Source organism: Pseudomonas sp. D1HM (genome assembly GCF_019266105.1).
GTDB classification, from domain to species: Bacteria; Pseudomonadota; Gammaproteobacteria; order Pseudomonadales; family Pseudomonadaceae; genus Aquipseudomonas; species Aquipseudomonas taetrolens.
Window position 1 is genome coordinate 1 of record NZ_LRMN01000008.1, and the last position, 56,662, is coordinate 56,662.

Below are 56,662 nucleotides of genomic sequence, written 5' to 3' on the forward strand. Positions count from 1 at the left end.
GCTGATGCTGATGCGGATGCCGACGCGGATGCCGATGCTGATGCCGACCTGGAAGCATTCGATGATGTTGCTACTGCCGAGCTCACTGTAACTCCGGTTACGACCAACACGGCGCTGGACGACATGAGAGTGTTCACGCTGCTGGGAGTGGGCGGAATTCAGCTCGGGGTGACTACGCGGTCGCAGGAATTCACTGTGACAGGCGATAACACTGGCACCTTGAATCTGTCCTTCGGTGAGGGCGAGCTGGTTTCCCTGTTGGGTGGCGGGTTCACTGCAACACTTGAAGTCAGCGACGGTGCTGGCGGTTGGACGCCTGTGGATGTGGGCGGTGTAAACGGTGGCTTGCTTGATCTGCTAGGTCTCTTCGGCTCGAGTTCCAGCGCTGAAGTTGACGGTCTGGCGGCGGGTCAGTATCGCTTTACGCTCGCAATGGACCCTGCAGTCGTGGCAGTGGGTGCAAGTGCTACCGCGCAACTGAGTGTCGATAACGAAAGTCTGGTTGATTTCGATACGACAGGAGGCGATGTCAGCGGTAACGTCATCACGGATAACGGCGTGACCGGTTTGCCGGACTCTCCTGGTACTGGCGCAGATGCGACGGTTCAGACAGTCAATGGTGAGCCTGTTGATTCCGATCCGGCTGTCGGGACGGTCGTGCAAGGTCTGTACGGTGAACTGACGATCTTTGCCAATGGCGATTACAGCTACTCAGCCAATGGCGATCCGGCGAATATCGGTAAGGTCGATACCTTTGCGTATCAACTGACGACGCCTGCGGGCGGGACGGCTTCTGCCAACCTGTACGTACACATCGACAGCACTGACAGCACGGTCATCTGGGATCCTGCCGATCCGTCGGCTCCAGGTGTGGTTGAGCTGGTGGCAACCGATGACATCGCAACGGCACAGATTGCTATTGATAACGTGGTAGAGACTGAAAGCGTTACGGCGCTCAGCTACTCGCCGCCAGCAATCGGTAGTCGTACGGCGAATGGTGAAGCAGTCCTGATCGATGCAGATTCGACGGCAGAGCTAGTTGTCAGCCGTAGCTTCGCGGGCATCGGGGTACTTCCTACAACAACCATCGTCCTGCAGCATCTGGAGAATGGTGTCTGGACTAATGTGGTAGGGCAGTCCACAACCAACGCGACGCATACCTTCACCGGTCTGATGGCAGGTGAGTCGTATCGAGTGTCGTCCACCACAGGTGCATTGATATCTGCGGGTACGATTACGGTTGCACAAACGCTGAACACCACTCACCTGGATCAGTTCGTCACAGGTGCAGCAACTGCCGCGACAGGTAATGTCCTACTGGCCGGCGATCACTCTGTAGCAGACAGCCTGGGTTCTTCGCTGACTGTGCTGAGTGTGCTGGTGAACGGGGTCTATGTGATGCCGGGTCAAGTTGGTTCGGTAGTGCAGGGGCTTTACGGCACTCTGACGTTGCATGCAGACGGTAACTACAGCTACACCACTACGCCGGGACTGGCACTTGCAGATGTCGGAAAAGTGGATAGCTTTACTTACAAACTCACCACACCAAGTGGCCAAGAGGACACTGCCACGCTGTATGTACGTGTTGACTCACCTGATCGTGATTTGGTCTGGGACGATGCCAACCCTGGCGATCCTGCCACCGAAGCCCCTGGCTTCGCAGCAGCCTCGATTGTGGAAGACTCGTCACAAGCTACTATCACTGAAGGTGCCGACGGTGCTGATCAGATCGCGATCCATGACACCGAGTTTGCAGCGGTGGATGGCGGGGCTGGTTTCGACACCCTGTTGTGGAACGGTGGAGATGCGACGGTTGATTTGAGCTTGCTGGTTGGCAAGGTCAGCGACATCGAGAGCATCGATCTGAACGACTTCAGCGCAGTCGATCTGACTGTGAGTCTGGAAGATCTGTTGGCAGTGACGGCACCTGAAACGGATAGATTGTTTATCGAGGGTGACGAGCAAGACAGCGTCCATCTGACGGGCAACTGGTCGGTGGGTACTACTCAACTGGAGAACGGGCAGGAGTACGTGGTGTACACCAGCCAGGAAGATGATACCCATCAACTCTGGGTGCAGAGCGGTATCAACGTGGTTTAACCACGTTGTGGGCGGGGAGGGTCAGGCCTTAGGGCCTGGCACTCTCCTTTCATCCCTTTGATGTCTACTGTAACGGTCCAGGCGGTGCAGATTGCACCGCTCTGGCGTTACACACCGAATTCTAGTAATGCTGTGCATGTCGCTGAAATTCATCCGACTGCATGGTGAATTAGCATCTATCTTCTTTTTGACTGTAAGCCGTTTTGGAGCATTACTTGAAGCCTAAGGATCGGTTCGGGTTCCTGTTTTTGGCTTTGTTGGCTAGCGCCATACAGCCATTGACGATAGAGCAGGCCGTAGCGCTTACACGCGACTACGCACCTGAAAGTATCAACACCATCAGCCCAAAAGATGTGGGCAAGAATTTACCGGGCGATTCGTTCGGCGCCAGCCAACCGGCTGCCCCTCGAAACGAGATCCCCGACAACCTTGACTTGACGCAAGCCGTGCAAATGGCTGTTGGCTGGCATCCAGCCATCGCTGAGTCGATCAGTCTTCTGTATCAGCAAAATGACTTTGTGACCGTGGCGCGGGCAGGGTATTACCCGCAGATTAAAGCGGGGCTCAACTCCGGGTATGACAGCGGTCTGACCGGCAATGGCCAGAGCCAGGCCTTTACCTTGTCGCTCTCACAAATGCTGTATGACTTCGGCAAGGTCGACAGTAGGGTAGATAGCGCAGTGGCACGGGTGAATGGCAAGCAGGCTTCGGTCTTGCTGGCGATCGACCAAGTCGCGCGCGATACCGCTTTTGCTGTCATCGAGCTGCAGCGTTATCAAGCCTTGCTCGAGATTTCCAAGGCACAAGTAAAAGGCCTGACGGCCATTGCCGATCTGGCGCAAAAGCGCAGCGACATGGGTGCCAGTACCCGTTCTGACCTGATCCAGGCGCGCTCGCGGGTTGAGGCGGCAGTGGCGACACAGTTGCAATTCACTGCGCTCTATAACCGCTGGCGCAGTACGTTGGCCAGTTTACTCGGCGCGCAAACGCCGGTCAGTGTCACGGCTACCATGCCCGCTACGTTGAGTCAGTCCTGTGAGGGGATTAATCCGGACGAAGTCCTGACACCCTCGCTGTTGATCGCTCAGGCCCAACAGGTGGATGCCATGGCGCAAATAGCTTTGGCACGTGCTGAAGGTCTGCCGACACTGTCGCTGGATCCGTCGGCCACTCAGTACCTGGACAGCAACGATGATGATGGCACTTCCGGCGGCCGCGACCGGACCCGCTACGGAGTGTTCCTCAACGTCGAAGTGCCGTTGTATCAGGGCGGTGCCATCAATGCCCGTAAAGCCGCCGCGGGACAAGCCCTGCGTTCTGCCGAATCGGCCAATGATGCCGCACGGCTGGCTGTGCGCCAGGGTTTGCTTGAGGCTCGTGACCAGACCTCCAGCCTTGTGCAGCGTCTCTCTACCCTGAGTTTTCGCGAGCGAAGCATTTCCGAAACCCGTGATTTGTATCGCCAGCAATACCTTGAGTTGGGCACGCGACCGTTGCTCGATTTGCTGAACGCTGAGCAGGAAATCCACCAGGCTGCCATGGATCGGGCTAACACTGCAGCTGATCTGCACCGGTTGGAAATCGATTGCCTCTACAACAGTAGCGGCTTGCGCACGGCATTTAATCTGGATAGCAGCACTATCCAAGGTGTGGAGATCCGACCATGAACGATGCCGTAAAGCTGGAATCCGAAGAGAGCGTTGAACCTCAGACGCTTGAGGAGAACAGCGCTCTGGATTACGAAGGCTGGCTTGAAGCAATCCTGGCGGTCGCGCGGCATCACCGCCTGGATTGTTCGGCGCAGAATGTACGTATCGCGGCGCAATGGAGTAAAGACGTCAACGTGGACGAGGTGCTGCGTCAGATGGCGCGGCAGGCCGGGCTCACCCTGAAGATTGTCGACTTCACCCCGTCGTTGCTGGTGCAGCGGCGTTTGCCATTGGTGCTGCAATTTAGCGACGGTCAAATCGGGGTGCTGCAGGCGCTCAATGACGACGATGAACTGGGCATTGTCTACAGCGGTGACCAAGGTCTGCAAAGTCGTATCAGTCGGGCCGAGTTGCTGAAGTCTGCGACCAAGGCGCTGATTCTGCGGCCCAACCAGCAGGCCAAGGACTCCCGGGTCGATGACTACGTAAAGCCCTACGACAGGAGCTGGTTCAAAAGCATTGTATTGCGTGATATGCGCCCTTATGGGCACGTCATGCTGGCGTCTTTGGCGGCGAACATCCTCGGTCTGGCCGGGGTGCTGTTTTCGATGCAGGTGTATGACCGGGTCATTCCAGCCGAATCAATGCCGACGCTGTATGTCTTGTTTGGTGGCGTCATGCTGGCGCTGTTTTTTGATTTCATCCTTCGGATCATGCGTGTACGCATTACTGATCTGCTGGGCAAGCGTGCAGATATTCGCGTCTCAGACCTGGTGTTCGGGCATGCCATCCGGTTGCGTAACAGCGCCCGGCCGAAGTCCACGGGGTCGTTCATTTCGCAGTTGCGCGAGCTTGAACAGCTGCGCGAATTGATTACATCCAGCACGGCCAGTGCTTTGGCGGACTTGCCTTTTTTCCTGATGTTCCTGGTGATTTACTGGTTTATTGCCGGGCCTCTGGTGGCTGTTCCGTTGACGGCGCTGTTGTTTCTGGTGGTTCCGGGCTTGCTGGCGCAAAAGAAATTGGCGCGGCTGGCGAATCAATCGATGCGTGAAAGTTCGCTGCGCAGCGCCATGCTCGTGGAAACGGTTCAGGGGCTGGACGACATCAAGATGCTCCAGGCCGAGCAGCGCTTTCAGCAACAATGGAACCATTACAACGCGACCGCGGCCGATGCCAGCCTGCGCTCACGGGTACTGACCAGTGGTTTGGTGGCCTGGACCCACAACGTACAGGGGGGGGTCTTCGCTGTCGTTGTGGTGTTTGGTGCGCCTATGGTCATGCTGGGGGATATGACCACCGGTAGCCTGGTGGCTGCATCGATTCTGGCTTCGCGCATGATGGCACCGATGTCGCAGCTCACCCATGTTCTGACGCGTTGGCAGCAGGCCAAAGTGGCATTGGAGAGCATGCACCGAATCATGCAGCTGCCGGTTGATCAGGCAGAGGGCAGCAAGCGGGTACATCTGCCGGTGATTAGTGGCAACTATGAGTTCAACCAGGCCGCCTTCAAGTACTCGGAAGACGCAAAACTGCCGGCCTTGACCGTTAAAGCCTTGAAGATCAAACCGGGCGAGCGCATCGCGGTGTTGGGGCGCAATGGGGCTGGCAAGTCGACGTTACTGCAGGCGATGGCCGGCATGATCGACCTCAGCTCGGGAGCTCTGACGCTGGATGGTGTCGGGTTGAGCCATATCGATCCGGCCGATGTCCGTCGTGATGTGGGCCTGTTGACCCAGAACTCCAGATTGTTCCACGGCACCTTGCGCGAAAACCTGATGCTGGGAGCACCCCACGCGAGCGATCAGGAAATCCTCGAAGCCCTGGAGTTGACGGGTGCGATGGAGTTCATCAGTAAATTCGCGCTGGGTATGGATCACATGATTCTGGAGGGTGGGCTTGGCTTGTCCGGCGGTCAGCGACAGTCATTGTTATTGTCCCGGCTGATGATTCGCCAACCGCAGATTGTGCTGTTGGATGAACCCACTGCGTCCATGGACGATATCACCGAGCGCAAGCTGATTCAGAGCCTGGGCCAGTGGGGTGCACAGCGCACACTGATCATTGCGACACATCGGATGAGCGTATTGAGCCTGGTGGACCGGATCATTGTTGTCGACAACGGTTTGGTTGTGATCGATGACACCAAGGACAACGCGATTGCGCGGCTTTCAAAACCCAGGAATCAGGCGCAGTGAGTCGGCTGCCCATGCAATTGACTGCGCGAAAGGATGGCTCTGATGTTCAATAACAAAAGTTCTTCGGGTTTGAAGCAGCAGCCAGGCGTGCCCATTGCGGGTGCTTCACCAGGCGATGATCATGCTGGCGATGATAGCCTCGATGACGCTGCAGTGGTGCGCTCAACGCGGATTGTCTGGTGCGTGGCATTAATGCTGCTGGCGTTTGGTATATGGGCCTATCTGTTTGAAATAGACGAGGTGTCGACCGGTACCGGCAAGGTAATCCCGACCTCTCGCGAACAGGTTATTCAGTCGCTGGAGGGCGGTATTGTTGCGGAGCTCAATGTCTCCGAAGGGGATATCGTCAAGCAGGGCGAGATCCTTGCCAAGCTCGATCCTACCAAGACCGAATCCAACTTTGGTGAGAGCGCGGCCAAGTACCGGGCTTCGCTGGCCAGCGTGGCGCGGTTACAGGCCGAAGTGAAAGGCGTTGCACTGAAGTTTCCTGATGAGCTCAAGGACTATCCGGCACTGATGGCCGCCGAAACCGATTTGTACCAGACCCGGCGCAAAGGGCTTGAAGAGTCTCAATCGGGAGTGCGTGCATCGCTGGGGCTGGTCCGCAGTGAGCTGGAAATCACCGAAAACCTGGCCAGGGTCGGTGCGGCGAGTAACGTCGAGGTGTTGCGCCTGAAGCGGCAAAAATCAGAACTTGAGCTGAAACTGACCCAGTCTCGCTCCGAGTACATGGTGCGGGCGGGTGAAGAACTGGCCAAGGCCAACTCTGATGTGCAAACCCTGTCTTCAGTTCTCAAGGGGCGGTCTGACTCTGTTACCCGGCTGACATTGCGTTCGCCGGTAAGAGGCATTGTCAAAGACATCGAAGTGACCACGATCGGCGGGATCATCCCGCCCAATGGCCGGCTGATGCAGATCGTGCCCATGGACGACCAGCTATTGATCGAGGCCCGCATTTCGCCACGGGACATTGCGTTTATTCACCCCGATCAGGATGCCAAGGTCAAAATCACCGCCTACGACTACTCCATCTACGGCAGCATGGATGGCAAGGTCGTGATGATCTCGCCCGATACCATCCAGGATGAAGTCAAGCCGGAAGTGTTCTATTACCGTGTATTCATCCGCACCAATGCCAATGAACTCCACAATAAGGCCGGCAAATCCTTTGCCATTGTGCCGGGGATGATCGCTGCGGCGGATATCAAAACAGGTCAAAAAACAGTGCTCGATTATTTGATCAAGCCGATGAACCGCGCGCGCGAAGCCTTGCGCGAGCGCTAAACCAGGGGCGTCGTGATGCTGGCCTGAAAGCGCACGGGCCTGAAGTGCCGGCCATCGGGCCGGCCTTCTATCTACGATGCAATGGTAGGGGGGGGACTGCGAAGTGTGTCTGTCTGTGATGGCGCTGTTGACTGGCCCGTTCAGGCGCCAGCCAACAACTTCGGCAGTTGCCGGCTCTAGACTGCCTGGACGGCTTGCTCAGAGGGTGTGAGGGCTTCCACCAGTTTCGAGAGACGGGTGCCTCCCGAGCTTTTTACCAACACCTTGTCACCCGCCCGGAACCACTGCTCGGCCTGCTCTGGCAGCTTGGCCAGCAGGGCATCGACGTTCTCGAACCACTCAATACTCAACTGATCGCGCAAATGCACATAGACGCCGTGCATGAGCGGGCCGCAGAGTACGGTGTGACGAGGTGCTGCAGCCAGCAGGTTTGGGGCCAGTTCCAGGTGATAGCGTTGTGTGTCTGGCCCGAGCTCAAGCATGTCTCCCAGCACCGCGACGCGCTGGGCGGGCGAACCTGGCAAGTCGGCCAGCATGTCCAGTGAGGCCATCATCGAACCCGGGTTGGCGTTATAGGCATCATTGATCAGATGGTACTCACCGCCGTCGCACGGGATGGTGAGCGTGTTGCCGCGGCCGGAAACCGCCTCGAACGATTCCAGTGCTGCCAGTGCTTCGCTTGTGGACAAGCCAGCGGCCCTCAGAGAGGCCAGCACCGACAACGCATTGAGTACCATGTGCTGACCACGGACCCGCAGTTTGAATTGCACGGGAGTGCCCTGAAAATTGGCATCGACCTGCAGACCGGACGGTTGTGTCAGACACTTGATCACTCGCAGATCTGCCTGGGGGTGCTCGCCGTAGCTGATGACAGTCAGTTGCGCACGCTCGGCCGCTTGAGCGAAGACAGAATAGTAGGGCATGTCATGGTTCAGCACGGCATGGCTGCCAGGCGCCATGGACCTGAAAATTGCACTTTTCTTGCGTGCCAGGTTTTCCAGGGTGCCGTGGTATTCAAGGTGCGCTGGCGACAGACTGGTGACGATTGCAATGTGAGGGCGTACCAGGTCGGAGTTGAGGGGCATTCTGCCGACCGCCATTTCCAGTACCCAGAATTTCGCCGGATCCGTCATGCTAGCCAGGTTCCAGGCGATGCCATGAGGCAGGTTGGCGTTGCCTTCGGTTTGCGCCACTGTGCCCAGTTGCTGCAACGCATGAGTGAGCATGGCAACCACAGTGGTCTTGCCGGCGCTGCCGGTGACGCCGAACACCTGTCCGCCGAACGCTTGCCTGGCATAGCGACCCATTCTCAGCATGGCGTCTGCAGTGTCCGCTACTTGCAGCACTGGCAGGCCGGTATCCAGATAGGGGGTCGGGTCGACGCACATAAAGGCAGACGGGCGTTTTGCCTTATCCGCTTTTGCCCAAACCTTAGCCAGTCGTGTTTCATTGGGGCCGACCCAGCTCAATGGTCGGGTCAGCATGCGCTGCGGTTTGAAATGCAGCATGGAAGGGGTGAGCCCCGTGGCTTGCCAGTCTGGCGCTGGCGCAACTGCCCAGGTGCCGCCGGTCGCTCGTGCAACGGTTGCTGCGTCCCAGCGCCAGCCGTCGGTACTCTGCTGCACTGTTTGAACCTGAGGAGCGCCATCGAGCAGGTAACGGTGATAAGCGATAAGGCCTGAAAGGTAGTGTTCGACATCATCGATACGGACGCGGAAGGCGTGATGGCGGATGAAGAACGAGCCCACGATGCGGGACGGGTTGCGAAAGAACATGGCCATTTCCGGCCAGAAATAACCGTTGAGCAAATGCCCGGCGCGATGATGCAACGCGCGATAGAACGCATCCAGATTGACTTCGTTGAGCAAATGTCGCAACGCGGGCTGCTTTTCGATGCGTTGCAGCATCTGCTGCGCAGCCATCATTAATTCCAGCAGTGTCGGGAACGTCGTGATGCGTTGTTGCACAAAATCCAGGTAGTCGACGAAGTTGTTCAGGCCAAAGCGAAAGTATTTTTCTTCAGGCCGGTAGCGAGTCAGCTCATTGACGCAGTAGCTCAACCAGTGGTCGTGTTCGCGCCAGTGCTCTTTGGCAATGAAGTAGTCGAACGCTTTTTCGACGATGTTCAGCCAGCGTTCGTCGCCGCTTAAACCATAGAGACGCATCAAGCCGAATGCGGCCTCACCGTCATAGTAAATAATTCTGAAAGGCGCTTTGACGCTCAGGTCTTTAGCGTGCAAGACGTGATTGAAACCACCAGTCTGCACGTTTTGCATCCAGGCAATGCCATTGGCCAGGGCTTCGAGCAGCGGCAGATAGTCTCGGGTATCGGTCACTTCACAGTATTTGACCAGTGCCAGCAGGCAGACCGCATTGCCTCCCAGCTTGATCTCGTCACCGCTATCGACCAGGAACGCGGCATGGCTGCCGTCTGGCAAGGTGTAAGGTTTGATCAGGTGGTGTGTAAGGTAATCGAGGGACCGGTGGATGGACGCTTCGAGCTCAGGGTCCTTGACCAGTGCCCAGGCCTCGATCATTGAGTACGTGGTACTGGCATGACGCAGTGTGTTGTAGTTCTGGATCCTGCGATCAAAACAGGGGAAATGGCCGTAGACAAACTGACCGCTGTCCTTGACTTGATGGCGAAGAAAGTCTGAGGCCGTCTCAATCTTGCTCCTGACATCGGCTGCGTCCAGCAACCCCGTCGTGCGTCGACCGACATCGGGCCCAGAGCTGCTGAGGGCATAGGCTTTTCCGTCTTCTGCACAGAAAACACCTTGAGTCTGGAACAGGTACACCGGGGTTTGAGGAAAGGCCTGTGCGTTTATGGCGGCGGCCTGCGCAGCGGAATCCTCAAACCGTCTTTTCGCGTAAACCGAGAAATTGTTCATGTTGAAGCTGGCGAGGGGAACCGTTGGGCCGCCGTAAAGAATGGCGTTGCCATTAAGCTCCTGCTCGGTCAAGGCAGTCTCCAGCGCCGGGTCGAAAGCGAGCCCGTACCTGAAGTAGTTGCGCTTGTAGCGTTTAAAGCGCTCCTGCAATTCATCCCATGACAGCGAGGTGATGTTGACGGCTCGCTCGACCCTCAACCACAGGCGTTCCGGTGGCTGCTCTTGATTGGGTGGCGTCTTCGGTTGCGCTAGCCTCAGCACGCCTGCGCTCCACGCCTGCTCGAAGGTATCGCCGCTGGACTGAATCACCTCCGCCCGCTGAGTGCCGTTGCTGATGGAGAAAAAGAGCGTACAAGGTGTTTTCGCTTCATCGCGGACACTCGTGCCTGCATCAATGTTGACCAATAAAGTGTGGCAGGCGTCGAGTTGCTGTATCAAAGACATAAGAAAATCCATAGTCAACGTCACATGAAAACAGAGAGCGCACGGAAATAAGTGTTGGGTATTGCTCAGTCTTTCTCGTCCTGCCTGGGCGAAGATGACACTAATGTGCGGTGTGTCACATAAAATGCCCATGCGTTACGAATGGAAAAAACTAGTAGGGGTGTGTCGCACTGGAATTTTAATTCTTTAGTGCGAATATACTCCTTTAGTGTTAATTCAAATTAATTAGTACTGACGTACTAGTTAATTGTATGTACCGGGCCCTGCAGTGTTTCTTTAATCGGCATGTCTATCGGTGTTTCGAGGGTGTTCAGGTGGTTCTTTATGAGTTTTCTAAGAATTTGTGACACTGTCAGGTCGACCGTTGCAGACAGCGCCTCTAATTTTTCTTTAGTTGGCGCATCAATCAATATAGTCAGTCGTGCAGATTTCTTATCCATGATCGGCCCTTCATATTACGCCGCTGCGCCGAAGGCAGCGGACGACTGTTATTTCAGCAAATGATACATTTATATAGTAGCTTTGAAAGGCTTAGCAAGTGCCCTAGTTGCGGAGATCTAAAACTTTACACGGGAACGCCGTAAAAACGTCCAGCCTGCGCAGGCTCATGAACTTGAGTTCTAGCAAATACTTCGGTAATGCCATTGTGATATTACGGAAAGGTAGTTGAAATTCCGGAGTGCCCGGCAGGGCAATTAACCTTTAGCGAGCTCAGTTGAAGTAAGTGGCTAATGGCTATCAATTGTTGGCCAGGAGGGGCGCAATCTGTCGATATGAAGCGATAGCTTTTGCTGAGCGAGTTTGCGGGTATTCGAACGAATGGTTCTGGCTCGCTGGTAACCGGATGCTTATGTCTGCGGCAGGAGGTTCTATCAAGGGGGAGGGTTAAAAGCCGAGCGTGCAGGAAGCAACAAAGCGCAGTCAGGATGATATCGGGCAATGAAGGGAAGCAGCAGGTGTTCTGAGGGGGCTGAAATCGACCGGACTGTCAGGGCTCACGCTTGCGGTGGCTCTCTGAAAACACTTGGCAGTGCTGTGGCGGTCAGTAGCGACACTGCTTGTCGGAAAGTCAGCTTCCGACCCGCAGTTAAAGAAAATGGTGCACCAGGCGGGATTCGAACCCACGACCCCTGCCTTCGGAGGGCAGTACTCTATCCAGCTGAGCTACTGGTGCAACGCGGCGCCATAATACTCATCTGCGTGTCGCTCGTCCATGCCGCTGATTCGTCAGGTGTTTCTTACCGCGTTATGGGCTATTAATGAGGCTTGGGTCAGCAAACCACAGCAGACGACCGCTTGTTCTTTTTTTCGAACAGCCTATTGTCCTTTACCCCCTTTAACCCTAGGATTCGTTTGAGATTTCAAACGCTCTTGTCTGAGTGCTAAACCGCACGGCTTCTACTTTGTGCGTTTTCTAGATACTTTGGCCGGTGTATGACTTCCTGACGGCAGCCTTTTACGGCGCCTTTCACTTCTAATAATTCGCTCCGCCCTCGCGCGGTGCTGTTAAGGAAAGCCCACATGCAGCTCAAAGACGCACAATTGTTCCGCCAGCAAGCCTACATCGATGGTGCTTGGGTTGATGCGGACGGTGGTCAGACGATCAAGGTCAATAACCCTGCGACCGGTGAAATCATCGGTACAGTGCCTAAAATGGGCGCGGCTGAAACGCGTCGCGCCATTGAAGCTGCAGATAATGCGTTGCCGGCCTGGCGTGCCCTGACCGCCAAGGAACGCGCGACCAAGCTGCGTCGCTGGTTTGAGCTGTTGATCGAGCACCAGGATGACCTCGGTCGCCTGATGACGCTGGAGCAAGGCAAGCCATTGGCTGAAGCCAAGGGCGAGATCGTTTATGCCGCTTCGTTCATCGAGTGGTTCGCTGAAGAAGCCAAGCGTATTTATGGCGATGTGATTCCGGGCCACCAGCCAGACAAGCGCCTGATCGTGATCAAACAACCGATCGGCGTAACGGCTGCCATTACCCCGTGGAACTTCCCGGCAGCCATGATCACCCGTAAAGCAGGCCCGGCGCTGGCAGCGGGTTGCACCATGGTGATCAAACCGGCTTCGCAAACCCCATTCTCGGCACTCGCCCTTGTTGAGCTGGCGCATCGTGCCGGTATCCCGAAAGGTGTGCTGAGCGTTGTGACCGGCAGCGCCGGTGACATTGGCGGCGAGCTGACCAGCAACCCGATCGTGCGCAAACTGTCTTTCACCGGTTCGACCGAAATCGGTCGTCAACTGATGGCTGAATGTGCCAAAGACATTAAAAAAGTATCGCTTGAGCTGGGCGGCAATGCGCCGTTCATCGTGTTTGACGACGCAGACCTGGATAAGGCCGTCGAAGGCGCGATCATTTCCAAGTATCGCAATAACGGACAGACCTGCGTCTGCGCCAACCGCCTGTACATTCAGGACTCGGTCTACGATGCATTTGCCGAAAAGCTGAAAGTAGCGGTCGCCAAGCTGAAAATCGGTAACGGCCTGGATGAGGGGACCACCACAGGTCCGCTGATCGATGACAAGGCAGTGGCCAAGGTCAAGGAGCACATTGCCGACGCACTGAGCAAAGGCGCGACCTTGCTGACCGGTGGCAATAGCCTGGAAGGCAGCTTCTTCGAACCGACCATCCTGATCAACGTGCCGAAAAACGCAGCAGTGGCGAAGGAAGAAACCTTTGGCCCGCTGGCCCCGCTGTTCCGTTTCAAAGACGAAGCTGAAGTGATCGCGATGGCTAACGACACCGAGTTCGGTCTGGCGTCGTACTTCTATGCCCGTGACCTGAGCCGTGTATTCCGTGTGGCTGAAGCTCTGGAATACGGCATGGTGGGCGTCAACACCGGTCTGATCTCCAACGAAGTCGCACCGTTCGGTGGTATCAAGGCGTCGGGCCTGGGCCGTGAAGGTTCCAAATACGGCATCGAGGACTATCTGGAAATCAAATATCTCTGCCTGGGCATCTAACCCGGCGGGTGGTTCAACAGACGGGACACGAGAGCGATGTCTCGTCTGCGTTTCAAACAGTTTATTCCTGTGGCCGGGAGCGCCATGCCAGTCGATCATCGCATGCTGGCATCGTCGTCTCCCTGGCGCGTCAGCCTTGAACCACGCCGCACGATGAGCGGCGAATGAGGACACCATGAGCAACAAGACCAACGCATCCCTGATGAAACGCCGTGAAGCCGCTGTTCCGCGCGGCGTTGGCCAGATTCACCCGATTTTTGCCGAGTCGGCGAAAAACGCGACTGTCACCGACGTAGAAGGTCGTGAATTCATCGACTTCGCTGGCGGCATTGCAGTGCTGAACACCGGTCATTTGCACCCGAAAATCATTGCCGCCGTGCAAGAGCAACTGACCAAACTGACCCACACCTGTTTCCAGGTGCTGGCTTACGAGCCGTACGTTGAGCTGTGCGAAAAGATCAACGCCAAGGTGCCGGGTAACTTCGACAAGAAAACCCTGTTGGTCACCACCGGTTCTGAAGCTGTCGAAAACGCCGTGAAAATCGCCCGTGCCGCCACGGGCCGTGCAGGCGTGATCGCCTTCACCGGCGCGTATCACGGCCGCACCATGATGACCCTGGGCCTGACCGGTAAGGTCGTGCCTTACTCGGCCGGTATGGGCCTGATGCCGGGCGGTATCTTCCGCGCCCTGTACCCGTGCGAGCTGCACGGCATCAGCGTTGACGACTCCATCGCCAGCATCGAACGCATTTTCAAAAATGATGCCGAGCCTAAAGATATCGCCGCCATCATCATTGAACCGGTTCAGGGTGAGGGTGGCTTCTATGTGGCGCCGAAAGCGTTCATGGCCCGCTTGCGCGAGCTGTGCGACAAGCACGGCATCCTGTTGATCGCTGACGAAGTACAGACCGGTGCGGGCCGCACGGGCACTTTCTTCGCCATGGAGCAAATGGGTGTCACCGCTGACTTGACCACCTTCGCCAAATCCATCGCGGGCGGTTTCCCGCTGGCGGGTGTGTGCGGCAAGGCCGAGTACATGGATGCCATCGCGCCAGGCGGTCTGGGCGGCACTTATGCCGGTAGCCCGATTGCTTGTGCTGCTGCTCTGGCGGTACTGGAAGTGTTTGAAGAAGAACACCTGCTGGACCGTTGCAAGGCTGTCGGCGAGCGTCTGGTCTCTGGCCTGAAGGCCATTCAGGCCAAGTACCCGGTGATCGGCGACGTCCGTGCACTGGGCGCCATGATCGCAGTCGAGCTGTTCGAAGGGGGCGACACCCACAAGCCGAACGCAGCCGCGGTGGCTCAAGTGGTTGCCAAGGCGCGTGACAAAGGCCTGATCCTGCTGTCGTGCGGTCCTTACGGCAACGTACTGCGTGTGCTGGTGCCACTGACGTCGCCTGACGAGCAGTTGGACAAGGGCCTGGCCATCATCGAAGAGTGCTTCGCTGAACTGGCTTGAACCCTTGCGCTCTTAGCGGGATGACCTGAAACGCAAAAAAACCGCTTCGGCGGTTTTTTTGTGTCTGGCGTATTGAGTTGTGTGCCTCTGTCTGTAACCGCTGACGGGTTGAATCCCGGTAGGGGACGCAACCCGTCGCTGGAGAGGTTCAGACCGCTGCAGGACGCAGTGAGTAGGTCTTGAGCTGATGAGCAAACTCGCGCAGCGAATGGATCCCGCTGGCCTCAGCTTCGTGAACCCACTCTTTGATCGCAGCCAGCATGTCATGACCGTTGGAGCTGGTTTTGACCCAGATCTGCTGCAGGGCAAGACGCTTCTCGTAAATCACTTTGAGCGAGTGGCTGTGCTCAAGCAACGTCTCGATACGCTGATGATGGCGTTCTTCCAACAGGCTGGTTTCGCGGGAAAGCAGGCGCTTTGCCCGGCGGAACTGATGCCTTACCGAGTGATCGACCTTGGCCAGCTCTTGCTGAACCAGCGGAGCGATCACCAGCTTGCGGTACTGCGCCATGATCTGGAAGCGGTTGTTCAGGATCGCCATCGCGGTGTCCATGTCCAGATGGCCTTTGCCTTCGACCCGATGGGCAATAGGCGCAACACGCTGAACCTTGGCCAGGCGCAAGAAGCTGAACACTTTGATCCATGCCCAGCCCAGGTCGAACTCCCACTTCTTGACCGATAGCTTGGCCGAGTTCGGGTAGGTGTGATGATTGTTGTGCAGCTCTTCGCCGCCAATGATGATGCCCCACGGCACCAGATTGGTCGCAGCGTCGCGGCATTCAAAGTTGCGATAGCCCACGGCATGCCCCAGCCCGTTGACCACGCCTGCGGCCCAGACCGGGATCCACATCATCTGGATGGCCCAGATCGTCAAGCCGATGGCCCCGAACAACAGCAGGTCGATGACCAGCATCAACGCCACGCCCAGCATTTTGTACCGCGAATAAAGATTGCGCTCGATCCAGTCTTCAGGACAGTTTTTGCCGTAAATGCGCAGTGTCTCGGGGTTCTGTGCCTCTTCGCGGTACAGCTCGGCACCTTTTCGCAGCACAGTCGACAACCCTTTGATGACCGGACTGTGGGGGTCATCGACGGTTTCGCATTTGGCGTGGTGTTTACGGTGAATGGCGGTCCATTCACGTGTGTTCTGCGCCGTGGTCAGCCACAGCCAGAATCGGAAGAAGTGTTTCAGGCCACCATTCAGCTCCAGCGAGCGATGAGCTGAGTAGCGGTGTAGATAAACCGTGACACCGATAATGGTCACGTGGGTCATCAACAGGGTGACTGCCACCAGTTGCCAGGCTGACAAGTCGAGAAAACCGTTGTACCACATAGGCTGTTTGGCCCTCGGAAAGATAAAAAACTGCAACACGCATTATCACCATGCAGCCGGATAAAACCAGTCGACCTTTCAGATAAGAGTTCCGGGATGTTTCTTACTCTATAATTCCTCTTTTTTTGTAGGCGCTTTAATTTTCTTATGTCGGTTTCTTCTCGCGACGCTTTGCGCGCGGCCTTGATGTACGGCGGCCTGTCGTTACTCTGGCTGCTCTCCACTGATTATTTATTGACCAGTTATTTCGATGGTTCGGAGCAATTGACGCGCTGGCAGCGGATGAATGGCTACATTTGGGTGCTGTTCAGTGCCGTGATGATTTTTCTCGTTCGCGCCCGTCTGTTCCGTTTTCTGGGGGAAGGGGCTGACTTGAAGCGTCAGCGTGAAGATCAGGAGCGTCTTCGGCAGGCGGGTGCAGTGTTTGATTGCACCCGGGAAGGAGTGCTTGTCAGCGACCGCAGCGGGGTGATTGTGCATGTGAACCGCGCCCTGGTTGAAATCACTGGCTACACCCCGGAAGAAGTACTGGGGCGAAGACCCAGCATGTTCAAGTCGGGACGCCATGGCCCTGAGTTCTATCAGACAGTGTTCAAGTCATTGCAAGACCACGGTAATTGGCATGGCGAGATCTGGAATCGACGCAAAAGCGGTGAAATTTACCCGCAATGGCAGACAGTTCGCGCGATTACCGACGCCAAAGGCCAGGTCAGTCACTACGTGGCGGTGTTCTCGGATATCTCCGCGATAAAGAAATCTCAGACCGATCTGGTGCGCCTGGCCCACCATGACCCGCTCACTGACCTGCCTAATCGCCTGCTGTTTACAGACCGTGCCGAACAGGCGTTGGCATTTTCACGGCGCCACAATTGCGGTTGCGCGCTGCTGCTGATCGATCTCGACCATTTCAAAATCATCAACGACAGTCTTGGTCACAATGTAGGCGACCTGTTGCTCAAGGCCGTGGGTGATCGCTTGCAGAGCGTGTTCGGTAAAAACTTTACCGTCGCGCGCTTGGGCGGTGACGAGTTCGCCGTGCTGGCCGAGAGCTGCGCTCAGGTTGCTCAGGCCGTTGTCATGGCGCAACAGGTGCTGGAGCTGATGAAAGGCGCATTCGAAGTCGATAAGCACCCGTTATTTGTCAGCGCCAGCATCGGCATCAGTGTGTTCCCCGGTGATGCATTGAACGCTGAGCAATTGCTGCGCAATGCGGACTCGGCTTTATTCAAGGCCAAAAGTGCCGGGCGCGAAGGCTATGCCCTGTACACCGAAGAACTGACAACCCATGCGCAATATCGTGTTGAAGTGGCCAGCGACCTGCGTCGGGCTCTGGAGCGACATGAGCTTCGCGTGTTCTACCAGCCGGTGCATGATTTGCGTACCAGTCGCTTGATCGGAGTTGAAGCGTTGGTGCGCTGGGAGCACCCGCAGCGGGGATTGCTGACCCCGGGTGAGTTTATTCCGGTCGCGGAACGCACCGGGTTAATTGCTGAAATTGACGCTTGGGTGCTGGAGCAGGCCTGCTTGCAAATGAGGCAATGGCAATCGTCGGGCATTCATCTGTCGTTCGTTGCAGTGAATATCTCGAGCCGATTGTTTACCCGCCCCGAGCTGTACACGCTGGTTTCGACGGTATTGGCCGATACCGGGCTGGATCCGGCGTTGCTGGAGCTGGAAGTGACCGAAAGCGCGGTGATGGAGGATTCACATGTCGCGCTCGAGCAAATGCACCGCCTGCGAGCATTGGGCTTGCGACTGGCCATCGATGATTTTGGCACCGGGTTCTCATCGCTGCTGCGGCTCAAGCAATTGCCGGTGCAGAAGCTGAAAATCGATCAGGGATTTGTTGCCGGATTACCGCAAGACAATGACGATGCGGCCATTGTGCGTGCAGTCATCGCGCTCGCCCAGAGCATGGGTCTGCAGGTGCATGCCGAAGGGATAGAGCAAGTCGAGCAGGCGCAATTCCTGCTCGACTTTAATTGCGACCTGGGCCAGGGCTATTGGTTTGGCCGGCCGGTGCCAGCCCAAGAGCTGGACTGGCAGCGCGCCCCGGCGATTCGCCCCTGAGTCGCGACTCAGTTCTTCTCGGGTGGCAAGGTCGGCAGCGCACGCAGTGCGGTTTCGTACCATTCGGTGTTGAAGGCGCGGTCTTCTTCGAGGATCGCGTCAATCTCGATGGCCAGAACATGGGCCATCATGTTCAAAATATCGTCACGCTCATAGCCGACCAACGTCAATTTGTTGAACGTGGCCTTGGCGGCGGGCGGGTTGTCACTTTCAATCTGATTTTCGATCGCCTGAATCAGGGTGGACTCAGCGAACTCTTCTTCTTCGTTATCGATATCTGTTGGCTCGCTCATGGCAGGCTCCTCAAGTTAAGGCCGGCAGTTTAACTGTATTCGGGCCGGTGGCTAGCCAGCTTGGAGACGAAGCTCTATAACAGCGGTTGCCAACCCCTACATGGCCTGGAGGCTTTGCAATGCTCAAGCTTTATGGATTTGCAGTCAGCAATTACTACAACATGGTCAAGCTGGCGTTATTGGAAAAGGGTGTGCCGTTCGAAGAGGTTCCCTTCTTTGCTGGCCAAACGCCAGAAGCGCTTGCGATCAGCCCGCGTGGCAAGGTCCCGGTGCTGGGTGTCGATCAAGGCTTCATCAATGAAACCAGCGTGATCCTCGAGTACATCGAACAAACCCAGCCTGGCCCGAAACTGCTTCCGGCCGATCCGTTCGAGCGTGCCCAGGTACTGGCCCTGGCCAGAGAAATCGAGTTGTACATCGAGTTGCCCGCCCGCGCGTGCTATGCCGAGGCATTCTTTGGCATGCCCGTGCATGACGCGATCAAGGACAAAGCCAAGGGCGAGTTGCTTCTAGGGATTGCTTCGCTGAGCCGTCATGGCAAATTCACGCCTTATGTGGCGGGCGAAACCCTGAGCGTGGCGGATATCTATTTCCTGTACAGCATGGGTCTGGCCTGTGCTGTCGGTCATAAAGTATTTGGGCTGGACTTGCTGGCGCAATTCCCTGCCGCCAAAGCGCTGCTGGAGCGTTTGGAGCAGAACCCGCACGTGCAAAAAATTGCAGCGGATAAAGACGCTGCCATGCCGCAGTTTCTGGCATGGATCAGCAGCAAGAAGTAATCATCTGGCCGGCAGGAGCGAGCAAGCCCGCTCCTGCTGATCAGTGTTAGCGGCTGGCCAGCAGGGCCTTGCCGCGAACTACTGCGGCTTTCACCTGTTCAGGTGCCGTGCCGCCGATGTGGTTGCGCGCATTGACCGAACCTTCGAGCGTCAGCACGGCAAACACGTCAGCTTCGATCTGATCGCTGAACGTGCGCAGCTCTTCGAGGCTCATTTCAGCCAGATCCTTGCCCGTGTCCACGCCGTACTTCACGGCATGGCCGACGATTTCGTGGCAGTCACGGAACGGCAGGCCACGGCGTACCAGATAGTCCGCCAGGTCTGTGGCTGTCGAGAACCCGCGTAGCGCCGCTTCACGCATGATTGCGTGCTTGGGTTTGATCGCCGGGATCATGTCGGCAAATGCACGCAACGAGTCACGCAGCGTGTCGGCCGCATCGAACAGCGGCTCCTTGTCTTCCTGGTTGTCCTTGTTATAGGCCAGCGGCTGGCCCTTCATCAGGGTCAGCAGGCCCATCAGTGCACCGAACACACGGCCACTTTTGCCGCGTACCAGTTCAGGAACGTCGGGGTTTTTCTTTTGCGGCATGATCGAGCTGCCGGTGCAGAAACGGTCCGGCAAATCGATGAACTGGAATTGTGCGCTGGTCCACAGCACCAGCTCTTCGGAGAAGCGCGACAGGTGCATCATGGCAATACTGGCTGCTGCGCAGAACTCGATGGCGAAGTCGCGATCGGACACGTTGTCCAGCGAATTGCCGCCCACAGCATCGAAACCCAGCAATTGAGCGGTGAGTTCACGATCGATCGGGTAAGTGGTACCGGCCAGTGCTGCGCTGCCCAGTGGCATGCGGTTGGTGCGCTTGCGGCAATCTACGAGACGCTCGTAATCGCGGCTGAGCATTTCGAACCACGCCAGCATATGGTGACCGAACGTGACCGGCTGGGCCGTTTGCAGGTGCGTAAAGCCAGGCATGATGGTCTCGGCTTCGCGCTCGGCTTGCTCCAGCAGGCCTTTTTGCAGGCGGGTGATTTCCGCCAGGATGATGTCGATTTCATCCCGTAGCCACAGACGAATATCGGTGGCCACCTGGTCGTTACGGCTGCGCCCGGTGTGCAGCTTTTTACCGGTCACGCCGATGCGGTCAGTCAGGCGCGCCTCGATGTTCATGTGCACGTCTTCCAGATCGATGCGCCAGTCAAAGCTGCCCGCTTCGATTTCGCTCTGGATGGTTTTCAAGCCTTCGATGATGCTGTCGCGTTCGGCATCGGTCAGCACACCGACCTTGGCCAGCATGGTCGCGTGGGCTACAGAGCCCATGATGTCGTGGCGATAAAGGCGCTGGTCGAAAGTGACGGAGGCAGTGAAGCGCGCAACGAAGGCGTCGACGGGTTCACTGAAGCGGCCGCCCCAGGACTGATTGGTCTTGTCGGTGCTCATGGATTCGCTCGTAATCGGCTGAGGGGATTTACACAAAAAGTTACTGCGGATCATAACAGGGTTGCCAATCGTGGCGTTGACGCAGGTCGGCCGGTTTTGGCATGAAGTGACGTATTAATAAATTTCCGAAACGAAATGTATCGATTGGGCACTTTCGTCTTGGCAACCGTCTACAGTTGGTCGTATGGATCAGTCGCTGCAAGTCTCTGTAGATTGTCAGACGTATCCGGTATTAAATCGAACAACAGACACAGGTGAATTTTGCTGTGAGGTTTGCGGCACTTTTTGGTCTTCGCGCTAGTCTTAGCGTGGATCGCCGTGACAGTTGTCACTTCACCTGTCTACGCTATCCTTGTGCGAGACTCACGCAGGAATACAGCGCTATATGAATGTCCTGATCGTTGATGACGAAACCCTGGCCCGCGAGCATCTGAGCAATGTGCTCGGTGCGCTTGGGGGTTATAAGTTGCTGGAACCTGGCGCCTCTCATGGTGAAGAGGCCTTGGGCCTGATTGAAAGCCTCAAACCGGATGTCGTTTTGCTTGATATCCATATGCCGGGCCTCGACGGGTTGCAGGTTGCAGCCAAATTATGTGAGCGCGAACTACCGCCCTCAATCGTGTTTTGCGTGGCGCCTGACGAGTTTTCAGTGCAAGCGCTGCAAGACAGTGGCGTCAGCTACGTGCTCAAACCGGTCAGTGCCGAGGCCCTTGGCGTTGCATTGAAAGAAGCGCACCGGCCGAATCGCGTCCAGCTGGCAGCGCTTACCCGCCCTGCTGCACAAACGGGCAGTGGTCCGCGCAGTCACATCAGCGCCAGAACCCGCAAAGGCATTGAGCTGATCCCCATCGATCAGGTGATTTACTTTATTGCCGACCACAAATACGTGACCCTGCGTCATGAAGGCGGCGAAGTCCTGCTCGATGAGCCGCTCAAGGCCCTTGAAGACGAGTTTGGTGAGCGCTTTGTGCGTATTCACCGAAATGCACTGGTGGCACGCGACCGGATCGAGCGCTTGCAGCGCACACCGCTGGGGCACTTTCAGTTGTTCCTCAAAGGCTTGAATGGCGATGCACTGATTGTCAGTCGGCGTCATGTGGCCGGTGTTCGCAAGATGATGCAACAGCTGTGACCCGCGACTAACAAGGCGTGTGGACGCGTTTATGGCCAGGGAGGCCACGTACTTTCTGATACAAGTCAAAGCTGTTTTGGCTGAGCTGTTATTATCAGCCGTATCTTTTCAGTACGGATTGATCCATGTCCTCTCGCGAAATCCGCATAGCTACTCGTAAAAGCGCCCTGGCTCTGTGGCAGGCCGAATACGTTAAATCCCGTCTAGAACAGGCCCATCCGGGTCTTGTGGTGACGCTGGTGCCCATGGTGAGCCGTGGCGACAAGCTACTGGACTCGCCGCTGTCGAAAATCGGTGGCAAGGGGCTGTTTGTCAAAGAACTCGAAACCGCCCTGCTCGAAAACGAAGCCGATATTGCCGTGCACTCGATGAAAGACGTGCCGATGGACTTTCCTGAAGGTCTGGGGCTGTTCTGCATTTGTGAGCGCGAAGACCCGCGTGATGCCTTCGTATCCAACACGTTCTCCAGCCTTGATGACTTGCCCGAAGGCAGTGTGGTCGGCACCTCCAGCCTGCGTCGCCAGGCCCAGTTATTGACCCGTCGTCCCGATCTGCAAATCCGTTTTCTGCGCGGTAACGTCAACACTCGTCTGGCCAAGCTCGACGCAGGCGAGTACGACGCGATCATTCTTGCCGCGGCCGGTTTGATTCGCCTCGGTTTCGAAGACCGCATTACCTCGGCGATCAGCATCGAAGACAGTCTGCCCGCGGGCGGCCAGGGTGCCGTGGGTATTGAATGCCGTAGCGCCGACCACGAAATTCACGCGTTGCTGGCCCCTTTGCATCATGCGGAAACAGCCGTACGCGTGACCGCAGAGCGGGCTCTGAACAAGCACTTGAATGGTGGTTGCCAGGTGCCGATTGCCTGTTATGCGGTGTTGGAAGGCGAACACATATGGCTTCGCGGCCTGGTCGGCGAGCCGAGCGGGGGGTTGCTGTTGAGTGCTGATGCACGCGCACCTCAGAGCCAGGCCACTGAGCTGGGTGTGCGGGTTGCTGAAGACCTGCTGGCCCAGGGTGCCGGCGATATTCTGAAAGCCGTTTATGGTGAGGCAGGTCACGAGTGACCGGCTGGCGCTTGTTGCTGACCCGGCCCGTCGAAGAGTCAGCTGCGCTCGAGAGTGAGCTGGAAGCCGCCGGGATTTTCAGCTGCAGCTTGCCGCTTTTGGCGATCCGCCCGTTGGCGCTGGCTGCCGAGCAGCGAGCGCTGATCGCTCATCTTGATCGTTATTGCGCGGTGATTGTGGTCAGCAAACCCGCGGCACGCCTGGGCCTTGCGCTGGTCAGCCAGTACTGGTCGCAAGCGCCGGCTCAGAAGTGGTTCAGCGTGGGGGCCGCCACGGCGCAGATTCTCACCGACTACGGCCTTGATGTTAGCTACCCTCAATCCGGTGATGACAGTGAAGCGCTCCTGGCAATGCCCGAATTCCACCAGGCAGTAGGGGGCGATCATCCGCGGGTACTGATCCTTCGCGGCGAAGGGGGAAGGGAGATGCTGGCTGAACGTCTGCGTGGCCTTGGGGCCAAGGTCGACTACCTTGAACTGTATCGTCGCGAGTTGCCGTCCTACCCGCCGCAGACCCTGATTCAGCGTGTGAAAGAGGAACGCCTGAACGGTCTGGTGGTCAGCAGTGGGCAGGGTTTTGAACATTTACACCAGTTGGCCGGTCATGACTGGCCGCAACTGGCATGCTTATCGTTGTTTGTTCCAAGCCCCCGGGTGGCGGAGATGGCCCGCAATGCCGGGGCCAAACATGTTGTGGATTGCCGTGGTGCGAGTGCCACGGCTTTGCTGGCGGCGCTACGGGAGCGTCCCGTACCTGCTTTCTAATGCAAAGGATGGATACGTGAGCGAAACAGACTTGCCAAAAGAACACGTGCAGCCCGCGCCAGAAGCGCCGGTTGAAAAGCCAGCCGCCGTGCGGGAGCGCCGGGGTACTGGTCTGGCCGCGGTGGCCTTGCTACTGGGCGCGGCCGGAGTCGCGGTTGGCGGCTGGAGCCTGTGGCAGGTACGGCACCTGCAGACCAGCACCGAGCAACAGCTGACCGAAGTGCAGAGCTTGGGCACACAGACACTGTCCATCAAGCAGGGTGAGCAAAAACTGCTGGCACGCCTTAACCAACTGCCTTCAGCTGCTGCGCTGGATGATCAGCGTCAGTTGATCGTGCAGTTGCAAGGTGATCAGCAGCGACTGAACCAGCGCCTTGAAACAGTGCTCGGCGCAAGTCGCAAAGACTGGCGCCTGGCTGAAGCCGAGCATTTGTTGCGACTGGCCAGCTTGCGCTTGTCAGCGTTGCAAGACATCAGCAGCGCGCAAGCATTGATGCAGGGCGCCGATACGATCTTGCGCGAACAGAACGATCCGGGTGCTTATGCTGCACGTGAACAGCTGGCCAAGAGCCTGACAGCCCTGCGCAGTGTTGAGCAGCCGGACCGTACCGGGCTGTTTCTGCAATTGGCGGCCTTACGCGACCAGGTCGCGCAGCTCAATGCCCTCGCACCTGTCTATCAGGATAAGGGTGATTCTTTGCTGGGGCTGACGGCTGATGGCGATGGGGCCAGCCGATGGGAACAGTGGTGGGATGATATCTCGCACTACATTCGCATCGACTTCAATGCCGACAAGAACGTACGGCCGTTGTTGGCCGGTCAGAGCCTGACTCAAGTGCGTCTGGCGTTGAGCCTGGCCCTCGAGCAGGCCCAATGGGCCGCCCTTAACGGCCAGGAGTCGGTCTACACCCAAGCCTTGGCGCAAGCCCAGGACGTGCTCAAAGGCAACTTCAACCAGGACAACCCGCAAAGTAAAAAAATCCTGGAGCAAGTGGTTGAGCTCAGCAAGCAGCCGGTTACGGTGAAAACCCCGGACCTTGCCGCGACATTGAGCGCGGTGCAGGCATATCTTGAGCGTCGGCATGTCAGTGCCGATGAACAGGGGGCGGCGGCCAATCCTGCGCAGGAGACCAGCCCATGAAGCGTTTCTATGTGATTGTGTTTTTGTTGATTGCAGCCGCGGCTTGCGTCGGCCTGGCAATCGCCGAAGACGCAGGCTATGTGCTGATCGCCTACAAAAATTTCCGCTACGAATCCAGCCTGTGGGCCACCCTTGCCCTGATGGTCATCCTGGGGTTGCTGCTGTGGGGCATCAAGTTGCTGGTGGAGCTGGTCACGGCCTCTACCGGATTGGTCAACCCATGGTCGCGGCGCAATCGTAGTCGTCGGGTGCAGATTGCCATCGAGCAAGGCCAGATGGACCTCGCCGAGGGGCGCTGGGCGAGTGCGCAAAAGCATCTGGCGCGTGCCGCAGAAGCCGAACGCCAACCCTTGCTCTTCTACCTAGGGGCTGCCCGTGCCGCCAACGAGCAAGGACGTTATGACGAAAGTGACAACTTGCTTGAGCGCGCTCTGGAGCGTCAGCCACAGGCCGAGCTGGCCATTGCCCTCAGCCATGCGCAACTACAGGTGGACCGGGCTGACACAGAAGGCGCGCTGAGCACGCTGCAAGCCATGCACGAACGTCATCCACACAACGTTCAAGTGTTGCGTCAGTTGCAACGCCTGCACCAACAGCGAGGGGATTGGGCAGCCTTGATCCGCTTGTTGCCGGAGCTGCGTAAAGACAAAGTGCTGCCTGCCAATGAACTGGCTGAGCTTGAACGCCGGGCCTGGGGCCAAAACCTCAATCTGGCGGCCCAGCGTGAGACCGGAGGGGACGCAGGCCAGCAATCGCTCACGCGGGCCTGGCAGCAATTGACTTCGGCGCAGCGTCAGGAGCCGACACTGGTCCTGGCCTATGCCGAACAGCTACGCCAGCTGGGAGCGCAAGCCGAGGCTGAGGAAGTCTTGCGAGGCGCCCTGAAGCGTCAGTACGACAGCCACCTTGTGCGGCTTTATGGGTTACTGCGCGGCAGTGATCCGGTCAAGCAGCTGCAGGCCGCTGAAGGATGGCTCAAGGCCCATCCTGGCGACGCCAGTTTGCTTTTGACCCTGGGCCGTTTGTGCTTGCAAAACAGCTTGTGGGGCAAGGCTCGGGACTATTTTGAAAGCAGCCTGAAGGTTGAGCGCAACCCTGAAACCTGTGCAGAGCTGGCGCGATTGCTGGCTCAGTTGGGGGACACGACGCGCAGCAATCAGTTGTTCCAGGAAGGCTTGAACTTGCTGGATGAGCGGTTGCTGGCCTTGCCTTTGCCTGCAACGGGTACGACCCTTTAAGAGGAGATGTCCGGTAGGTGTCAGCACAGGCCGGACGCTTCAGGGTAAGTTGGCGATATGGCACGTTAGCGAGTAATTCCTACAAGATTTGCTCGCTTGGCTTTCAAATGTTGTTGGTAATTCCCTACATCCTTCAGGAAGGATCCGCTGGGGACCACCTTGAAAGCGCCAATGGCTTTCATCTACCGTAACCAACTGTCTCTTTTGTTACGGAAAAGCCATGTTTTTGGCCTACTCACGTTTCATTTTTTTCTTGGCTTTTTTTGTCGCCGCCCTCGTGATGGGTGCTTCGTTGTACCTGGAGTTTGGCGTCGGACTTGAACCGTGCTGGTTATGTTATGCGCAGCGCGGCTTTTTGCTGGTCTTCGGTGCTGTCAACCTGATGGGGTATATTCACACGCCTGGCCGTACGGGGGTTTTGGTGTATTCCGTGGTGTCGACATTACTGGCATCGGGAGGGGCCGCGAGTGCTTTGCGGCAGGTTGTCATACAGAGCGCGCCACCCGAGCGTCTGATGTTCTGCCAGCCCGACCTGGCCTGCATGTGGCGGATCCTGTCGCCGGGCGACATGTTCTCGGTGATCTATCGCGGCAGTGAAGCGTGTGCACGTATTCGCTGGACCCTGTTTGACCTGAGTATTGCCGAGTTGAGTCTGCTGGCCTTTGTAGGGCTGTTTGTGCTGAGCAGTTGTCAGATAATTCGTTCGATTATTTACCGATAATTGCCCGGTTCCTGCGACGCCAGGTAGCAGTCAGCATTAAACGCTTGTATGAACTTTCTCTCGTGCGTACCTTGAAGGTGTTGCCGTGCGAGCATAATCTGGCCCGCACGCATTATTGGAAATATGCCGCCCATTGTTGCTGCGCTTGCGCACATTTGGGTTCAGACAGGCCCGGCTGACGCTGGGTGGCATGGGCCCACAAGGGAAGAGAGATCATCATGCTCGAGAGTTGCAGTAATGCCCAGGAACGTTTCAATGGCGTCCACAAGCTGATTGATAACTGGCTGCATGATCGCAGCGAACTTGTGAAAGCCTATGAGGCGGTGAAGGTCGAGCAGAAGGCCTCAAATCCCAAGCGCAAGACACAGCGTGAGTTTTGCCAGGTTCTGGTGGACTACGTCTCTGCGGGGCACTTCGAAATCTACGAACAGCTTAACGATGAAGCCAAAGCGTTCGAGGATGATCGAGGTCTGGAACTGGCCAGCACCATCTATCCCCGAATTGATGCCATCACCGAAGCCGCTCTGGCCTTCAACGATCAGTGCGATGGCAAGGATCATCGGCCTGACTGTGAAAAACTCGCGGCGAAGTTTCAGGCACTGGGTGCCTTGCTTCATGAACGCTTCGAGCTGGAAGACTGCCTGATTGAAGTGCTGCACAACGCGCACCAGCAGAAAGAAGCACAAGCCGTCCAGGCCTGACCTGAGTCCTGGATCGATCGTTAACGGTGCGCATGGCGCACCGTTTTTGTAGGTGACAGTTCACTTTTTGATGTCGAGCAACTCGATGTCAAACACCAGGGGCGTGTGGGGTGCAATCAACCGTCCAGCACCGTCTGCACCGTAGGCCTGCCCGGAAGGCATCACCAAACGCCATTTAGCCCCGATCGGCATCTGTACCAACGCAGTGCGCCAGCCTGCGATAACACTGTCCAGGCGAAACCATTGAGGTTCAACGCTTTGGTCGAATGGAGTGCCATCGGGCAAGCGTCCTGCATAATTCACATAGACCGAATCATGGAGGCCAGGCTTTGCGCCGTGACCGGGCCTGAGCTCGGTCAGGATGATGCCGTCAGCCAGCTCGCGTGCCTGCGGCTGTTGCTTTTCTTTGAGCAGGAAGTCACGTTCGGCCGCAAGTGCCCGCTCACTCGACGGTAAGGGTTGAGCCGCATCAGCCTGGGCCTGGTGTTGAAGCAAAATCTGTTCAATACGCTCATTGCTGAGTGCCAGCGGTTTATCTTGATAGGCTGCCCGCAGCCCCTCGATCAAGGCTTGAATCTGCAGGTCGGGGGCTTCTTCACGCAAGCGATCACCCAGGCTGGCCCCAAGGCTGTAAGCGAGATCGTGGGCGTTATTGGTGTCGGTTGCCCACGCTGACGGGGTGGCAGGTGACAGGCACAATAACGTCAATAAGAGGTAGCGCGGCATGGGCATTCTCCAGCCTGAAATGCAGGCGATTATGCCAGCGCAGGTGCGGACTTCCGTGGTTTATTTGGCGGCCAATAAACGTTGAACCACTTGCAGGATTTACTCGGATCACAGCTTAAAGGTTGATCCGGAACAAGTTTTTTGACGTCATGCAACCCATGACGGTCCTTAGTGTCAACATGCTCTAGCGGCGGTAGTTGCAGAGGTCTAGTATGAGCCGCACTCACTTCAGCCAGGAGGTAAACCATGTCGGCCAATAAGAAACCCGTTAATACGCCGTTGCACTTGCTCCAACAGCTCTCAGGCAGCCTGCTTGAGCATTTGGAAAACGCTTGCTCCCAAGCGTTGGCTGATGCTGAGAAACTGCTCGCCAAGCTTGAAAAACAGCGCGGTAAAGCTCAGGAAAAACTGCATAAGGCGCGTGCCAAGTTGCAGGATGCGGCGAATGCCGGCAAGTCCAAGGCGCAGTCAAAAGCCAAGGGCGCTGTCAAAGAGCTTGAGCAACTGCTTGATGCACTCAAAGAGCGTCAAACCGAAACCCGCGATTACATTCTGCAACTCAAACGCGATGCGCAAGAAAGCCTGAAACTTGCCCAGGGTATTGGTCGGGTTAAAGAGGCCGTGGGCAAAGCGTTGACGGCCCGCAATGCCAAGCCTGCAGCAAGCACCAAGAAGCCCGCTGCCAAAGCAAGCGTTAAAGCTGCAGCCAAGGCACCTGTAAAAGCCGCAGCCAAACCGCCCGTAAAAGTAGCCGCCAAGCCTGCGGCCAAAGCACCTGCGCAAAAGCCGGCCGCCGCCCGCACCGCTAAACCGGCCGCCAAGCCTGTAGCTGCTAAAACTGCAGCCGCCAAGCCGGCCGCCAAAGCAGCAGCTGCCAAACCGGTTGCTGCCAAAGCACCTGTGAAAGCGCCGGCTAAAGTAGCTGCCAAGCCTGCTGCCAAACCGGTAGCCGCCAAACCAGCCACAGCGACAAAGCCAGCGATCAAACCAGCCGCTAAACCTGCGGCCAAGCCTGCCGTTAAAGCCGCCGCCAAACCGGCTGCCAAGCCTGCCGCTAAAAAGCCTGTAGCTGCCAAGCCTGCTGCTGCGACACCCGCCAAGCCAGCCGCAACGCCAGTCGCTGCAACACCGGCTGCCAGCTCTGCGTCGACGGCAACGCCAGTGCCGGCTACGACCCTGGCCACCCTCCCGCCCAGCGCTTCTTAAGCTGGATTGATTGCGGCGCGCAGCTTGTGCAGCGCGTCGCGATCAGGCAGGTCAACAGCGCTTGCCATTCTTTGCAGCCAATCGCAATCCCTATCGGACTGGGCGGATGGCCAGCCTTGTGTCACTGACTCCAGGCGCCGCAGCACTTCACGTTCCGCATCTAATTCCAATGCCTTGATCTGCGTCCTTAGCAGGGCCAGCACCTCATCGTGCAGGGCAGCTTCGCGCCATTGCGTGCGCAACTGCCGTAGCGGCTGCACCACCTCGCGTTGCCAGGGGCCGGCACACGCTTTCAATTGCGCCAGACGGGTCTCGTCACAGGGCACACCCCGGTATTCCAGCCAGGCGGCACTCAGCAACAGGCACACGTCCAGACCCTGGGCCTGGAGGCGCAAACACGTCTGTTCCACCCCAGGTCGGGCGTAGAGGTTTAAACAGTAGTTCCACAGGTCAATCTGCATAGTGCAATTCGCGCCAGTTAAGAGGGAAGCTGGTAGACTCCGCGGCCATTATGATCCGACTTCAGAACCTGACTTTACAGCGTGGCCCGCAACGTCTGCTAGAAGACGCCGAGCTGACCCTGCACGCCGGCCACAAAGCCGGTCTGGTCGGCGCCAATGGCGCCGGTAAATCCACTTTGTTCGCCTTGTTGCTGGGTGAGTTGACGCCTGATTCCGGGGATTGTCTGCTGCCGGCCGACTGGCGGATTGCCCACATGCGGCAAGAAATCGACACGCTCGACCGCATCGCGATCGACTACGTGCTCGATGGCGACCAGCGCTTGCGCCAGGTGCAGGCCGATCTGGCCAAGGCCGAAGCCGACGAAGATGGTGCCGCCCAGGCCCGCCTGCACTCCGAACTGGACAGTGCCGATGGTTACACGGCCGATGCCCGTGCCCGCAAAATGCTTGCCGGCCTGGGGTTCACCAACGAGCAAATGGACCGCCCGGTTGCCGACTTTTCCGGCGGCTGGCGGATGCGCCTGAACCTGGCGCAAGCCTTGATGTGCCCGTCGGATCTGTTGCTGCTCGATGAGCCGACCAACCACTTGGACCTCGATGCCATCCTGTGGCTGGAAGACTTCCTCAAAAACTATCCGGGCACTTTGCTGCTGATCTCCCACGACCGGGATTTCCTGGATGCCGTGGTCGACAATATCGCCCACGTCGATCAGCGCAAAATCACGCTCTATCGCGGTGGCTACAGCGCCTTCGAACGTGCCCGTGCCGAACGTCTGGCCCAGCAGCAACAGGCCTACGAGAAGCAGCAGGCGCAACGTGCGCACATGGAAAGCTACATTGCCCGCTTCAAGGCTCAGGCCACCAAGGCGCGCCAGGCGCAAAGCCGGATCAAAGCCCTTGAGCGCATGGAAGAACTGAGTGCGGCCCACGTCGACTCGCCGTTCGATTTCGTATTCCGTGAGGCGGTCAAGCTTTCCAGCCCGCTGCTTGATTTGTCCGATGCGCGTTTGGGCTATGGCGACAAGACCATCCTGGAGAAGGTCAAGCTGCAGCTGGTTCCGGGCGCGCGTATTGGTTTGCTCGGGCCGAATGGCGCGGGCAAGTCGACCCTGATCAAAAACCTCGCGGGCGAGCTGGAGCCGATCTCGGGCCGTCTGGCCCGTGGCGAAAACCTGGTGGTGGGTTACTTTGCCCAGCATCAGCTCGACTCGCTGGACTCAAAAGCCAGCCCGCTGTTGCACATGCAGCGTCTGGCGCCGACCGAGCGTGAGCAAACCCTGCGCGATTTCCTCGGTGGCTTCGACTTCCGGGGCGCACGCATCGACGAGCCGGTACTGAACTTCTCCGGTGGCGAAAAAGCCCGCCTGGCGCTGGCCTTGATTGCATGGGGCCGGCCGAACCTGCTGTTGCTCGATGAACCGACCAACCACCTTGATCTCGAAATGCGCCTGGCGTTGACCATGGCCTTGCAAGAGTTCAGTGGCGCGGTACTTGTGGTGTCTCACGATCGGCATTTGCTCAAAAGCACCACCGATGAGTTTTTGCTGGTGGCCGATGGCAAGGTGCAAGAGTTTGACGGCGATCTTGAAGACTACGCGCGCTGGCTGGCGGATTACCGTTTGCGTAATGCGCCGGTCAGCAACACTCCGGTCAACCCGGACAAAACCGATAAGAAGGCTCAGCGCCAGGCCGCAGCGGCCTTGCGCCAACAATTGGCGCCGCACAAGCGTGAAGCCGACAAGCTCGAAAGCGAGTTGGGCAAGGTCAACGAGAAGCTGGCTCAGATCGAAACCAGTCTGGGCGACAGCGCCGTGTATGAAGCGGCCAACAAAGACAAGTTGCGAGAACTGTTGGCTGAACAGGCCCGGCTGAAGGTGCTGGAAGGCCAGCTCGAAGAACGATGGATGGAGGCACTGGAGCTGCTGGAGAGCCTGCAGGCAGAGCTTGAGGCGCTTTCCTGATGGAAGCCCTCAACCTGCCAGTTCCTGCCGAGTTGGTTGCGCCGCTATGGATTGGCATCCAGATCTTGCTGATCCTGTTGGCGGGCTATTTCTCGCAACGCTTAGTGGCGCGCTTCCTGACACGCCTGAGTGAGCGTTATCCGTTCCCGCCGCAGTTGCTGATGCCACTGCGCGGTGGTCTGCGCTGGTTCATCATGGGCAGCGCGGTGATTTTCGTGCTCGAGCGTCTGGGTGTCTCTGCCACCGTGTTGTGGACGGCACTGTCGGGCTTTGTCGCAGTCGCAGCGATTGCCTTCTTCGCCATGTGGAGCGTGCTTTCTAATCTGTTGTGCGCGGTGCTGATCTTCACCGTGGGGCCGTTTCGCATCGGTGATGTGGTGGAGTTGGTCGATACCCTCGACAAGCCGGGCATGAAAGGCCGGGTCGTGGCCATTAACCTGCTGTACACCACCTTGATCGAAGCCGCCGAAGCGGGATCGGGCAGCAGCATGGTTCAGGTGCCCAATAGCTTGTTCTTCCAGCGCTCGGTTCGCCGTTGGCGCGAAGGCGACTTTTAACGCCTCATTTCTTTCGCAGCCTGCGGCAGCGGCTACAAAAAGTAGTGGTCAATTTTTAGCCAGCGCATTAGCTTGTTGGACCTGTTACAACTTTTGTCCGAGGTGAGCGATGTCGTTGGAAACGTGGTTGGCCTTTTTTGCGGCTTCCTGGGTGATCAGCCTGTCTCCAGGCGCTGGCGCAATTGCCTCGATGTCGTGCGGCCTGCAATACGGTTTTTTGCGTGGCTATTGGAACGCGTTGGGGCTGCAATTGGGGCTGGCGCTGCAAATTGCGATTGTCGCCGCGGGCGTCGGCGCAATTCTCGCGGCATCATCCACCGCCTTCTATGCGATCAAATGGTTTGGCGTGGCCTACCTCATTTACCTGGCCGTCAAACAATGGCGTGCCCTGCCGGCCGATCTTAGCGATGACGCCGCCGTGCGTCCCATTGGCAAGCCGATGGCGCTGGTATTCCGCGGCTTCCTGGTCAATGTGAGCAACCCCAAGGCGCTGGTCTTTATGCTGGCGGTATTGCCGCAGTTTGTTGATCCGCACGCACCGCTGGTTGCGCAATACCTGATTCTGGGAGCGACCATGATCAGCGTGGACTTGATTGTCATGGCCGGTTACACCGGGCTCGCCTCCAAAGTCCTGCGTCTGCTGCGCACGCCTAGACAGCAACGGCGCATGAACCGCACATTTGCAGGGTTATTTGTCGGGGCTGCGGGCTTTCTGGCGACATTGCATCGGACTACCACTTAAAAATCTTGAGTGAAAGAGATGGGAAGTGAACAATGTGTTACTTCTCATTTCCATCCGGATGTATCGATGACCGCCCGCTCGCGTTTTTTGGCATGGCTGATGTTGCCCGTACTCGCCTTATGCAGCCTTGCTGTATCTGCCAACTCCCCGGAAGGTGCCTCACAGGCGCTTCACTTAATTGACTACATCGGCGCGGACTATCCGCCCACCGTTGATGACGGCAAGGTTGTTGATGAAACCGAATACCGCGAGCAGCTGGAGTTTCTGGTTGTCCTCAAGGGGTTGATCGCGGACCTGCCGGAGCGCCCTGAGCGTGCCGAGCTGGCGCAGGGCGTCAATGCGTTGCACAACGCGATTGAACAGCATCAGGACGGTGCAGATGTGGCCCGTTCAGCACGTCAGCTGGGCGCCAGGCTGGCGGTGGCCTATGAGGTCAGTCAGGCTCCGGCCATTACCCCCGACCCTGTACGCGGTGAGCCGCTGTACGCCCAGCACTGTTCGGTGTGCCACGGGGCAACAGGTGTGGGTGACGGGCCTGCGAGTGTCGGCATGACCCCTCCACCGGCCAACCTGCGTGATACGCAGCGTCTGGATCGCCTGAGCCTCTATGCCATCTTCAACACGTTGGGGCTGGGGGTCGAAGGCACCGACATGCCTTCGTTTGCCGACCAGTTGGACGAGCGTCAGCGCTGGGATCTGGCCACTTATATCGCTGGGCTGAGTGTTGATCCGGCTGCCACCAAAGCCGATAAAACCTACAACCTTGCAGACCTTGCGCGTCAAACCCCCAACGAGATACTGACCGCAGAAGGTCCGGAAGCGACGGCGACTTTCCGTGCTCAACGGGCCCGGCCGCCGCAGGTTCAGCGCGGTCCTGGGCAATTGCTCGACTACACCAGCGAGACCCTCGACAAAAGCCTGGCGGCTTATCGGGCGGGCGATCACGAGCAGGCGTATGACTTGTCCGTTGCGGCCTATCTGGAAGGGTTCGAACTGGTTGAAAGCTCGCTGGACAACGTTGACGCCAATGTCCGCAAGAACAGCGAAAAAGCCTTGATGGCTTATCGACAGTCGTTGCAAGACGGCTTGCCGATCGAGCAGGTCGAGCAGCGCCTGGATGCGGCAAAAGCCTTGTTGAAAGAGGCGGCTGGCCTGTTGGGCAGCGATGGCCTGAGCTGGTCGCTGAGCTATATCTCGGGCTTGCTGATTTTGCTGCGTGAAGGCCTGGAAGCCATTCTGGTTTTGGCCGCAATTCTTGCCTTCTTGCGTAATACCGGCCAGCAATCGGCGGTACGCAGCGTCAACATCGGCTGGGCCTTGGCCTTGGTCGCAGGTCTTGCGACCTGGGCGCTGGCGGCCTATGTGATTGACGTCAGCGGTGCCCAGCGCGAATTGCTCGAAGGTTTCACCGCCTTGTTTGCCAGCGTCATGGTCCTGTGGCTGGGCGTGTGGATGCATGACCGGCGTCATGCAGCTGCCTGGCAGGATTACATCAAAAGCAGTCTGGTCAGCGGAGGCGGGCGCTTTGGCTTCGCCATCCTGGCGTTCTTCTCGGTGTACCGCGAGCTGTTCGAAGTGATCCTGTTTTACGAGACCCTGTGGCTGCAAGCGGGCCCGGCCGGTCATAACGCTGTCCTGGCGGGCGGTGCAACGGCACTGGTGTTGCTGATGGGGCTGGCCTGGATCATTCTGCGCGGCTCGGCCAAGTTGCCGTTGGCCCTGTTCTTCGGGATCAATGCCGCGCTGCTCTGCGCGTTGTCGGTGGTCTTCGCCGGACATGGTGTGAAAGCGCTGCAGGAAGCGGGTATCTTCGGCACCCGGCCTGTGGCGTTCTTTGACTTCGACTGGCTGGGCATCCACGCTGATGCCTATTCGTTGTTCGCCCAGGCCGTGGCCATCCTGGCCATTGTGGTGCTCTACAGCCGCAGCAAGCGCGCTGAAAAGCGCCGGTTACAGGCCTAGCCTTATAACGGTTACCGCCCGCGGGTTGCGATCACAGCGGGCGGTAATCGCGACGAATGATCATTCCCCATCATAATTTGGAGCTTATCCATGCGTGTCTGGATCGACGCAGACGCCTGTCCCAAGGCGGCGAAGGATCAAGTCATCAAGTTCGCGCTCAAGCGTCAGTTTGAGGTGCTGCTGGTGGCGGGGCAGAGTCAGATCAAGCCGGCGTACGCGCTGGTCAAGTTGATTGTGGTGCCCAGCGGCCCGGATGCCGCCGATGACTACTTGGTGGAACACGCGGTGCCCGGTGAGTTGGTGATATGCAGCGATGTGCCATTGGCCGATCGGCTGGTAAAGAAGGGCGTGGCGGCGCTGGACCCACGGGGCAAGGAATTTGATCCGCAGAACATGGGCGAGCGGCTGGCGGTGCGTAACCTGTTCACTGACCTGCGTGAGCAAGGTCAGATGAGCGGCGGGCAGGGCGCATATGGCGAACGTGAAAAGCAGGCGTTCGCCAATGCGCTGGACCGGATATTGACCCGGCTGGCACGAGGCTGATCAATCTTCGTGGGTCAGTTCCAGCACGCGATCGACCATTTTATTGATGCCTGAAGCCGCTTCACTGATGGATTTGGCAAGCATATAGGCCGGAGTGCTGACCAGTTTCCGGGCTTTGTCTTCGACAATGTCGCTGACTTCACACTCCTGGTGGGTGGCGCCCATTTTGCTCACCGCGGCGGCTGTCTCAGGGTCTTTACCGATGGTGCAGGTCACGCCGGGGCCATAGATTTTGGCGGCGATGGCTGGCGTGATGCACATCAGGCCAACAGGCTTGCCAGCTTCGGCAAATGCTTCGGCCACCGCCAGTACATCGGCCTGAACGCTGCAAGCGCTCCCTTCTGAGGCAAAGCTGGAGAGGTTCTTGGCCGAGCCGAATCCGCCAGGCACGATCAAGGCGTCAAAATCTTCCGCCCTGGCTTCGCGAATATCCTTGATTTCACCGCGCGCGATACGCGCCGACTCCACCAGCACATTACGCGACTCGGGCATTTCTTCGCCGGTCAGGTGATTGATCACATGCAGCTGCGCAACATTGGGGGCAAAGCATTGCACGATGGCCCCGCGCTGATCGAGGCGCAGCAGGGTGATAACGCTTTCGTGGATCTCGGCGCCATCGTAGACACCGCAGCCAGACAGAATCACGGCAACTTTTTTGTGGGTCATATTAGGTCTCCTTGTTCATGGCGCTAATGTCGCCTGATTTGGCGCGTGATGCCATAGCCATTTGACTGCGCACGCAGGGCGATTGACGCTCTCTACATGGATCGCAATTCGGCTCTGGCGTTCAGTTTAGTGCGAGATCGGGGGAGGGGGCATGGGCGCTGCACGGGCAGCGCCTGGAGGGTGTGCGAACGCAGTCACCCGATTACTCAGCTGGCGGTTTTTCAGCCTCGGCGGCGGCCTTGTTTTTTTCGTCGAGTGCGGTCTGTTTGGCCAGGCGCGCATTTTTGAAGCGGCGGCGGGCCCACAGGCACAAACCTAGCAGCAACAAGGCTCCCAGCACCCACAACTCATACTTCTTCACGCTGCCCAGCATGCCTTCGAGCACGGCGCCAAAGTGGTAGGCGGCAGTTGCCAGGACAATTGCCCAAATGGCTGCGCCAATACCGTTCAGCAACAGATAGCGGCCCGGCGGGTAGCCCGAGAGGCCGATGGCTACAGGCATGACGGTGCGCAGGCCGTAAACAAAGCGGAAGCTCAAGACCCAGATGTCCGGGTGCTTGCGGATGTGCTCCAGAGCCTTGTCGCCCATGAGTTGCCAGCGCGGTTTGCGCGCCAACAGTTTGCGGCCGTGCTTGCGCCCCAGAAAGTACCAAAGCTGATCGCCGGCATAACTGCCGAGGAACGCCACGATCATGACCAGTTTGAGGTCCATGTATCCGCGAAACGCCAAGAAGCCTGCGAGAACCAGAATGGTCTCACCTTCAAAGAACGTCCCTAGAAACAGGGCGAAGTAACCGAATTCTTGAAGAAATTGTTGGAGCATTGTCTGGATGCTGGCGAAATGAACGCGCAGCCTACGCCTTAAGGCACTTTCATGAAAGTATCGAAATGTGTCTTGTCGTTAACATTTCCTACAATGGTTGTGCTTTTGCCTGACGTTTTCAGGATGTGTCATCTAGTGTTCATCGACATCAGTTATAAATAGCGCGCGCGTATCTGCAGGGCGCCAGAACAATTTTCACAAATTACCCTCTAATGGGCTTCAGCCCGCATAAAGCGTTGTTGAGCGGTTTAATCCCACTGGCGTTGGTGGCATTCTGGCAGCTTGACTGCCCGTGTCGCTTAACGGTTACGAGAGTCAGACTCGCTCTTACAGGAACATTCAATGAATACCGAAGGACATACAGAACTCGTTGCCACTGAAGCTCAACCGATTGTTGAGTCAGTCACCGAAACCCCGCCAGTCCCGGAGACACACGCGCCTGCCGTGGCTGAAGCCCATGTGGCGGCGCATCCGGTGATAACCATTCCTGGCCTGGATGACAGCAGCCTGTATATCCATCGTGAGCTGTCACAATTGCAGTTCAATATTCGCGTGCTGGAACAGGCGCTGGATGAGTCCTATCCGTTGCTGGAGCGGTTGAAGTTCCTGCTGATCTTCTCCAGTAATCTGGATGAGTTTTTCGAGATTCGTGTCGCGGGCCTGAAGAAACAAATTACCTTTGCCCGCGAACAGGCGGGTGCTGACGGTTTGCAACCGCATCAGGCGTTGGCCCGGATCAGCGAACTGGTTCACGGCCATGTTGATCGCCAGTACGCGATCCTCAATGACATCCTGTTGCCTGAGCTTGAGAAGCATCAGGTGCGCTTTATCCGGCGCCGACACTGGAACACCAAGATCAAAGCGTGGGTACGCCGCTTCTTCCGCGACGAGATTGCGCCAATCATCACTCCGATCGGTCTCGACCCGACGCACCCGTTCCCGTTGCTGGTGAACAAGAGCCTGAACTTTATCGTAGAGCTGGAAGGTATCGATGCCTTCGGCCGAGACTCGGGTCTGGCGATTATCCCGGCCCCGCGCTTGCTGCCGCGGGTGATCAAGTTGCCTGAAGATGTCGGCGGCACAGGGGACAACTATGTGTTCCTGTCATCGATGATTCACGCGCACGCCGATGACCTGTTCCAGGGCATGAAAGTGAAGGGGTGCTACCAGTTCCGCCTGACCCGAAACGCGGACCTGGCAGTTGATACCGAAGATGTCGAAGACCTGGCCCGCGCCCTGCGTGGCGAGTTGTTCTCGCGTCGTTATGGCGATGCTGTGCGCCTGGAAGTGGCCGACACCTGTCCGAAACACCTGTCCGACTACCTGCTCAAGCAGTTCAGCCTGCACGAGACTGAGTTGTATCAGGTCAATGGCCCGGTGAACCTTACGCGTCTGTTCAGCATCACCAGCCTGGACAGCCATCCCGAGCTGCAATACACCCCGTTCACTCCGGCGATCCCTAAACTGTTGCAGAACAGTGAGAATATTTTCAGCGTGGTCAGCAAGCAGGACATTTTGCTGCTGCACCCGTTTGAATCGTTTACTCCGGTGGTGGATTTGCTGCGACAGGCCGCCAAGGATCCGCATGTATTGGCCGTGCGCCAAACCCTGTACCGCAGTGGCGCCAACTCGGAAATCGTGGATGCATTGGTCGATGCGGCGCGCAACGGCAAGGAAGTCACGGCGGTGGTTGAGCTGCGCGCGCGGTTTGACGAAGAGTCCAACCTGCAACTGGCCAGCCGTCTGCAAGCGGCCGGCGCCGTGGTTATCTACGGTGTGGTGGGCTTCAAGACCCACGCCAAGATGATGCTTATCCTGCGCCGCGAGGCAGGCGAGATCGTGCGTTACGCTCACTTGGGTACCGGTAACTATCACGCCGGCAACGCCAAGCTTTATACCGACTACAGCTTGCTGACCTCGGATGATGCGTTGTGTGAGGACGTAGGCAAACTGTTCAGCCAGTTGATCGGCATGGGCAAAACGTTGCGCATGAAAAAGCTGCTGCATGCGCCGTTTACCCTGAAGAAAGGCATGCTCGACATGATTGCCCGCGAAACCCAGTTCGCGTCTGAGGGCAAGCCGGCGCACATCATCGCCAAGTTCAATTCCCTGACCGACCCGAAGATTATTCGCGCCCTGTACAAGGCCAGCCAGTCCGGAGTCCGTATCGACCTGGTGGTACGTGGGATGTGCTGTTTGCGTCCGGGCATTCCCGGGGTTTCGCACAATATTCATGTGCGCTCGATCATTGGCCGCTTTCTGGAGCACACGCGGGTCTTCTACTTCCTCAATGGCGGCGAAGAGCAGATGTTCCTGTCGAGCGCGGACTGGATGGAGCGCAACCTCGATAAGCGTGTCGAGACGTGCTTCCCGGTCGAAGGCAAAAAGCTGATTCTGCGCGTCAAGAAAGAGCTGGAGTGCTACCTCACCGACAACACCCACAGCTGGACACTGCAGTCTGACGGGCGATATGTGCGCAACACGCCAACCGGTAACCAAAACCCGCGCAGCGCCCAGGCCACGTTACTTGACCGCCTAAGCCTGCCGGTGTTGACGGTGAGCACCGGGCCGTCTGTTTGACCCAGCCCGGCAGGTACTCTGCTGCCAGTCAAACATCGCAGCCTTCGTGCCTCGGCAGCGGCTACAGACCGTAGCAGCTGCCGAGCTCAGGTGCGCAAGCGTCTTAAGACACCGTCAGCACAATCCCGACGCGAGTCAGCCACTGCGCTTCTTGTTCGAAGTCGGCCTGGGTCAGCGGGTTTTTCTCCAGCCAGCCCTCGGGGAAGATCACGTCGAGGTGATCTCCCTCGGCACGCAGCTTCACTTGCGAAGCTTCCTGGTTGCCACGGATGTGGTAGAACAGGATCGCAAAGCGCAGCAGCACGCACAGGCGAATCAGCTTGGTGCCGTCCTTGCCGAACTCGGCAAACTTGTCTTTAGGAATATTACGGCGATGCCCGCGCACCAGCAGCGCAAGCATTTGCTGGTCTTCGCGCGAAAACCCGGCCAGGTCTGAGTGTTCGATCAGGTAGGCGCCGTGCTTGTGGTAGTGGTAGTGGGCAATGTCCAGCCCGACTTCATGCACCTTGGCGGCCCAGCCCAGCAACTCACGCCAGATCCCGTCCTTGAGCTCCCACGACTTGGCGACCTGATCAAAGGCCAGCAGGGCTTTGCGTTCAACCCGGGCGGCTTGCTCGAGGTCCACGTGGTAGCGGTCCATCAGCGAGCTCAAGGTGCGCTCACGTACGTCTTCGTGGTGATGTCGGCCCAGCAGGTCGTACAGCACGCCTTCACGCAGCGCACCGTCGCAATGGTCCATGCGCTTGAGCTCAAGGGCGTCGAAAATGGCTTCCAGAATTGCCAGGCCTGCCGGGAAAATGGCCCGGCGATCGGGTTTGATACCCTCAAAGTCGATTTTCTCGACCTCACCCATCTTGAACAGTTTGCGCTTGAGCCATGCCAGACCTTCGGCGTTGACCTCGCCATTACCATGACCACCGGCCTTGAGGGCCAGGCCAATGGCGCGAATGGTGCCCGATGAACCGATGGCCTCGTCCCAGCTCAAGCGGTGCAGGGCGTGTTCAATGCTCATGATTTCGAGGCGTGCAGCGGTGTAGGCCTGAGCATAACGGGCCGGGGTGATTTTTCCGTCACGGAAATACCGCTGGGTAAAGCTGACGCAGCCCATTTGCAGGCTTTCGCGCAGCAGCGGCTCAAAACGCTGGCCGATGATGAATTCGGTACTGCCGCCGCCGATGTCGGCAACCAGGCGCTTGCCCGGCGTGTCGGCCAGGGTGTGCGAGACGCCCAGATAGATGAGGCGCGCCTCTTCACGACCGGAGATGACTTCAACGGTGTGTCCCAGGATCTCTTCGGCGCGCTCGATGAATTCATTGCGGTTGCGTGCTTCACGCAAGGCGTTGGTCCCAACGATACGAACAGCGCCCAATGGCATACCGTTGATCAGTTGGGCGAAACGCTTCAGGCAATCGAGCCCGCGCTGCATGGATTCTTCATTGAGCTGGCGTTCTTCGTCGATGCCGGCAGCTAACTGCACTTTATCGCCAAGCCTTTCGAGAATACGGATTTCACCGTTCTGGGCCTTGGCCACCACCATATGAAAGCTGTTAGAACCCAGATCAATGGCGGCGATCAGGGACGGATTCTTGGCTTGGGATTGGGGCATGGTTGAGGGGTCTCGGTCGATAACTTCGCCATCGTGCCACGATCAAACGCTCGCGCCAACGCGTGATATCAGATGCATTGATATGGAGCATGCAAGCCATGACATTAGCTTCTTTATGACAAAGCGCCGTTTTTGTGGATATGAACTTACCCATAACGGCATCGATACCCAGTGCGTTTGGGCTTGTCAGCTACATTACGTACAGCTAATTCCTATATTAAGAACATCGCAGATCATGCAGCCCGGGCTCGTCAGTGACGGCATCGATACCCGCGCTCATGAATCATCATAGTGAGAGTCAATCAACCCTCACCTTCCTGAACGCGAGGATGACAGCTATGATGTGCTACGTTTTTGCTTACAACTACGGAGACTTCCATGAGCAGCGATCTAATTAAACACGTCACCGACGCTAGCTTTGAGGCCGAGGTTCTCAAGGCTGAAGGCGCTGTATTGGTCGATTACTGGGCTGAATGGTGTGGCCCATGCAAAATGATCGCGCCAGTTCTGGACGAGATCGCCGAGACTTACAAAGGCAAGCTGACTGTTGCCAAGCTGAACATTGACGAAAACCAGGAAACCCCGGCCAAGCATGGCGTACGCGGTATTCCTACGTTGATGCTGTTCAAAAACGGCAACGTCGAAGCCACCAAGGTCGGTGCGCTGTCGAAGTCGCAGTTGGCTGCATTCCTTGACGCCAACATTTAAGCGTCAATAAAGGCCCCGCAAAATGCGGGGCTTTTTCATGGCTCAAGGACTAGACGCTGTGAAACTCAAGTGTTACATTCGGCCCCGCACTGGTTTCTCCATTGCCCCCTGCAAGCCGTCGCCGACGCACTCCTTATCGAATTAGTACGCGATCCTGTCGCCTTCTCTGCGGCGCGGCCTCATTAAGCCAAAAGCTTAATTTCCCCCTCCATAAATGATTACGTCATTCCTATATGAACCTGACTGAACTCAAGCAAAAGCCGATTACCGAACTGCTCGAATTGGCCGAACAGATGGGCATAGAAAATATGGCCCGTTCGCGCAAGCAGGACGTGATTTTCTCCCTGCTGAAAAAGCACGCGAAAAGCGGCGAGGAAATCTCCGGTGATGGCGTGCTGGAGATCCTCCAGGACGGCTTCGGCTTCCTCCGTTCTGCTGACGCCTCTTATCTGGCCGGCCCGGACGATATTTACGTCTCGCCTAGCCAGATTCGTCGCTTCAACTTGCGCACTGGCGACACCATCGTCGGCAAAATCCGTCCGCCAAAAGAAGGCGAGCGGTACTTCGCACTGCTGAAAGTCGACACGATCAACTACGATCGTCCCGAGAACGCGAAAAACAAGATTCTCTTCGAGAACCTGACCCCGTTGTTCCCGACCGTACGCATGAAGATGGAAATCGGTAACGGTTCCACTGAAGATCTGACCGGTCGCGTCATCGACCTGTGCGCTCCGATCGGTAAAGGTCAGCGTGGTCTGATCGTTGCTCCGCCAAAAGCGGGCAAGACCATCATGCTGCAAAACATTGCGTCGAACATTTCGCGTAACAACCCCGAAGTGCACTTGATCGTTCTGTTGATCGACGAGCGTCCGGAAGAAGTTACCGAAATGCAGCGCACCGTGCGCGGCGAAGTGGTTGCTTCCACCTTCGACGAGCCGCCAACCCGCCACGTGCAGGTTGCCGAAATGGTGATCGAGAAGGCCAAGCGCCTGGTCGAACACAAAAAAGACGTGGTGATCCTGCTTGACTCCATCACGCGTCTGGCTCGTGCCTACAACACCGTGATCCCGAGCTCCGGCAAGGTATTGACCGGTGGTGTTGATGCTCACGCCCTTGAGAAACCAAAGCGTTTCTTCGGTGCTGCGCGCAACATTGAAGAAGGTGGCTCGCTGACCATCATCGCGACCGCGCTGGTTGAAACCGGCTCGAAGATGGATGAAGTGATCTACGAAGAGTTCAAGGGCACCGGTAACATGGAACTGCCTCTGGACCGCAAGATCGCTGAAAAGCGCGTCTTCCCTGCGATCAACATCAACCGCTCCGGCACACGCCGTGAAGAGTTGCTGACCGCTGATGACGAATTGCAACGCATGTGGATTCTGCGCAAGCTGTTGCACCCGATGGACGAAGTCGCAGCGATCGAGTTCTTGATCGACAAGCTGAAACAGACCAAGACCAACGATGAGTTCTTCCTGTCGATGAAACGCAAGTAAATCGCCGGAAGCCAAGCAAGAGCCGGGGAAACCCGGCTTTTTGCTGTCTGACCTTTCTTGAAGCGGGCAGCTCTCTCTTCTGAATAGCCGGCGTGGGCGCTAAACTCAGCCTCCCAACGCCACGGCCAACATGAGGCTCAAGCATGCAATATCGCGACTTACGCGACTTTATCAGCGGCCTGGAACAGCGCGGTGAACTCAAGCGCATCCAGGTTCCGGTGTCTCCCAAGCTGGAAATGACCGAGATCTGCGACCGCACATTGCGCGCCAAAGGCCCGGCTTTGCTGTTCGAGAACCCGGTGGGTTACGACATTCCGGTATTGGGTAACCTGTTCGGAACCCCTGAACGTGTTGCCTTGGGCATGGGGGCCGAAGCGGTCAGCGAGCTGCGGGAAATTGGCAAGTTGCTGGCGTTCCTCAAAGAGCCAGAGCCGCCTAAAGGTCTTAAAGATGCCTGGTCCAAGCTCCCCATCTTCCGCAAGATCATTGCCATGGCCCCGAAAGTGGTCAAAGACGCGGTGTGTCAGGAAGTGGTCATTGAGGGCGATGACGTCGATCTTGGCCTGTTGCCGGTACAGCACTGCTGGCCGGGCGACGTAGCGCCCCTGATAACCTGGGGCCTGACTGTGACCAAAGGCCCGAACAAGGAGCGCCAGAACCTTGGGATTTATCGCCAGCAGGTGATCGGCCGCAATAAAGTCATCATGCGCTGGTTGAGCCATCGCGGCGGCGCGCTGGATTATCGTGACTGGTGCGAGAAGCATCCCGGTCAGCCATTCCCGGTTTCTGTGGCGCTGGGTGCAGACCCTGCAACGATTCTGGGTGCGGTCACTCCGGTGCCGGACAGCCTGTCCGAGTACGCATTTGCCGGCTTGCTGCGCGGTAATCGCACGGAGCTGGTGAAGTGTCGCGGCAATGATCTGCAGGTACCGGCCACCGCTGAAATCATCCTTGAGGGTGTGATCCATCCCGGTGAGATGGCGCCTGAGGGGCCTTACGGCGATCACACCGGTTACTACAACGAAGTCGACAGCTTTCCGGTGTTTACCGTTGAGCGCATCACCCATCGGCTCAAGCCGATCTATCACAGCACCTACACGGGCCGTCCACCGGATGAGCCGGCGATTTTGGGTGTGGCGCTCAACGAAGTCTTTGTGCCGATCCTGCAAAAGCAGTTCCCGGAAATCACTGACTTCTATCTGCCACCTGAAGGCTGCTCGTACCGCATGGCCATCGTGACCATGAAGAAGCAGTACCCGGGGCACGCCAAGCGCGTAATGTTGGGTGTCTGGTCGTTTTTGCGCCAGTTCATGTACACCAAATTCGTTATCGTGACCGACGACGACATCAACGCCCGCGACTGGAACGACGTGATCTGGGCGATCACCACGCGCATGGACCCCAAGCGCGACACGGTGATGATCGACAACACGCCCATCGACTATCTGGATTTTGCTTCGCCGGTTTCCGGTCTTGGCTCGAAGATGGGCCTCGATGCAACCAACAAATGGCCGGGTGAAACCACCCGCGAATGGGGTCGGGTCATCGTCAAGGATGAGGCTGTTACTCGCCGGATTGATGACATTTGGAATCAATTAGGAATAGATTGATGCGTGTAACCTTGCAGCCATCAGGTGCGGTGCTGGAAACCTTGCCTGGTGAGCGGATACTGGATGCAGCACAGCGCTTGGGCTATGAATGCCCGCAAAGCTGTCGCAATGGTAATTGTCACGTGTGCGCGGCCTTGCTGGTTGAAGGTCAGGTGGAGCAGGCCGGTGAGGTGCGCGATCAGGGCGAGGTCTATACCTGTCTGGCAGCGCCGCTTGAAGACTGTGTGGTGCTATGGGATGGCGTGCTTGCGTTGGGAGAGTTACCGGTGCGTAGCCTGGCATGTCAATTGACCGAATGTATCGATATGGGTGGCGATGTGTGGCGGGTGCGCTTGCGGGCTCCCGCCGGCAAGCCGCCGCGTTATCACGCCGGGCAATACCTGATGCTGGAGCGTGAGAACGGTGAGAAATCAGCGTTTTCCCTGGCCAGTGCTCCGCACTCGGGGCGTGATCTTGAGTTGCATGTGCTGGTGCGTGAAGACAGCGCCCGCAGCCTGATCGAGCAACTGCAGCGCAACAAAATGGTCCGCGTTGAGCTGCCATTTGGCGACACGCATTTGTCGGAGTTGCCGGACGGCCCGCTGGTCTTGATCGCGGCGGGCACCGGTATGGCGCAAATGCACAGCCTGATCGAGCATTGTCGCCAAGAAGGCTTCCGGCATCCGGTTCATCTGTACTGGGGTGTCCGTCGTCCTGAAGACTTCTACACCCTGGAAGAGTGGGACGCATGGCAACAGATCCCCAACTTGTTCCTGCACAAGGTGGTGAGTGATCTCTGTGGTTGGGAAGGGCGTTGCGGGCTATTGCATGAAGCGGTGTGTGAAGACATCAGCGACCTCAAGTCGGTGCATGTTTATGCCAGCGGCTCCCCGGCCATGATCTACGGCACCCTGGATGCACTGGTCAGTGCCGGGATGGACGCGCATCAAATGCGCGCTGACGTGTTTGCCTACGCTCCCCGGGGCTGATCCGTCTAGAAGCGCAAACCGGTTGTAATCATGGCTGCATTGGCGCCGAGCAGCACCAGCTCGGCGGCCACCGGGCCGTAATGGGCGCCCACGGACGGGATGATGACGGGTGCGACGCCAAAACGGTTGAGCGGGATCTTGTCCCGATATTCACCGTGATAGCCTTCCAGCAAGCCGCCGGTCAGCTTCAAATAGACCGGATAGGTGTCACTCTCAAAGCGTTTACCGGCGTAGGCGTAATACGAGCGTTGCCTGAATGAATTGCGAAAAGTTGCGCCCCCCACAAGCCAGCCTGAGCCGTCGTGGTATTCAAGGCCGATCAAATCCTGATTGTTGTTGTGCTCCGGGTCGGGCGAAAAGTGCTTGGTATAGACGCTGGTTTGCACATACCAGAAGTCTTTGTCGCGGGTGGGCGTGTCGCTTTGCGCCAGTGCCACACTGGCGTAAGCCAGCATTAACAGGCCGCAGATCCCTGTTTTTTTCATCAAAAGCCTTTGTCGACAGACAGGTACGCGAGAGGGCGGCCACTATAAAGTGATCTTTAACTCACTACCTGAACACAGCCTTTACAGAGTTAGCCGCTCACGGGGGCGGTCCAGTCCTGGAGTTGCCAGGTCATCCGTCCTGCGACGCGGGCGAATTCATTTTTAGTGCTATAAGATCAACAACACCCTTTCTGTTTATATCCATGTATTGCCTGCAGGACCCTTCACCTTCCGCTATGACTGCCATTGAATCTGCCTGTTTAAGTTCAGCCTATCCCCCGCGACTCGATCTTGGGGCGCCATTGACGCCCGAACAGCTTCAGCACTCCTTGCAAGCCACACTGGCGCGCCATAAAGGCGGACCGATCTGGCTTTTCGCCTATGGTTCTCTGATTTGGCGTCCTGAGTGTCCGGCAGTCGAACGTGTCCGGGGCCGCGTGCATGGCTACCATCGAGGGTTGTATTTGTGGTCCCACGAGCATCGCGGCACGCCGCAATGGCCCGGCCTGGTATTTGGTCTGGACCGTGGCGGTTCGTGCAGTGGCTTTGCCTACCGCCTGCCTGAAGAAAACCTCGACACTGCGCTTGAGGCTTTATGGCGACGTGAAATGCCGGTGCCATCCTATCGACCGCACTGGCTAAGCTGCCGGCTCGAAGATGGGAGTCGGGTACAGGCATTGGGATTTGTGCTGGAGCGACATTTGCCCAGCTACGCGGGCAACCTGTCAGACGGCATACTGAGCCAGGTATTGGCCAATGCCAGCGGACGCTATGGCACCACTCGCGATTATGTCGAGCAGACCATGAGCGCCCTGCGTAGCCACGCCATGCCAGATCGAAACCTGGAGGCGCGGCTCAAGCGCTGTCGTTCAGTCGAGCCTTAAGCTTCGACTGCACGCCCTTCACTGGCTACATTTTTGTGGCGCAGTGTCGGGATCATAAAGGCTATTGCTAACAGGCATGCACTGATTAGCAACACAAAACCGCCATCCCAACCGAAGTGGTCAACCAGGTAGCCCATTGCCGCACTGGCCGCCACCGAACCGCCGAGGTAGCCAAACAGCCCGGTGAACCCTGCGGCCGTACCGGCTGCTTTCTTCGGTGCCAACTCCAGCGCCTGCAAACCGATCAGCATTACGGGTCCGTAAATCAGGAAGCCGATGGAGAACAGCGCGATCATGTCTACCGTCGGATTGCCCGGTGGGTTAAGCCAGTAAACCAGTGTGGCGACGGTCACCAATGACATGAAGACGATGCCGGTCAGGCCGCGATTGCCCCGGAAGATTTTGTCCGACATCCAGCCGCACAGCAGCGTGCCCGGAATACCTGCCCACTCGTAAAAGAAGTACGCCCACGAGGTTGTATCTACGGTGAAGTGCTTGGCTTCCTTGAGATAAGTAGGTGCCCAGTCCAGAACGCCGTAGCGCAGCAGGTATACGAACACGTTGGCCAAGGCGATGTACCACAGCATTTTGTTGCGCAGCACGTATTTGACGAAGATCTCTTTGGCGCTGAATTCGTCTTCATGGCTGGAATCGTAACCGGCCGGGTAATCATTCTTGTACTGCTCAATCGGCGGCAAACCGACCGACTGCGGAGTGTCGCGCATGGTGATGAAGGCAAACAACGCGACTAGCAGGGCAACGGTGGCCGGAACGTAAAACGCCGCGTGCCAATCGTTGAACCAGGCCATGCCCAGCAAAAACAGTGGGCCGATCAAACCGCCGCCCACGTTGTGCGCCACGTTCCACACGGACACTACGCCGCCGCGTTCTTTCTGCGACCACCAGTGAACCATGGTCCTGCCGCTTGGCGGCCAGCCCATGCCCTGTGCCCAGCCGTTAATAAACAGCAAGATGAACATCATGGTCACGCTGGATGTTGCCCAAGGCGCAAATCCAAAAATGAACATGACCCCGGCTGAAATCAGCAAGCCGAAGGGCAGGAAAAAGCGTGGGTTAGAACGGTCAGAGACCAGCCCCATGAGGAATTTTGATAGCCCGTAAGCGATGGCAATCGCGGACATGGCGAGACCCAGCTGTCCGCGGGTATAACCCTCGTCAATCAGGTAGGGCATGGCCAGCGAAAAGTTTTTGCGCAGCAGGTAATAGCCCGCGTAGCCAAAGAAAATACCAGCGAAAATCTGCCAGCGCAGGCGTCGGTATGTACTGTCTATTTTTTCTTCGGGCAGAGGTGCCCGGTGTGCGGCAGGTCGGAAAAAAGCAAACATTCAAGAGCTCCAAATTTCTTGTTATATCAGCGAGCTCGAACATTACATTTTCGTTACTGAAAATGACAGGCGTTAGCTCCATCTGATGGGGGAAAAATCAGTCCGTGAATTTTCAGTAGTGAACATTTGGTGCAGCTGCTTTCAGCCGATCTTTTTAATTTTCTAGCCTGTTCTGTCGCCGACAGGCTATTTTCCCAAGCGTTTTGGCCGATAACGTCATGAACAGAGGGCAGGGCGCTGAGCTATGTCCTTTTCTTACAGGCATGGTTTCTCGTCCGTGCAAAGAAAGGAGCGAATTGTGAACGCGTGGATCGTATTGATGCTGGCCCTGTTTTTGCCGATGGTGGCGGTCGCTGAAGAAGCAGAGGACGCCGCTGCCAAGGTTAGCTATATCAGTCTGAGCCCGCCGTTTGTGGGCAATTACGGGTTGGATGGTGGCTCGAAACTCAAGGTGTATAAGGCCGATATTTCACTGCGGGTGACAGGTGCCGATGCGGCCAAGGCGGTTAAAGCCAATGACCCGCTGATCCGCAATCAGTTGGTGGGGTTGTTTACCCAGCAAGCCAGCGACGGGATGAGCAATGTCGAGGCCAAGGAAAAGCTGCGCCAGGAAGCCCTGAAGCAGGTTCAGCAAGTGATGAACGATGAGACGGGCAAGCCGATGGTGGATGACTTGCTGTTCAATAATTTGATTGTTCAGTAAGGCTTATCGCCCCGGCCTTCTCCGGGCGGCACGGGGTGACGGCGCTGCCTAAGACGCCAGGCTCTTGCGGAACCGCGCCAGCGCAATGGCGAAGAACACCAGGCCAATACCGGTCAGCGCCAGCAGGTCAGGCCACACCACGTTTACACCGGCATCACGAAACAGAATCGCTGCGCTCAAGCTCACAAAGTGGGTAGACGGCGAGCATTGCATCACCCATTGCAACCACTCGGGCATGCTGTCCAGCGGCGTACTGCCCCCCGAGAGCAAGAGCATCGGGATGATGACCGGGATCGCCAGCAAGCCGAACTGCGGTGTTGAGCGAGCCAGCGTGGCCAGGAATATCCCCAGCGCGGTACTGGCGAACAGGTACAGCGCAGTCACCAGCAAAAACAGGGTCAACGATCCGGCCAGGGGCACGCCCAGCGCCCATTTCACCACCACTTCCAGTGATATCCAGGTGCACAGCACCACCACCAGCATGTTGCTCCAGATTTTCGCCAGCATGATTTCCAGCGCAGTCAGCGGCAGAACCAGCAAGTGATCGAGAGTGCCATGCTCACGTTCACGCAGGAGGGCAGTGCCGGTCAGGACGATAGCCAGAATGGTGATGTTGTTGACGATCTGGATCACGGCCAAAAACCAGCCGCCTTCCAGATTGGCGTTAAACAGGGCGCGGCTGCTGATTTTCACCGGGGTTTTCGCGCCCACGTCGGCCTGGCCGGTGTAATCGAGCAACTCACGCTGGAAAATCCGGCCGATGTAGCCCGCGCCCATGAACGCCTGGCTCATGGCCGTGGCGTCGACGTTGACCTGCACACTCGGTTCGCGTCCGGCCAGCAAGTCGGCTTGAAAGTTGGCCGGCACGTTGATGACAAATGTGTATTGGCCGCTGTCCATCGACGGATCGAGTTGATCGTAAGGCAAGGGCTGTGGCGGCTGGAATTCAGGCGGCAGCAGCGACTCGCCGAGCTTGCGGGACAGCGTGCTGTGGTCTTCGTCGATAATGGCAACGCTGGCGTTATGCACACCAATGATCGAGCCTGCGGCCGGCATGTAGATCGCCACGGTGAAGGCATAGACCAAAAACAGCAGCAGCACGCTGTCGTGGCGCAGGCTGGTTAGCTCTTTGAGACCCAGGCGCAGAATGTGCGAGAGCGTGTGCATCACACCTCCTGCTTCTTGAGCATGATCAGGCTCAGCCCGGTAAAGGCCATAAAGAACCCCAGTAGCGTCAGGCATTGGGGCCATAGCTGGCGCAGGTCCAGCGCTTTGGTGAAGGTGCCCACGGCAATGTCGAGAAAGTGCCCGGCCGGAAACAGCATGCCCATCAGCGCTGCCGAACCGTCGAGGGACGAGCGTGGCACGATCAGTCCCGAGAACTGAATGGTCGGTAAGCTGGTGATGATCATGGTGCCGAGAATCGCCGCGATCTGGGTACGGGTAAACGCAGATATCAGCAGGCCCATGCTGGTGGTGGCCAGTACATACAGCAACCCGCCGAGAGCCAGAGTAAGGCCGCTGCCTTTAAAAGGAACGCCGAACAGCCAGCGGTTCATCGCCACCAGCAATCCGAGGTTTATCAGGCTGACAGCCAGATAGGGCGCCTGTTTGCCGAGCAAGAATTCGAGCCGGGTGAGTGGCGTGGCATAGAAGTTGGTGATTGAGCCCAGCTCTTTCTCACGCACGATGCCCAGGGCGGTCAGCATGGCCGGAATAAACGCAAGGATCAGCGCCATCACGCCTGGCCCGATGGCATTCACGCTGATCACGTCCTGGTTGTACCTGAAACGGGTTTCGAGTTTGGCCACTGCCTGCTTGTTTTGCGCAGGACTGCTTTGCGCCGCCAACTGTTCAAGATTGGCGGTGTGTACCGCTTCAACATAGTTGCGGCTGGTTTCGGCACGAAATGGCATGCCGCCGTCGAGCCATGCCGCGACGGTGGGCTGGCGCCCGGCATAGAGATCACGGCCGAAGCCAGGCGGAATCTCCAGCGCGATTTTGATCTCTGAGCGTTGCAGGCGTTTATGCAACTCGTCAGCGCTTTGAATGGGGGCGTGTTCTTCGAAGTAGCGTGAACTGCGGAAGGCTTCGAGGTAAGCACGGCTTTGCGGGCTTTGATCCTGGTCATAGACGGCAAAGGCGAGGTTTTCGACATCCAGCGAAATGCCGTAGCCAAAAATCACCATCATGAATACCGCACCCAACAAGGCGAAGGCCATGCGCACCTTGTCGCGCAATAGTTCTTTGGATTCGCGGCTGGCGACCGCAGTTAAGCGGGCCAGGCTAAAACCGTTTTTGCTCGGAGGAGGGGGGGCGTTGGGAGCGGAGTTGGTTGCGTCAGGCGACTCAGGATCACGGGCTTCAGGCTCGCTTTGTGCCTGCTCCAGGCACGTGACAAAGGCGGCTTCCAGCGTCTCGCCCTTGAACTGCTGCTGTAACGCCGCGGGCGTGTCGCAGGCCAAGACCTGGCCCGCGTGCATCAGTGAGATTCGGTCGCAGCGCTGGGCTTCGTTCATGAAGTGGGTGGACAAAAAGATCGTCACGCCTTGCTCGCGCGACAGCTCAATCAGCAAGCGCCAGAAGTCATCGCGCGCGGCCGGATCCACGCCAGATGTCGGCTCATCGAGAATCAACACCTCAGGACGATGCAGTACCGCTACCGCCAGCGACAGGCGCTGACGTATACCCAGCGGCAACTCACCGGATTGCTGGTCAGCCACGTCACCCAGGTCGAAGCGCTGCATCAGTTCTTCGATGCGGGTGTGGCTTTCGGCCTTGGGCATATCGAACAGCTGAGCATGCAGCACCAGATTTTGCCGAACGCTCAGTTCGCCATACAGCGAGAAACTCTGGGACATGAACCCCACGCGCTTGCGGGTGGCCAGATCCTTGGCGTTCACCGGGTTGCCCAGCAGTTTTGCGCTGCCTTCAGTGGCCGGCATCAACCCCGTGAGGACTTTCATGGTGGTGGTTTTGCCGCAGCCGTTGGAGCCCAGAAAGCCGAAAATCTCCCCCCGGCCAATGGCAAAGCTGACCTTGTTCACCGCCGTGAAATCGCCAAACCTGAGCGTCAGGTCATGGGCTTCGATGGCGATGTCGCTGTTGTCTTGAACGCGTGGCGGGATTACCAAGGGTTCGCTGTTATGCCCACTGTCACCCTGGAAATGGGTGAAGGCCTCATCGAGTTTGCCCGTGGGCGTGGCGTCAGCCAGTTCGCGGCTCAGCCCGGCGGCAATCAACTGGCCGCGGTCGAGCATCAGGCAGTGTTCAAACTGCTCAGCCTCTTCCATGTAGGCGGTTGCTACCAGAAGCGTCAGTTGCGGTCGCTGCCTGCGTACGTCATCGACTAACTCCCAGAACCGACGGCGCGACAGCGGGTCGACGCCGGTGGTGGGTTCATCGAGGATCAACAAGTCCGGCTCATGAATCAGCGCACAGCACAGCCCGAGTTTTTGCTTCATGCCGCCGGACAGTTTTCCTGCCGGACGTTCGGCAAAGCGGTCAAGGTCGGTTGCTTTCAGCAGGCTTGTCATGCGCTGCTCGCAGTCACGATTGGACAGGCCGAAAAGGGTGCCGAAAAAGCGGATGTTTTCGCGGATCGACAACTCGGGGTACAGGTTCCCGCCCAGGCCTTGGGGCATAAAGGCGATCAGCGGGTACAAGGTGTTGCGATGGCGGCGGTCATCAATCGGGCCGCCGAGCACCTCCAGACGGCCTTGTTGAAGCTTTTTGACCCCGGCAATCAGCCCCAGCAAGCTCGACTTGCCCGCGCCGTCCGGGCCGATCAATCCGCAGCGCGTGCCTTTGGGCAGGCTGAAGGTGATATCGAGCAGCGCCTGTTGCTGACCATAGCGGTGACTGATGCCGCGGGCATTGAGCACCAGGTCATTCATTGCAGATTAGCCGGCCAGTCCACGTCGGCTGTGCGTACATAACCAGCGCCCGGCATGCCCGGCTTGGCTTGCGGTACGGCACTCGGGTCATTCAGGCGCAGCTTGACGCGGAACACCAGCTTTTGGCGTTCATCGCGGGTCTCGACTTCTTTGGGGGTGAACTGCGACTTGGCAGCGACAAAAGTAATTTTGGCGGGCAGGGGCTGCTCGGGCAGGGCATCGAGCACGATGCGCGCGTCAGCGCCGACGGTCAGCTTGCCGACCACCGACGCGGGCAAGTACAGGTTCATGTACTGGTCACTGGGGTCGATCATCATAAACACGCGTCCGCCTGCGCCGAGTACTTCACCGGGCTCGGCCAAGCGCAGCTGGATCACCCCATCGATAGGGGCGCGCAAGCTGCTGTCATCGATTTCGCTGGTGAGTTGCGCAACCCTGGCCTGGCTGGCACCAATCGCCGCCCTGGCTGCCGCGACCTGCGCTTGAGCCGCCGTCACTGCGGCGTTGCTGGTGTCGAAGCGTGCTTGTTGCTGGTCGAGTTGCTGGCCACTGGCAAACCCGCGCTCGGACAGTTGGCGAAAACGCTTGAGTTCCTGGCTGGCCAGCCGCTTTTCGCTCTGGCGCAGTTGAACATTGGCCTCGTTGGCAGCCAGGGTTTCACGGGCACGCAAGACTTCGGCCTCGGCCTGGTTGCGAGAGGCCTCAAGGGTTCGGGTGTCCAGGCGTGCCAGCAATTGGCCGCGGGCAACGCGATCGCCTTCATCCACCAGAACCTCAGCCACACGGCCCGGGATTTTGCTGGCGATCTGGACTTCTGTGGATTCGAGTCGACCGTTGCCCATGCTGATGCCTTCCGGGAGGCGGTCCTGCAGAGACTTCCAGTAACCGAACCCGCCTGCTGCAATCAGCAAGAGGGCCAAAGGAATGACGAAATAATGGGAAATACGGTGATTCTTTGACATGACCACATCCTGTGTCACAGAGCACTCTAGTTTGACGGCTTCAATGCCGGGGCAACTTGATGCCAGTCAAAGGAAAGACAGAGCCTAGACGCTAAAGCAGGATGTTGCCGTGTGGATTCCGATCCTCTGCTGCTGGCTCGGGCCAGCCCGCGATCGGGAGAGGCGCGGTGGCGTTATCGCGAGCAAGCGCTGTCCTGAGGGTGATCGGTTTTTTCAGAGCAAGCCCAGCACGGCAGCCCATTGATCATCCGTCACCGGCATGACGGAAAGCCGACTGCCTTTTTGCACCAGAGGCATGTCGGCCAAGGCACTTTGCTGTTTCAAGTAGTCGAGCTTGATGACCTTGGGGAAGGTTTGCACGTGGGCCACTTGCAACGCACTCCAGGGGTTTTTCTCGACGCTGGCCTTGGGGTCGAAATAATGGCTCTCGGGATCGAGTGCGCTGGGGTCCGGGTAAGCCGCCCGGACGATTCGACCAATCCCGGCAATTCCGGGCTCGGGGCAGCTTGAGTGATAAAAAAAGAACGCGTCGCCCTCGGCCATGGCTCGAATAAAATTGCGAGCCTGGTAGTTGCGCACGCCGTCCCAGCGCGCTTCGCCGATTTTCTGCAAATCCTTGATCGAGAACTCATCGGGTTCGGATTTCATCAACCAGTAGGCCATTTTCACTGCTCCTCAAATCCAGCTTGGTCATTTTGTCTGGCAACATTTTGTCAAACCGACAGTCGGTTGATGCCAGTGTTTGCGTGTGTGTTCCTGTTACCGCAGAATGCCGGGCTTTTAAGCTTGACGCTGCTGCACGGCCGATAACAAAAACCGTTGCTGTCATCGTGTTGATTTGCCTGGAGGGGGGCAATCGATGAAACGCAAACCGGATTTACTGTGGGTTTTGGTTATTTTGTTCGGTTTGGGCGTGGTTACAACGGGTTATACACAAAGTCTCTGGACAAACCCGTCCGATGCGCCGATTGAGCTGACACAACAGCAAGTACAACCATTCAAGCGCTAATCACTGATTGAATGGCATCGCTTTGACTGCGATGCCATGGCGTTCAGTGCGCGACGTACCAGTGCTCGTCCGAGACGGTACCTTGTAACGGTACATCCCAGCTGGCCTGAGCCAGACGCTCGACTTTCTGACATTCGTGGGCCAGCCCCAGCAATATCGGCTTGCGCCAGCTTTGGCGTCTGCTTTGGTACGCCAGGCTGCGGTCATAAAAGCCGCCGCCCATGCCCAGCCTTCCGCCCGTTGCATCAAAACCCACCAAGGGCAGCAGTATCAGGTCGAGTGCCCAGATCTTGCGTTGGCGTGCGCGGTTGATGCGCGGCTCGAGAATGCGAAAGCGGTTGGGGATCAGCTTTTCGCCGGGGGAAATCCGCTGAAAGACCATTTTGGTTCTGGGCCATGCGCTCAACACAGGCAGGTAGGTAGTCTTGCCCCGTCGCTGAGCTTCACGCAGCAGCAAATGCGGGCTGATTTCACCGTCTGTGGGCAGGTACAGCGAGATGTGTCGGGAGCGGCGGAACAGCGGGTGTTGCGCCAGCTGCCGGTACAGGCCGCGGGCGGCCCGGCGTTGCTCGCAGGGCGATAGTTCGCGGCGGGCTTTGCGCAGCATTCGGCGAAGTTGCGGGCGGGTAGGCGGCGCAGGTTCGATCATGGTGGCGTGCTGTTCAAGGTCGAGTTCACCGGGCGGTTGGCTCGTGAAAGCCAATGCCAGCAAGTGGCTGGCATTGTGCTAGGAAATCAGGCTCCCCGACGTACCGCTGTCGGCTTGGCCCTTGAACCCGAAAGTTCAAGGTGGAAGTTGCAGTAGACCTTAAGGCTTTCCGTCAAGCGGACATGCACACCGGTCCAACGTGCAAGCTCCAGGGTAGTGCGAATCGGCTCAGGGACATCGCTAACTGGCGAATACTCCAGGGAGTGGCGCGAGTATACCCCAAAGAAACCTTTTGAATCAGCTTTGACGTTCGTTCGGATCAGTGGCCAGGGCCAGATCAACACGTTCGAGCAGGTCTCGCACTTGCTCGCGCGTCGAGCTGCTGGTCTGAACTTCGGCGACTTCCTGCTTGTGCAGCAGATCGTGGGTGATATTCAGGGCGGCCAT

48 protein-coding genes, 1 tRNA gene, 1 other RNA gene and 1 pseudogene (1 of these 51 cut by a window edge) are annotated in these 56,662 nt (G+C 57.6%); 31 read left to right on the forward strand and 20 right to left on the reverse strand.

Going from position 1 to position 56,662, the window contains the following annotated elements; all coding sequences use genetic code 11:
* The 4 genes from AWM69_RS11835 to AWM69_RS11850 all read left to right on the forward strand — a co-directional run.
* Window positions 1–2,100: BapA/Bap/LapF family large adhesin (locus AWM69_RS11835; RefSeq protein WP_373274320.1), on the forward strand; the 2,100-nt coding region annotated here is incomplete at its 5' end.
* A 248-nt stretch (window positions 2,101–2,348) separates the two neighbouring features.
* Window positions 2,349–3,767, forward strand: a complete 1,419-nt coding sequence (locus tag AWM69_RS11840) for a TolC family outer membrane protein (RefSeq protein WP_218727001.1) — start codon at window positions 2,349–2,351, stop codon at window positions 3,765–3,767.
* On the forward strand, window positions 3,764–5,947 hold the full coding sequence (locus tag AWM69_RS11845) for a type I secretion system permease/ATPase (RefSeq protein WP_218726930.1): 2,184 nt from the start codon (window positions 3,764–3,766) through the stop codon (window positions 5,945–5,947). Before AWM69_RS11840 ends, AWM69_RS11845 begins: the two co-directional genes overlap by 4 nt.
* 93 nt (window positions 5,948–6,040) lie before the next feature.
* Window positions 6,041–7,231: an HlyD family type I secretion periplasmic adaptor subunit gene (locus AWM69_RS11850; protein ID WP_218727003.1), complete on the forward strand. Its 1,191-nt coding sequence runs from the start codon at window positions 6,041–6,043 to the stop codon at window positions 7,229–7,231.
* Between the two features lie 176 nt (window positions 7,232–7,407).
* On the opposite strand, the gene AWM69_RS11855 is transcribed toward AWM69_RS11850, so the two are convergent.
* The 3 genes from AWM69_RS11855 to AWM69_RS11865 all read right to left on the reverse strand — a co-directional run bounded on the left by AWM69_RS11855 (window position 7,408) and on the right by AWM69_RS11865 (window position 11,740).
* On the reverse strand, window positions 7,408–10,566 hold the full coding sequence (locus AWM69_RS11855; RefSeq protein WP_218726931.1) for a UDP-N-acetylmuramoyl-tripeptide--D-alanyl-D-alanine ligase: 3,159 nt from the start codon (window positions 10,564–10,566) through the stop codon (window positions 7,408–7,410).
* Between the two features lie 239 nt (window positions 10,567–10,805).
* On the reverse strand, window positions 10,806–11,006 hold the full coding sequence (locus AWM69_RS11860) for a CopG family transcriptional regulator (protein ID WP_131654881.1): 201 nt from the start codon (window positions 11,004–11,006) through the stop codon (window positions 10,806–10,808).
* Window positions 11,007–11,663: 657 nt separating this feature from the next.
* Window positions 11,664–11,740 (reverse strand) — tRNA-Arg (locus tag AWM69_RS11865).
* 347 nt (window positions 11,741–12,087) lie between these two features.
* On the opposite strand from AWM69_RS11865, the gene gabD reads away from it, so the two are divergent.
* Genes gabD through gabT form a run of 3 tightly spaced genes read left to right on the forward strand, consistent with a single transcriptional unit; the run spans window position 12,088 to window position 14,989 of the window.
* Window positions 12,088–13,530 (forward strand): NADP-dependent succinate-semialdehyde dehydrogenase, encoded by a 1,443-nt coding sequence (gene gabD, locus AWM69_RS11870; RefSeq protein WP_218726932.1) that lies wholly within the window; start codon window positions 12,088–12,090, stop codon window positions 13,528–13,530.
* 36 nt (window positions 13,531–13,566) lie between these two features.
* On the forward strand, window positions 13,567–13,698 hold the full coding sequence (locus AWM69_RS22880) for a hypothetical protein (RefSeq protein ID WP_256930311.1): 132 nt from the start codon (window positions 13,567–13,569) through the stop codon (window positions 13,696–13,698).
* A gap of 7 nt (window positions 13,699–13,705) precedes the next feature.
* A complete protein-coding gene (gabT, locus tag AWM69_RS11875) occupies window positions 13,706–14,989 on the forward strand; it encodes a 4-aminobutyrate--2-oxoglutarate transaminase (protein ID WP_218726933.1) in 1,284 nt (427 codons plus the stop codon).
* Between the two features lie 148 nt (window positions 14,990–15,137).
* Here the strand turns inward: gabT and desA are convergent, their stop codons facing one another.
* The gene (gene desA / locus AWM69_RS11880; RefSeq protein ID WP_048383781.1) at window positions 15,138–16,322 is read right to left on the reverse strand and encodes a delta-9 fatty acid desaturase DesA; all 1,185 of its coding nucleotides are present in this window, start codon (window positions 16,320–16,322) and stop codon (window positions 15,138–15,140) included.
* 147 nt (window positions 16,323–16,469) lie between these two features.
* Here desA and dibA point away from each other — a divergent pair, with 147 nt between their 5' ends.
* Window positions 16,470–18,392, forward strand: coding sequence for a phosphodiesterase DibA (gene dibA, locus AWM69_RS11885; RefSeq protein WP_218726934.1), 1,923 nt, complete (start codon window positions 16,470–16,472; stop codon window positions 18,390–18,392).
* An 8-nt stretch (window positions 18,393–18,400) separates the two neighbouring features.
* Here the strand turns inward: dibA and AWM69_RS11890 are convergent, their stop codons facing one another.
* Window positions 18,401–18,685, reverse strand: coding sequence for a hypothetical protein (locus tag AWM69_RS11890; protein WP_048383783.1), 285 nt, complete (start codon window positions 18,683–18,685; stop codon window positions 18,401–18,403).
* Between the two features lie 119 nt (window positions 18,686–18,804).
* On the opposite strand from AWM69_RS11890, the gene AWM69_RS11895 reads away from it, so the two are divergent.
* Window positions 18,805–19,464: a glutathione S-transferase family protein gene (locus AWM69_RS11895; protein WP_218726935.1), complete on the forward strand. Its 660-nt coding sequence runs from the start codon at window positions 18,805–18,807 to the stop codon at window positions 19,462–19,464.
* 46 nt (window positions 19,465–19,510) lie between these two features.
* Here the strand turns inward: AWM69_RS11895 and argH are convergent, their stop codons facing one another.
* The gene (gene argH / locus AWM69_RS11900) at window positions 19,511–20,905 is read right to left on the reverse strand and encodes an argininosuccinate lyase (protein ID WP_131654876.1); all 1,395 of its coding nucleotides are present in this window, start codon (window positions 20,903–20,905) and stop codon (window positions 19,511–19,513) included.
* A gap of 266 nt (window positions 20,906–21,171) precedes the next feature.
* On the opposite strand from argH, the pseudogene AWM69_RS11905 reads away from it, so the two are divergent.
* From AWM69_RS11905 to rsd, 8 genes and pseudogenes are all read left to right on the forward strand, one after another.
* A pseudogene (locus tag AWM69_RS11905) lies at window positions 21,172–21,294 on the forward strand (sensor histidine kinase); the annotation flags it as partial.
* On the forward strand, window positions 21,291–22,037 hold the full coding sequence (locus AWM69_RS11910) for a LytTR family DNA-binding domain-containing protein (RefSeq protein WP_048383786.1): 747 nt from the start codon (window positions 21,291–21,293) through the stop codon (window positions 22,035–22,037). The pseudogene AWM69_RS11905 and the gene AWM69_RS11910, both read left to right, overlap by 4 nt.
* A gap of 125 nt (window positions 22,038–22,162) precedes the next feature.
* Entirely contained in the window at window positions 22,163–23,104 is a 942-nt protein-coding gene (gene hemC / locus AWM69_RS11915; RefSeq protein WP_048383788.1) for a hydroxymethylbilane synthase, read from the forward strand.
* Complete coding sequence (locus tag AWM69_RS11920; protein ID WP_131654875.1) at window positions 23,101–23,868, forward strand: uroporphyrinogen-III synthase; 768 nt, start codon at window positions 23,101–23,103, stop codon at window positions 23,866–23,868. Before hemC ends, AWM69_RS11920 begins: the two co-directional genes overlap by 4 nt.
* Before the next feature lie 16 nt (window positions 23,869–23,884).
* Complete coding sequence (locus tag AWM69_RS11925) at window positions 23,885–25,009, forward strand: uroporphyrinogen-III C-methyltransferase (RefSeq protein ID WP_131654874.1); 1,125 nt, start codon at window positions 23,885–23,887, stop codon at window positions 25,007–25,009.
* A complete protein-coding gene (locus tag AWM69_RS11930; protein WP_218726936.1) occupies window positions 25,006–26,247 on the forward strand; it encodes a heme biosynthesis protein HemY in 1,242 nt (413 codons plus the stop codon). The genes AWM69_RS11925 and AWM69_RS11930 overlap by 4 nt, the downstream gene beginning before the upstream one ends.
* Before the next feature lie 220 nt (window positions 26,248–26,467).
* Complete coding sequence (locus AWM69_RS11935; protein ID WP_131654872.1) at window positions 26,468–26,968, forward strand: disulfide bond formation protein B; 501 nt, start codon at window positions 26,468–26,470, stop codon at window positions 26,966–26,968.
* A gap of 218 nt (window positions 26,969–27,186) precedes the next feature.
* The gene (gene rsd / locus AWM69_RS11940; protein ID WP_131654871.1) at window positions 27,187–27,669 is read left to right on the forward strand and encodes a sigma D regulator; all 483 of its coding nucleotides are present in this window, start codon (window positions 27,187–27,189) and stop codon (window positions 27,667–27,669) included.
* Between the two features lie 60 nt (window positions 27,670–27,729).
* Here the strand turns inward: rsd and AWM69_RS11945 are convergent, their stop codons facing one another.
* Window positions 27,730–28,395 (reverse strand): FKBP-type peptidyl-prolyl cis-trans isomerase, encoded by a 666-nt coding sequence (locus tag AWM69_RS11945; protein ID WP_131654870.1) that lies wholly within the window; start codon window positions 28,393–28,395, stop codon window positions 27,730–27,732.
* A 246-nt stretch (window positions 28,396–28,641) separates the two neighbouring features.
* On the opposite strand from AWM69_RS11945, the gene AWM69_RS11950 reads away from it, so the two are divergent.
* A complete protein-coding gene (locus AWM69_RS11950; RefSeq protein ID WP_131654868.1) occupies window positions 28,642–29,601 on the forward strand; it encodes an AlgP family protein in 960 nt (319 codons plus the stop codon).
* Here AWM69_RS11950 and AWM69_RS11955 read toward each other — a convergent pair.
* Window positions 29,598–30,062: a TIGR02444 family protein gene (locus AWM69_RS11955; protein ID WP_218726937.1), complete on the reverse strand. Its 465-nt coding sequence runs from the start codon at window positions 30,060–30,062 to the stop codon at window positions 29,598–29,600. The genes AWM69_RS11950 and AWM69_RS11955 overlap by 4 nt on opposite strands.
* A gap of 50 nt (window positions 30,063–30,112) precedes the next feature.
* On the opposite strand from AWM69_RS11955, the gene AWM69_RS11960 reads away from it, so the two are divergent.
* The 5 genes from AWM69_RS11960 (at window position 30,113) to AWM69_RS11980 (ending at window position 35,827) form a co-directional block, all read left to right on the forward strand.
* The gene (locus AWM69_RS11960) at window positions 30,113–32,023 is read left to right on the forward strand and encodes an ATP-binding cassette domain-containing protein (protein WP_218726938.1); all 1,911 of its coding nucleotides are present in this window, start codon (window positions 30,113–30,115) and stop codon (window positions 32,021–32,023) included.
* Window positions 32,023–32,580: a mechanosensitive ion channel family protein gene (locus tag AWM69_RS11965; protein ID WP_048383799.1), complete on the forward strand. Its 558-nt coding sequence runs from the start codon at window positions 32,023–32,025 to the stop codon at window positions 32,578–32,580. Before AWM69_RS11960 ends, AWM69_RS11965 begins: the two co-directional genes overlap by 1 nt.
* A 109-nt stretch (window positions 32,581–32,689) precedes the next feature.
* Window positions 32,690–33,322 carry a LysE family transporter gene (locus tag AWM69_RS11970; protein WP_048383800.1) on the forward strand — a complete coding sequence of 211 codons (633 nt, stop codon included), beginning with the start codon at window positions 32,690–32,692 and terminating at the stop codon, window positions 33,320–33,322.
* Between the two features lie 66 nt (window positions 33,323–33,388).
* A complete protein-coding gene (locus tag AWM69_RS11975; RefSeq protein WP_218726939.1) occupies window positions 33,389–35,284 on the forward strand; it encodes an FTR1 family protein in 1,896 nt (631 codons plus the stop codon).
* Between the two features lie 90 nt (window positions 35,285–35,374).
* A complete protein-coding gene (locus tag AWM69_RS11980) occupies window positions 35,375–35,827 on the forward strand; it encodes a YaiI/YqxD family protein (RefSeq protein ID WP_048383802.1) in 453 nt (150 codons plus the stop codon).
* On the opposite strand, the gene elbB is transcribed toward AWM69_RS11980, so the two are convergent.
* Both elbB and AWM69_RS11990 read right to left on the reverse strand, forming a co-directional pair.
* On the reverse strand, window positions 35,828–36,493 hold the full coding sequence (gene elbB / locus AWM69_RS11985; protein WP_048383803.1) for an isoprenoid biosynthesis glyoxalase ElbB: 666 nt from the start codon (window positions 36,491–36,493) through the stop codon (window positions 35,828–35,830).
* 202 nt (window positions 36,494–36,695) lie between these two features.
* Window positions 36,696–37,316: a DedA family protein gene (locus AWM69_RS11990; RefSeq protein ID WP_131654864.1), complete on the reverse strand. Its 621-nt coding sequence runs from the start codon at window positions 37,314–37,316 to the stop codon at window positions 36,696–36,698.
* A gap of 342 nt (window positions 37,317–37,658) precedes the next feature.
* Here AWM69_RS11990 and ppk1 point away from each other — a divergent pair, with 342 nt between their 5' ends.
* The gene (ppk1, locus tag AWM69_RS11995; RefSeq protein WP_048383806.1) at window positions 37,659–39,896 is read left to right on the forward strand and encodes a polyphosphate kinase 1; all 2,238 of its coding nucleotides are present in this window, start codon (window positions 37,659–37,661) and stop codon (window positions 39,894–39,896) included.
* 103 nt (window positions 39,897–39,999) lie between these two features.
* On the opposite strand, the gene ppx is transcribed toward ppk1, so the two are convergent.
* The gene (gene ppx, locus AWM69_RS12000) at window positions 40,000–41,502 is read right to left on the reverse strand and encodes an exopolyphosphatase (protein WP_131654863.1); all 1,503 of its coding nucleotides are present in this window, start codon (window positions 41,500–41,502) and stop codon (window positions 40,000–40,002) included.
* 378 nt (window positions 41,503–41,880) lie between these two features.
* Here ppx and trxA point away from each other — a divergent pair, with 378 nt between their 5' ends.
* The 4 genes from trxA to AWM69_RS12020 all read left to right on the forward strand — a co-directional run bounded on the left by trxA (window position 41,881) and on the right by AWM69_RS12020 (window position 46,281).
* Window positions 41,881–42,210 (forward strand): thioredoxin TrxA, encoded by a 330-nt coding sequence (trxA, locus tag AWM69_RS12005; RefSeq protein ID WP_048383808.1) that lies wholly within the window; start codon window positions 41,881–41,883, stop codon window positions 42,208–42,210.
* Between the two features lie 233 nt (window positions 42,211–42,443).
* The gene (gene rho / locus AWM69_RS12010) at window positions 42,444–43,703 is read left to right on the forward strand and encodes a transcription termination factor Rho (protein ID WP_003438291.1); all 1,260 of its coding nucleotides are present in this window, start codon (window positions 42,444–42,446) and stop codon (window positions 43,701–43,703) included.
* A 143-nt stretch (window positions 43,704–43,846) separates the two neighbouring features.
* Window positions 43,847–45,313 carry a 4-hydroxy-3-polyprenylbenzoate decarboxylase gene (ubiD, locus tag AWM69_RS12015; protein ID WP_218726941.1) on the forward strand — a complete coding sequence of 489 codons (1,467 nt, stop codon included), beginning with the start codon at window positions 43,847–43,849 and terminating at the stop codon, window positions 45,311–45,313.
* Window positions 45,313–46,281 carry a CDP-6-deoxy-delta-3,4-glucoseen reductase gene (locus tag AWM69_RS12020; protein WP_218726942.1) on the forward strand — a complete coding sequence of 323 codons (969 nt, stop codon included), beginning with the start codon at window positions 45,313–45,315 and terminating at the stop codon, window positions 46,279–46,281. The genes ubiD and AWM69_RS12020 overlap by 1 nt, the downstream gene beginning before the upstream one ends.
* 5 nt (window positions 46,282–46,286) lie before the next feature.
* Here AWM69_RS12020 and AWM69_RS12025 read toward each other — a convergent pair whose 3' ends face one another.
* Window positions 46,287–46,736 (reverse strand): sn-glycerol-3-phosphate transporter, encoded by a 450-nt coding sequence (locus tag AWM69_RS12025; protein ID WP_131654898.1) that lies wholly within the window; start codon window positions 46,734–46,736, stop codon window positions 46,287–46,289.
* 266 nt (window positions 46,737–47,002) lie between these two features.
* Here AWM69_RS12025 and AWM69_RS12030 point away from each other — a divergent pair, with 266 nt between their 5' ends.
* Complete coding sequence (locus AWM69_RS12030) at window positions 47,003–47,650, forward strand: gamma-glutamylcyclotransferase (protein WP_131654861.1); 648 nt, start codon at window positions 47,003–47,005, stop codon at window positions 47,648–47,650.
* Here AWM69_RS12030 and glpT read toward each other — a convergent pair.
* Complete coding sequence (gene glpT / locus AWM69_RS12035) at window positions 47,647–48,996, reverse strand: glycerol-3-phosphate transporter (RefSeq protein WP_048383813.1); 1,350 nt, start codon at window positions 48,994–48,996, stop codon at window positions 47,647–47,649. The two genes, AWM69_RS12030 and glpT, sit on opposite strands and share 4 nt — an antisense overlap.
* A 298-nt stretch (window positions 48,997–49,294) precedes the next feature.
* Between glpT and AWM69_RS12040 the strand changes: the two genes are divergently transcribed.
* The gene (locus tag AWM69_RS12040; protein WP_131654860.1) at window positions 49,295–49,699 is read left to right on the forward strand and encodes a flagellar basal body-associated protein FliL; all 405 of its coding nucleotides are present in this window, start codon (window positions 49,295–49,297) and stop codon (window positions 49,697–49,699) included.
* 48 nt (window positions 49,700–49,747) lie between these two features.
* Here the strand turns inward: AWM69_RS12040 and AWM69_RS12045 are convergent, their stop codons facing one another.
* The 4 genes from AWM69_RS12045 to AWM69_RS12060 form a co-directional block, all read right to left on the reverse strand.
* Complete coding sequence (locus AWM69_RS12045; protein WP_131654859.1) at window positions 49,748–50,866, reverse strand: ABC transporter permease; 1,119 nt, start codon at window positions 50,864–50,866, stop codon at window positions 49,748–49,750.
* Window positions 50,866–53,595: a ribosome-associated ATPase/putative transporter RbbA gene (rbbA, locus tag AWM69_RS12050; protein ID WP_218726944.1), complete on the reverse strand. Its 2,730-nt coding sequence runs from the start codon at window positions 53,593–53,595 to the stop codon at window positions 50,866–50,868. Before rbbA ends, AWM69_RS12045 begins: the two co-directional genes overlap by 1 nt.
* The gene (locus tag AWM69_RS12055; RefSeq protein WP_218726945.1) at window positions 53,592–54,557 is read right to left on the reverse strand and encodes an HlyD family secretion protein; all 966 of its coding nucleotides are present in this window, start codon (window positions 54,555–54,557) and stop codon (window positions 53,592–53,594) included. Before AWM69_RS12055 ends, rbbA begins: the two co-directional genes overlap by 4 nt.
* A 213-nt stretch (window positions 54,558–54,770) precedes the next feature.
* Window positions 54,771–55,220 carry an EVE domain-containing protein gene (locus AWM69_RS12060; protein WP_131654856.1) on the reverse strand — a complete coding sequence of 150 codons (450 nt, stop codon included), beginning with the start codon at window positions 55,218–55,220 and terminating at the stop codon, window positions 54,771–54,773.
* Window positions 55,221–55,416: 196 nt separating this feature from the next.
* On the opposite strand from AWM69_RS12060, the gene AWM69_RS12065 reads away from it, so the two are divergent.
* Window positions 55,417–55,566, forward strand: a complete 150-nt coding sequence (locus tag AWM69_RS12065) for a hypothetical protein (RefSeq protein WP_088500048.1) — start codon at window positions 55,417–55,419, stop codon at window positions 55,564–55,566.
* 43 nt (window positions 55,567–55,609) lie between these two features.
* On the opposite strand, the gene AWM69_RS12070 is transcribed toward AWM69_RS12065, so the two are convergent.
* From AWM69_RS12070 to AWM69_RS12080, 3 genes are all read right to left on the reverse strand, one after another.
* A complete protein-coding gene (locus AWM69_RS12070) occupies window positions 55,610–56,215 on the reverse strand; it encodes a 5-formyltetrahydrofolate cyclo-ligase (RefSeq protein WP_218727004.1) in 606 nt (201 codons plus the stop codon).
* 88 nt (window positions 56,216–56,303) lie between these two features.
* Window positions 56,304–56,481: non-coding RNA, 6S RNA (gene ssrS, locus AWM69_RS12075), on the reverse strand.
* Window positions 56,482–56,512: 31 nt separating this feature from the next.
* A protein-coding gene (locus tag AWM69_RS12080; RefSeq protein ID WP_131654855.1) for a cell division protein ZapA crosses the window boundary here: on the reverse strand, window positions 56,513–56,662 show its end. Its footprint extends 168 nt past the window's final position; the window shows 150 of its 318 coding nt (coding positions 169–318); the start codon falls outside the window, past its right edge — the gene reads right to left on this strand; its stop codon occupies window positions 56,513–56,515.

What these genes read in the sequence shown, in the direction of transcription:
- AWM69_RS11845 (WP_218726930.1), top strand. Translation starts at nt 3,764, where the DNA reads ATGAACGATGCCGTAAAGCTGGAATCCGAAGAGAGCGTTGAACCTCAG.
- AWM69_RS11855 (WP_218726931.1), bottom strand. Translation starts at nt 10,566, where the DNA reads ATGTCTTTGATACAGCAACTCGACGCCTGCCACACTTTATTGGTCAAC.
- AWM69_RS11860 (WP_131654881.1), bottom strand. Translation starts at nt 11,006, where the DNA reads ATGGATAAGAAATCTGCACGACTGACTATATTGATTGATGCGCCAACT.
- gabD (WP_218726932.1), top strand. Translation starts at nt 12,088, where the DNA reads ATGCAGCTCAAAGACGCACAATTGTTCCGCCAGCAAGCCTACATCGAT.
- AWM69_RS22880 (WP_256930311.1), top strand. Translation starts at nt 13,567, where the DNA reads ATGTCTCGTCTGCGTTTCAAACAGTTTATTCCTGTGGCCGGGAGCGCC.
- gabT (WP_218726933.1), top strand. Translation starts at nt 13,706, where the DNA reads ATGAGCAACAAGACCAACGCATCCCTGATGAAACGCCGTGAAGCCGCT.
- desA (WP_048383781.1), bottom strand. Translation starts at nt 16,322, where the DNA reads ATGTGGTACAACGGTTTTCTCGACTTGTCAGCCTGGCAACTGGTGGCA.
- dibA (WP_218726934.1), top strand. Translation starts at nt 16,470, where the DNA reads ATGTCGGTTTCTTCTCGCGACGCTTTGCGCGCGGCCTTGATGTACGGC.
- AWM69_RS11890 (WP_048383783.1), bottom strand. Translation starts at nt 18,685, where the DNA reads ATGAGCGAGCCAACAGATATCGATAACGAAGAAGAAGAGTTCGCTGAG.
- AWM69_RS11895 (WP_218726935.1), top strand. Translation starts at nt 18,805, where the DNA reads ATGCTCAAGCTTTATGGATTTGCAGTCAGCAATTACTACAACATGGTC.
- argH (WP_131654876.1), bottom strand. Translation starts at nt 20,905, where the DNA reads ATGAGCACCGACAAGACCAATCAGTCCTGGGGCGGCCGCTTCAGTGAA.
- AWM69_RS11910 (WP_048383786.1), top strand. Translation starts at nt 21,291, where the DNA reads ATGAATGTCCTGATCGTTGATGACGAAACCCTGGCCCGCGAGCATCTG.
- hemC (WP_048383788.1), top strand. Translation starts at nt 22,163, where the DNA reads ATGTCCTCTCGCGAAATCCGCATAGCTACTCGTAAAAGCGCCCTGGCT.
- AWM69_RS11930 (WP_218726936.1), top strand. Translation starts at nt 25,006, where the DNA reads ATGAAGCGTTTCTATGTGATTGTGTTTTTGTTGATTGCAGCCGCGGCT.
- AWM69_RS11935 (WP_131654872.1), top strand. Translation starts at nt 26,468, where the DNA reads ATGTTTTTGGCCTACTCACGTTTCATTTTTTTCTTGGCTTTTTTTGTC.
- rsd (WP_131654871.1), top strand. Translation starts at nt 27,187, where the DNA reads ATGCTCGAGAGTTGCAGTAATGCCCAGGAACGTTTCAATGGCGTCCAC.
- AWM69_RS11945 (WP_131654870.1), bottom strand. Translation starts at nt 28,395, where the DNA reads ATGCCGCGCTACCTCTTATTGACGTTATTGTGCCTGTCACCTGCCACC.
- AWM69_RS11950 (WP_131654868.1), top strand. Translation starts at nt 28,642, where the DNA reads ATGTCGGCCAATAAGAAACCCGTTAATACGCCGTTGCACTTGCTCCAA.
- AWM69_RS11955 (WP_218726937.1), bottom strand. Translation starts at nt 30,062, where the DNA reads ATGCAGATTGACCTGTGGAACTACTGTTTAAACCTCTACGCCCGACCT.
- AWM69_RS11960 (WP_218726938.1), top strand. Translation starts at nt 30,113, where the DNA reads ATGATCCGACTTCAGAACCTGACTTTACAGCGTGGCCCGCAACGTCTG.
- AWM69_RS11965 (WP_048383799.1), top strand. Translation starts at nt 32,023, where the DNA reads ATGGAAGCCCTCAACCTGCCAGTTCCTGCCGAGTTGGTTGCGCCGCTA.
- AWM69_RS11970 (WP_048383800.1), top strand. Translation starts at nt 32,690, where the DNA reads ATGTCGTTGGAAACGTGGTTGGCCTTTTTTGCGGCTTCCTGGGTGATC.
- AWM69_RS11975 (WP_218726939.1), top strand. Translation starts at nt 33,389, where the DNA reads ATGACCGCCCGCTCGCGTTTTTTGGCATGGCTGATGTTGCCCGTACTC.
- AWM69_RS11980 (WP_048383802.1), top strand. Translation starts at nt 35,375, where the DNA reads ATGCGTGTCTGGATCGACGCAGACGCCTGTCCCAAGGCGGCGAAGGAT.
- elbB (WP_048383803.1), bottom strand. Translation starts at nt 36,493, where the DNA reads ATGACCCACAAAAAAGTTGCCGTGATTCTGTCTGGCTGCGGTGTCTAC.
- AWM69_RS11990 (WP_131654864.1), bottom strand. Translation starts at nt 37,316, where the DNA reads ATGCTCCAACAATTTCTTCAAGAATTCGGTTACTTCGCCCTGTTTCTA.
- ppk1 (WP_048383806.1), top strand. Translation starts at nt 37,659, where the DNA reads ATGAATACCGAAGGACATACAGAACTCGTTGCCACTGAAGCTCAACCG.
- ppx (WP_131654863.1), bottom strand. Translation starts at nt 41,502, where the DNA reads ATGCCCCAATCCCAAGCCAAGAATCCGTCCCTGATCGCCGCCATTGAT.
- trxA (WP_048383808.1), top strand. Translation starts at nt 41,881, where the DNA reads ATGAGCAGCGATCTAATTAAACACGTCACCGACGCTAGCTTTGAGGCC.
- rho (WP_003438291.1), top strand. Translation starts at nt 42,444, where the DNA reads ATGAACCTGACTGAACTCAAGCAAAAGCCGATTACCGAACTGCTCGAA.
- ubiD (WP_218726941.1), top strand. Translation starts at nt 43,847, where the DNA reads ATGCAATATCGCGACTTACGCGACTTTATCAGCGGCCTGGAACAGCGC.
- AWM69_RS12020 (WP_218726942.1), top strand. Translation starts at nt 45,313, where the DNA reads ATGCGTGTAACCTTGCAGCCATCAGGTGCGGTGCTGGAAACCTTGCCT.
- AWM69_RS12025 (WP_131654898.1), bottom strand. Translation starts at nt 46,736, where the DNA reads ATGCTGGCTTACGCCAGTGTGGCACTGGCGCAAAGCGACACGCCCACC.
- AWM69_RS12030 (WP_131654861.1), top strand. Translation starts at nt 47,003, where the DNA reads ATGACTGCCATTGAATCTGCCTGTTTAAGTTCAGCCTATCCCCCGCGA.
- glpT (WP_048383813.1), bottom strand. Translation starts at nt 48,996, where the DNA reads ATGTTTGCTTTTTTCCGACCTGCCGCACACCGGGCACCTCTGCCCGAA.
- AWM69_RS12045 (WP_131654859.1), bottom strand. Translation starts at nt 50,866, where the DNA reads ATGCACACGCTCTCGCACATTCTGCGCCTGGGTCTCAAAGAGCTAACC.
- rbbA (WP_218726944.1), bottom strand. Translation starts at nt 53,595, where the DNA reads ATGAATGACCTGGTGCTCAATGCCCGCGGCATCAGTCACCGCTATGGT.
- AWM69_RS12055 (WP_218726945.1), bottom strand. Translation starts at nt 54,557, where the DNA reads ATGTCAAAGAATCACCGTATTTCCCATTATTTCGTCATTCCTTTGGCC.
- AWM69_RS12060 (WP_131654856.1), bottom strand. Translation starts at nt 55,220, where the DNA reads ATGGCCTACTGGTTGATGAAATCCGAACCCGATGAGTTCTCGATCAAG.
- AWM69_RS12065 (WP_088500048.1), top strand. Translation starts at nt 55,417, where the DNA reads ATGAAACGCAAACCGGATTTACTGTGGGTTTTGGTTATTTTGTTCGGT.
- AWM69_RS12070 (WP_218727004.1), bottom strand. Translation starts at nt 56,215, where the DNA reads ATGATCGAACCTGCGCCGCCTACCCGCCCGCAACTTCGCCGAATGCTG.